Source organism: Oceanirhabdus seepicola (assembly GCF_023684385.1).
GTDB lineage: Bacteria > Bacillota > Clostridia > Clostridiales > Clostridiaceae > Oceanirhabdus > Oceanirhabdus seepicola.
In genome coordinates this window covers 57,672-115,342 of the sequence record NZ_JAGSOJ010000002.1, presented here as the reverse complement: position 1 = coordinate 115,342, position 57,671 = coordinate 57,672, and the positions used below count along the sequence as shown (strand labels likewise).

Annotated in this window: 62 protein-coding genes and 1 riboswitch (2 of these 63 cut by a window edge); of the genes, 6 read left to right on the top strand and 56 right to left on the bottom strand. The window is 32.0% G+C overall.

Annotation, left to right across the window (positions count from 1 at the left end):
- Both KDK92_RS08260 and KDK92_RS08255 read right to left on the bottom strand, forming a co-directional pair.
- Positions 1–590, bottom strand: the start of a protein-coding gene (locus KDK92_RS08260; protein WP_420852334.1) for a heavy metal translocating P-type ATPase. Its footprint begins 1,849 nt before the window's first position; only the first 590 of its 2,439 coding nucleotides appear in the window; the start codon lies at positions 588–590; its stop codon lies beyond the left edge, outside the window.
- A gap of 23 nt (positions 591–613) precedes the next feature.
- Positions 614–883 (bottom strand): metal-sensing transcriptional repressor, encoded by a 270-nt coding sequence (locus tag KDK92_RS08255; protein WP_250858757.1) that lies wholly within the window; start codon positions 881–883, stop codon positions 614–616.
- Between the two features lie 291 nt (positions 884–1,174).
- Here KDK92_RS08255 and KDK92_RS08250 point away from each other — a divergent pair, with 291 nt between their 5' ends.
- Together KDK92_RS08250 and KDK92_RS08245 are read left to right on the top strand one after the other, a co-directional pair.
- Positions 1,175–2,215, top strand: coding sequence for a hypothetical protein (locus tag KDK92_RS08250; RefSeq protein WP_250858756.1), 1,041 nt, complete (start codon positions 1,175–1,177; stop codon positions 2,213–2,215).
- An 18-nt stretch (positions 2,216–2,233) separates the two neighbouring features.
- Positions 2,234–2,494: a CD3324 family protein gene (locus KDK92_RS08245; RefSeq protein ID WP_250858755.1), complete on the top strand. Its 261-nt coding sequence runs from the start codon at positions 2,234–2,236 to the stop codon at positions 2,492–2,494.
- 61 nt (positions 2,495–2,555) lie between these two features.
- Here KDK92_RS08245 and KDK92_RS08240 read toward each other — a convergent pair whose 3' ends face one another.
- From KDK92_RS08240 to KDK92_RS08175, 14 genes are all read right to left on the bottom strand, one after another.
- Positions 2,556–3,305, bottom strand: coding sequence for an alpha/beta hydrolase (locus KDK92_RS08240; RefSeq protein WP_250858754.1), 750 nt, complete (start codon positions 3,303–3,305; stop codon positions 2,556–2,558).
- 229 nt (positions 3,306–3,534) lie between these two features.
- Positions 3,535–4,827, bottom strand: a complete 1,293-nt coding sequence (murA, locus tag KDK92_RS08235; protein ID WP_250858753.1) for a UDP-N-acetylglucosamine 1-carboxyvinyltransferase — start codon at positions 4,825–4,827, stop codon at positions 3,535–3,537.
- Positions 4,828–5,064: 237 nt separating this feature from the next.
- The gene (purF, locus tag KDK92_RS08230; protein ID WP_250858752.1) at positions 5,065–6,393 is read right to left on the bottom strand and encodes an amidophosphoribosyltransferase; all 1,329 of its coding nucleotides are present in this window, start codon (positions 6,391–6,393) and stop codon (positions 5,065–5,067) included.
- On the bottom strand, positions 6,386–7,699 hold the full coding sequence (gene thiC / locus KDK92_RS08225) for a phosphomethylpyrimidine synthase ThiC (RefSeq protein ID WP_250858751.1): 1,314 nt from the start codon (positions 7,697–7,699) through the stop codon (positions 6,386–6,388). Before thiC ends, purF begins: the two co-directional genes overlap by 8 nt.
- Positions 7,700–7,955: 256 nt before the next feature.
- Positions 7,956–8,077: riboswitch (TPP riboswitch) on the bottom strand.
- Between the two features lie 53 nt (positions 8,078–8,130).
- Complete coding sequence (locus tag KDK92_RS08220) at positions 8,131–9,192, bottom strand: endonuclease/exonuclease/phosphatase family protein (RefSeq protein ID WP_250858750.1); 1,062 nt, start codon at positions 9,190–9,192, stop codon at positions 8,131–8,133.
- Positions 9,193–9,208: 16 nt separating this feature from the next.
- Positions 9,209–9,823, bottom strand: coding sequence for a hypothetical protein (locus KDK92_RS08215; RefSeq protein ID WP_250858749.1), 615 nt, complete (start codon positions 9,821–9,823; stop codon positions 9,209–9,211).
- Between the two features lie 20 nt (positions 9,824–9,843).
- On the bottom strand, positions 9,844–10,518 hold the full coding sequence (locus KDK92_RS08210) for a polymer-forming cytoskeletal protein (protein ID WP_250858748.1): 675 nt from the start codon (positions 10,516–10,518) through the stop codon (positions 9,844–9,846).
- Between the two features lie 160 nt (positions 10,519–10,678).
- Positions 10,679–11,398, bottom strand: a complete 720-nt coding sequence (locus KDK92_RS08205) for a polymer-forming cytoskeletal protein (RefSeq protein WP_250858747.1) — start codon at positions 11,396–11,398, stop codon at positions 10,679–10,681.
- Positions 11,399–11,414: 16 nt separating this feature from the next.
- Positions 11,415–12,065, bottom strand: a complete 651-nt coding sequence (locus KDK92_RS08200) for a YhbD family protein (RefSeq protein ID WP_250858746.1) — start codon at positions 12,063–12,065, stop codon at positions 11,415–11,417.
- A gap of 38 nt (positions 12,066–12,103) precedes the next feature.
- A complete protein-coding gene (locus KDK92_RS08195) occupies positions 12,104–12,934 on the bottom strand; it encodes an ABC transporter permease (RefSeq protein WP_250858745.1) in 831 nt (276 codons plus the stop codon).
- Positions 12,935–12,945: 11 nt separating this feature from the next.
- A complete protein-coding gene (locus KDK92_RS08190; RefSeq protein WP_250858744.1) occupies positions 12,946–13,770 on the bottom strand; it encodes an ABC transporter permease in 825 nt (274 codons plus the stop codon).
- Between the two features lie 8 nt (positions 13,771–13,778).
- Positions 13,779–14,840, bottom strand: a complete 1,062-nt coding sequence (locus KDK92_RS08185; RefSeq protein ID WP_250858743.1) for an ABC transporter ATP-binding protein — start codon at positions 14,838–14,840, stop codon at positions 13,779–13,781.
- A 13-nt stretch (positions 14,841–14,853) separates the two neighbouring features.
- Positions 14,854–15,573 (bottom strand): polymer-forming cytoskeletal protein, encoded by a 720-nt coding sequence (locus KDK92_RS08180; protein ID WP_250858742.1) that lies wholly within the window; start codon positions 15,571–15,573, stop codon positions 14,854–14,856.
- 262 nt (positions 15,574–15,835) lie between these two features.
- Positions 15,836–15,982, bottom strand: coding sequence for a hypothetical protein (locus tag KDK92_RS08175; RefSeq protein WP_250858741.1), 147 nt, complete (start codon positions 15,980–15,982; stop codon positions 15,836–15,838).
- Positions 15,983–16,457: 475 nt separating this feature from the next.
- Between KDK92_RS08175 and KDK92_RS08170 the strand changes: the two genes are divergently transcribed.
- Positions 16,458–17,321, top strand: coding sequence for a rhomboid family protein (locus KDK92_RS08170; protein WP_250858740.1), 864 nt, complete (start codon positions 16,458–16,460; stop codon positions 17,319–17,321).
- Between the two features lie 231 nt (positions 17,322–17,552).
- Here KDK92_RS08170 and KDK92_RS08165 read toward each other — a convergent pair whose 3' ends face one another.
- The 11 genes from KDK92_RS08165 to cdaA all read right to left on the bottom strand — a co-directional run bounded on the left by KDK92_RS08165 (position 17,553) and on the right by cdaA (position 28,206).
- On the bottom strand, positions 17,553–18,083 hold the full coding sequence (locus tag KDK92_RS08165) for a 2-oxoacid:acceptor oxidoreductase family protein (RefSeq protein ID WP_250858739.1): 531 nt from the start codon (positions 18,081–18,083) through the stop codon (positions 17,553–17,555).
- Between the two features lies 1 nt (position 18,084).
- The gene (locus tag KDK92_RS08160; RefSeq protein WP_250858738.1) at positions 18,085–18,834 is read right to left on the bottom strand and encodes a thiamine pyrophosphate-dependent enzyme; all 750 of its coding nucleotides are present in this window, start codon (positions 18,832–18,834) and stop codon (positions 18,085–18,087) included.
- Entirely contained in the window at positions 18,834–19,904 is a 1,071-nt protein-coding gene (locus KDK92_RS08155; protein ID WP_250858737.1) for a 3-methyl-2-oxobutanoate dehydrogenase subunit VorB, read from the bottom strand. Before KDK92_RS08155 ends, KDK92_RS08160 begins: the two co-directional genes overlap by 1 nt.
- Positions 19,905–19,916: 12 nt before the next feature.
- Entirely contained in the window at positions 19,917–20,126 is a 210-nt protein-coding gene (locus tag KDK92_RS08150; protein ID WP_250858736.1) for a 4Fe-4S dicluster domain-containing protein, read from the bottom strand.
- Positions 20,127–20,246: 120 nt separating this feature from the next.
- Complete coding sequence (locus KDK92_RS08145) at positions 20,247–20,927, bottom strand: nucleotide-binding protein (RefSeq protein ID WP_250858735.1); 681 nt, start codon at positions 20,925–20,927, stop codon at positions 20,247–20,249.
- 210 nt (positions 20,928–21,137) lie between these two features.
- Positions 21,138–22,208, bottom strand: a complete 1,071-nt coding sequence (gene buk / locus KDK92_RS08140; protein ID WP_250858734.1) for a butyrate kinase — start codon at positions 22,206–22,208, stop codon at positions 21,138–21,140.
- Between the two features lie 76 nt (positions 22,209–22,284).
- On the bottom strand, positions 22,285–23,193 hold the full coding sequence (gene ptb, locus KDK92_RS08135; RefSeq protein WP_250858733.1) for a phosphate butyryltransferase: 909 nt from the start codon (positions 23,191–23,193) through the stop codon (positions 22,285–22,287).
- A complete protein-coding gene (gene buk, locus KDK92_RS08130) occupies positions 23,193–24,284 on the bottom strand; it encodes a butyrate kinase (protein WP_250858732.1) in 1,092 nt (363 codons plus the stop codon). The genes ptb and buk (KDK92_RS08130) overlap by 1 nt, the downstream gene beginning before the upstream one ends.
- A gap of 122 nt (positions 24,285–24,406) precedes the next feature.
- Positions 24,407–26,002 (bottom strand): NAD(P)/FAD-dependent oxidoreductase, encoded by a 1,596-nt coding sequence (locus KDK92_RS08125; RefSeq protein WP_250858731.1) that lies wholly within the window; start codon positions 26,000–26,002, stop codon positions 24,407–24,409.
- 27 nt (positions 26,003–26,029) lie between these two features.
- Positions 26,030–27,382, bottom strand: a complete 1,353-nt coding sequence (locus tag KDK92_RS08120) for a CdaR family protein (protein ID WP_250858730.1) — start codon at positions 27,380–27,382, stop codon at positions 26,030–26,032.
- A complete protein-coding gene (gene cdaA, locus KDK92_RS08115; RefSeq protein ID WP_250858729.1) occupies positions 27,355–28,206 on the bottom strand; it encodes a diadenylate cyclase CdaA in 852 nt (283 codons plus the stop codon). Before cdaA ends, KDK92_RS08120 begins: the two co-directional genes overlap by 28 nt.
- Positions 28,207–28,570: 364 nt before the next feature.
- Here cdaA and KDK92_RS08110 point away from each other — a divergent pair, with 364 nt between their 5' ends.
- Positions 28,571–29,485 (top strand): hypothetical protein, encoded by a 915-nt coding sequence (locus tag KDK92_RS08110; protein ID WP_250858728.1) that lies wholly within the window; start codon positions 28,571–28,573, stop codon positions 29,483–29,485.
- 189 nt (positions 29,486–29,674) lie between these two features.
- Positions 29,675–30,223 (top strand): cell wall hydrolase, encoded by a 549-nt coding sequence (locus KDK92_RS08105; RefSeq protein WP_250858727.1) that lies wholly within the window; start codon positions 29,675–29,677, stop codon positions 30,221–30,223.
- A 207-nt stretch (positions 30,224–30,430) separates the two neighbouring features.
- Here KDK92_RS08105 and KDK92_RS08100 read toward each other — a convergent pair whose 3' ends face one another.
- The 18 genes from KDK92_RS08100 to KDK92_RS08015 all read right to left on the bottom strand — a co-directional run bounded on the left by KDK92_RS08100 (position 30,431) and on the right by KDK92_RS08015 (position 47,693).
- Entirely contained in the window at positions 30,431–31,303 is an 873-nt protein-coding gene (locus tag KDK92_RS08100) for an NAD(P)/FAD-dependent oxidoreductase (RefSeq protein ID WP_250858726.1), read from the bottom strand.
- A 15-nt stretch (positions 31,304–31,318) separates the two neighbouring features.
- Complete coding sequence (gene trxA, locus KDK92_RS08095; RefSeq protein ID WP_250858725.1) at positions 31,319–31,648, bottom strand: thioredoxin; 330 nt, start codon at positions 31,646–31,648, stop codon at positions 31,319–31,321.
- Positions 31,649–31,727: 79 nt separating this feature from the next.
- Positions 31,728–33,002, bottom strand: coding sequence for a tetratricopeptide repeat protein (locus KDK92_RS08090; RefSeq protein ID WP_250858724.1), 1,275 nt, complete (start codon positions 33,000–33,002; stop codon positions 31,728–31,730).
- 146 nt (positions 33,003–33,148) lie between these two features.
- Positions 33,149–34,240, bottom strand: coding sequence for an anti-sigma factor family protein (locus KDK92_RS08085; protein WP_250858723.1), 1,092 nt, complete (start codon positions 34,238–34,240; stop codon positions 33,149–33,151).
- The gene (locus KDK92_RS08080) at positions 34,230–34,787 is read right to left on the bottom strand and encodes an RNA polymerase sigma factor (RefSeq protein WP_250858722.1); all 558 of its coding nucleotides are present in this window, start codon (positions 34,785–34,787) and stop codon (positions 34,230–34,232) included. Before KDK92_RS08080 ends, KDK92_RS08085 begins: the two co-directional genes overlap by 11 nt.
- A 157-nt stretch (positions 34,788–34,944) precedes the next feature.
- The gene (citG, locus tag KDK92_RS08075) at positions 34,945–35,814 is read right to left on the bottom strand and encodes a triphosphoribosyl-dephospho-CoA synthase CitG (protein ID WP_250858721.1); all 870 of its coding nucleotides are present in this window, start codon (positions 35,812–35,814) and stop codon (positions 34,945–34,947) included.
- Positions 35,801–36,316, bottom strand: coding sequence for a citrate lyase holo-[acyl-carrier protein] synthase (gene citX, locus KDK92_RS08070; protein WP_250858720.1), 516 nt, complete (start codon positions 36,314–36,316; stop codon positions 35,801–35,803). Before citX ends, citG begins: the two co-directional genes overlap by 14 nt.
- Positions 36,317–36,320: 4 nt before the next feature.
- Positions 36,321–37,361 carry a [citrate (pro-3S)-lyase] ligase gene (gene citC / locus KDK92_RS08065; protein WP_250858719.1) on the bottom strand — a complete coding sequence of 347 codons (1,041 nt, stop codon included), beginning with the start codon at positions 37,359–37,361 and terminating at the stop codon, positions 36,321–36,323.
- 209 nt (positions 37,362–37,570) lie between these two features.
- Positions 37,571–39,109 (bottom strand): citrate lyase subunit alpha, encoded by a 1,539-nt coding sequence (gene citF / locus KDK92_RS08060; RefSeq protein WP_250858718.1) that lies wholly within the window; start codon positions 39,107–39,109, stop codon positions 37,571–37,573.
- Between the two features lie 20 nt (positions 39,110–39,129).
- Positions 39,130–40,002, bottom strand: a complete 873-nt coding sequence (locus tag KDK92_RS08055) for an HpcH/HpaI aldolase/citrate lyase family protein (RefSeq protein WP_250858717.1) — start codon at positions 40,000–40,002, stop codon at positions 39,130–39,132.
- A gap of 2 nt (positions 40,003–40,004) precedes the next feature.
- Positions 40,005–40,271 carry a citrate lyase acyl carrier protein gene (gene citD / locus KDK92_RS08050; RefSeq protein WP_250858716.1) on the bottom strand — a complete coding sequence of 89 codons (267 nt, stop codon included), beginning with the start codon at positions 40,269–40,271 and terminating at the stop codon, positions 40,005–40,007.
- A gap of 35 nt (positions 40,272–40,306) precedes the next feature.
- On the bottom strand, positions 40,307–40,867 hold the full coding sequence (locus tag KDK92_RS08045) for a Fe-S-containing hydro-lyase (RefSeq protein ID WP_250858715.1): 561 nt from the start codon (positions 40,865–40,867) through the stop codon (positions 40,307–40,309).
- 33 nt (positions 40,868–40,900) lie between these two features.
- A complete protein-coding gene (locus KDK92_RS08040; RefSeq protein WP_250858714.1) occupies positions 40,901–41,743 on the bottom strand; it encodes a fumarate hydratase in 843 nt (280 codons plus the stop codon).
- A 274-nt stretch (positions 41,744–42,017) separates the two neighbouring features.
- The gene (locus KDK92_RS08035) at positions 42,018–43,265 is read right to left on the bottom strand and encodes a methylaspartate ammonia-lyase (protein ID WP_250858713.1); all 1,248 of its coding nucleotides are present in this window, start codon (positions 43,263–43,265) and stop codon (positions 42,018–42,020) included.
- 111 nt (positions 43,266–43,376) lie between these two features.
- A complete protein-coding gene (locus KDK92_RS08030) occupies positions 43,377–44,831 on the bottom strand; it encodes a methylaspartate mutase subunit E (protein WP_250858712.1) in 1,455 nt (484 codons plus the stop codon).
- A 12-nt stretch (positions 44,832–44,843) separates the two neighbouring features.
- Entirely contained in the window at positions 44,844–46,241 is a 1,398-nt protein-coding gene (glmL, locus tag KDK92_RS08025) for a methylaspartate mutase accessory protein GlmL (RefSeq protein ID WP_250858711.1), read from the bottom strand.
- A gap of 30 nt (positions 46,242–46,271) precedes the next feature.
- Complete coding sequence (gene glmS / locus KDK92_RS08020; RefSeq protein ID WP_250858710.1) at positions 46,272–46,694, bottom strand: methylaspartate mutase subunit S; 423 nt, start codon at positions 46,692–46,694, stop codon at positions 46,272–46,274.
- A 78-nt stretch (positions 46,695–46,772) separates the two neighbouring features.
- Positions 46,773–47,693, bottom strand: a complete 921-nt coding sequence (locus KDK92_RS08015) for a GntR family transcriptional regulator (protein ID WP_338115263.1) — start codon at positions 47,691–47,693, stop codon at positions 46,773–46,775.
- A 272-nt stretch (positions 47,694–47,965) separates the two neighbouring features.
- Here KDK92_RS08015 and KDK92_RS08010 point away from each other — a divergent pair, with 272 nt between their 5' ends.
- On the top strand, positions 47,966–48,688 hold the full coding sequence (locus tag KDK92_RS08010; protein ID WP_250858709.1) for a DUF3048 C-terminal domain-containing protein: 723 nt from the start codon (positions 47,966–47,968) through the stop codon (positions 48,686–48,688).
- A 159-nt stretch (positions 48,689–48,847) separates the two neighbouring features.
- Here the strand turns inward: KDK92_RS08010 and cwlD are convergent, their stop codons facing one another.
- From cwlD to rpsD, 11 genes are all read right to left on the bottom strand, one after another.
- Positions 48,848–49,546, bottom strand: a complete 699-nt coding sequence (gene cwlD / locus KDK92_RS08005) for an N-acetylmuramoyl-L-alanine amidase CwlD (RefSeq protein ID WP_250858708.1) — start codon at positions 49,544–49,546, stop codon at positions 48,848–48,850.
- Positions 49,547–49,711: 165 nt separating this feature from the next.
- On the bottom strand, positions 49,712–51,388 hold the full coding sequence (locus KDK92_RS08000) for a Na/Pi cotransporter family protein (RefSeq protein ID WP_250858707.1): 1,677 nt from the start codon (positions 51,386–51,388) through the stop codon (positions 49,712–49,714).
- Between the two features lie 294 nt (positions 51,389–51,682).
- Positions 51,683–52,075 (bottom strand): 30S ribosomal protein S9, encoded by a 393-nt coding sequence (gene rpsI / locus KDK92_RS07995; protein WP_250858706.1) that lies wholly within the window; start codon positions 52,073–52,075, stop codon positions 51,683–51,685.
- A gap of 30 nt (positions 52,076–52,105) precedes the next feature.
- Positions 52,106–52,540: a 50S ribosomal protein L13 gene (gene rplM, locus KDK92_RS07990; protein ID WP_250858705.1), complete on the bottom strand. Its 435-nt coding sequence runs from the start codon at positions 52,538–52,540 to the stop codon at positions 52,106–52,108.
- Positions 52,541–52,682: 142 nt separating this feature from the next.
- Positions 52,683–53,444, bottom strand: coding sequence for a tRNA pseudouridine(38-40) synthase TruA (gene truA / locus KDK92_RS07985; RefSeq protein WP_250858704.1), 762 nt, complete (start codon positions 53,442–53,444; stop codon positions 52,683–52,685).
- Entirely contained in the window at positions 53,444–54,262 is an 819-nt protein-coding gene (locus KDK92_RS07980; RefSeq protein WP_250858703.1) for an energy-coupling factor transporter transmembrane component T family protein, read from the bottom strand. The genes truA and KDK92_RS07980 overlap by 1 nt, the downstream gene beginning before the upstream one ends.
- A gap of 1 nt (position 54,263) precedes the next feature.
- Positions 54,264–55,133 (bottom strand): energy-coupling factor transporter ATPase, encoded by an 870-nt coding sequence (locus tag KDK92_RS07975; protein ID WP_250858702.1) that lies wholly within the window; start codon positions 55,131–55,133, stop codon positions 54,264–54,266.
- Entirely contained in the window at positions 55,118–55,957 is an 840-nt protein-coding gene (locus KDK92_RS07970) for an energy-coupling factor transporter ATPase (protein WP_250858701.1), read from the bottom strand. Before KDK92_RS07970 ends, KDK92_RS07975 begins: the two co-directional genes overlap by 16 nt.
- A gap of 74 nt (positions 55,958–56,031) precedes the next feature.
- Complete coding sequence (rplQ, locus tag KDK92_RS07965) at positions 56,032–56,373, bottom strand: 50S ribosomal protein L17 (RefSeq protein ID WP_250858700.1); 342 nt, start codon at positions 56,371–56,373, stop codon at positions 56,032–56,034.
- A 13-nt stretch (positions 56,374–56,386) separates the two neighbouring features.
- Positions 56,387–57,340: a DNA-directed RNA polymerase subunit alpha gene (locus tag KDK92_RS07960; RefSeq protein WP_250858699.1), complete on the bottom strand. Its 954-nt coding sequence runs from the start codon at positions 57,338–57,340 to the stop codon at positions 56,387–56,389.
- 57 nt (positions 57,341–57,397) lie between these two features.
- Positions 57,398–57,671: the 3' end of a 30S ribosomal protein S4 gene (gene rpsD / locus KDK92_RS07955; RefSeq protein ID WP_250858698.1), read on the bottom strand. It continues 347 nt past the right edge of the window; the window shows 274 of its 621 coding nt (coding positions 348–621); its start codon lies beyond the right edge, outside the window; its stop codon occupies positions 57,398–57,400.

Here is a 57,671-nt window from a genome sequence, read left to right as displayed (position 1 = left end):
AAGTTAAGTGGATTACTATGCACATCTATAATCTCAGGCATTCTAAATCCTATCATATGTCCCATGGATATGATCATCAAAGGTATAGTAAATCCAAGAGAAATCTTAAACCTACTCCAAAGACTATTAATTTCCTTATTTTTCTCCTCAGCATGAACATCCTCTTTTATTTCATTCACAGCCTCAAAGCCTGCTTTTTCTACTCTTTTCTTTACATCCCCTATTCTCACAATCTCAGGATCATATGTTATAGTCATCTTTTCACTTGCAAGGTTAACCTGACAAGAATTTATTCCTTTCATCCTTTCAACTGTTCTTTCAACTGTCCTTGAACAAGCTGCACAGGTCATTCCTTTTATAGAGAGAATTTTAACTTTCTCATCTTCTTTAGCTTTAAACCCTGCTTTTTCAACTCTTTCAATTATGTCTGACTTCTTTAAAATCTCAGTATCAAAAGATACTGTCATCTTATTTGTTGCAAGGTTTACACTTATCTCCTGTACACCTTTCATTCTTCCTACACTTCTCTCAATAGTCCTTGAACAAGCAGCACATGTCATTCCTTCAATGTTAAATGATTTTCTTTTAATATTGCTATTTTCCATATTAACACCTACTTCCCTGTAATTTTACTGATTATATTCATAACCTCATCTATCTTTTCATCTGCTTTATCATTATTCACAAATGCTGTCCTCACACAGCAATTCATATGTTGCTTTAATATAAGCATATTAGCTTTCTTTAAAAGACCTTGTGCAGCAATTATCTGGTTTGATATATCAACACAGTATCTCTCATCCTCAATCATCTTAATAATGCCTTCAATTTGCCCTTTACAAGTCTTTAATGATTGAAGTGCTTTCTTTTTTTCATCATTCATTTATATCAACTCCTATTGTTTACTTAATTTATATTTTGTATATAAACCTCTAAAATTATACCCCCCTACCCATGGGGGGTGTTACTTATATTAAACACCTTTCATTTAATAATGTCAAGAAAAAGTTTAGTGTTTTACTCGGAATTAAAAAATATATCAAATCTAAGATGGTGGTTTTGGTAAAGAATTTTTATAACTGTTCTGGGGATAGAATATGCAATAATTACCTGTTAAAATAAACTCATAGAGAAACAGCTGTTATATCTGATTAATTTAAAGGGGATGAAAATAATGAACTATATTAGTAAAGAATTAAATGATTGGGCGATAGATAAAATAAAAAAGGAATTTCCTGAGGATGTAGCTTTGTTAATTGGACATGAGCACTGGAAAATTGCACCTGATGGAAACGAAATAGCATTTAACTTTTTCGTACCTTCCACAGAAAGAGGATATGACTTATCTCAGACATTTATAATTGATGATATTGGTTATGATTTATTTCCAATGTCATGGGATAGATTAGAAGAAATTGCGAATTTAAATCAAAGTCTTACAACATGTTTGGCAGATGGAGTTATATTATATGCACGAAATGAAGAAGATAAAGAACATTTCATTAAACTACAGGAAAAATTACAGAATAATCTAAAAGATAAGAATTTAACTTATATCAAAGGACTTGAAAAGATTAATAGAGCAATGGAATTGTTCCAGAACATGCTTTTTGAAAAATCTCTGAGCGGTATACGTAAGGCAAGTGGTTTTGTTGCTCATTATTTAGTTGAAGCAATCGCTGCTGTAAATGGCTCATATTTAAAAAGAGGTCCTGAGAATATTATAGCTAAACTAAGTGAATTAGAAGAAACTCCTGATCTATTTATTGGATTGTATGAAAATCTAATTACAACAAAAACCATAGAAGAATCAAAAGATATTTGCTATAAAATGTTGGCCTCAACCCGTGATTTCTTCAGTATAAGAAAACCCGTGAAAAAAACACAAGTAAAAGAGTATGATTATAAATATTTAGCAGAATGGTATCAAGAAATAACTTATTGGTTCCGTAGAATCTATTACTACTGTGATATGAAAGATACATCAAACTGCTTTGCATGGGGATGCTCAATGCAAAGAGAACTTGATTTTGCCACAGAAGAATTCGGACTAGAGACAATGGAACTTATAAATACTTTTAATTCCCAAGATTCAAGCGTCTTCCGTAAACGTGCAGAAGAGATTGAAAAGTATATTGTCTCTGAGATTGAAAAGCATAATGTTAAAATACAGAAATTCAAAAACCTTAATGAATTCTTAAAGCAAAATGGCTAGGAGAGAGGAGGCAAATAAATGAAATATTTAAATGCTTCTGATATATTACCTGACGAACTCCTTAAAGAAATTCAAAAATACACTCAAGGAAAAGCCATATATATTCCTAAAGATAATGAACGTAAAAAATGGGGAGAAGGTTCTGGAGCCAGAAGCTATTATGAAAGACGTAATGAAGAAATACGAATGAAATTCACCAAAAATAATGTACCTATAGAACAACTGGCAAATGATTATTGCCTTTCTGTACAAACCATACGTAAAATATTGTATAAATAAATTAAGGGAACCTTTGGTTCCCTTAATCATTTTCAGTACATTCCCTTTTTTAAAGAAATTATCATTCTATGTATTTACTATACCAATCACAGGTAATTTCAATAACTTTGTCCCAATCATTTCGAATGCCATGTTTTGCATTTTTAATAATTTCAAGTCTTGAATTATGTTTCATCATATTAATTGCTCTCTTTGACCGTTCTAATAACTGTACTTCTTCTTCATCTTCACTATTATTTCCATGAAAAATAAGTATAGAACAATCAACATTTCTAAGTAATTCCTTCTGATTGATTTCCTTAAAATCCATCAAAGTCTGTTTTGTAATTTTATGCATTCTATCTGTTCCTAAATAAAAGAAGCCTTGTGTATGCAAATCATTCATCTGTTTTTGGGAAAAATAATCATTCCAGTCATAGTCCATCCTATCAGTCAATGCACCAACTAAAACCATTGTTATTACTTCTTTTCTGTAGCTTCTTAAACATGCTAAAGTTCCAAAACTATTCCCAAATAAGCCGATCTTTGTATATCCTTTTGATAAAGCAAAGTCAATAGCAGAATTTAAATCATCTACTTGATTTTTTGATGTTATAGCATCGTCATCACTTTCCCCACATCCACTAAAATCAATTGCTAAAGCATCATAACCAATATTGCTTAAATCTTCTGCTAAACTATCAAATCTACCATTTGATAATTTATTATTAGTAAATCCATGAGCCATTATGATTAATGTTTTTGAACCAACACCATATAAATTTCCAACAATTTTTAATCCCCTAGAATTATTAAAATTTATCTTCTCCATCATATTCCCCTTTTTTTCATATGATAACTAATTTTTATAGAAAATTATATCATATAGTGAATGGTGCCACAATATTGAAATATAAGAAATACACTAACTTTAATAAAGTATATATTCAACACAAAAAGGGAATCCATTAAAAGATTCCCTTAATAAGCATTATTTATAGATCAATAAAATGTAAATTTACACGTGAGTGAAAATCAACCTTCATTATACATTAAGTTTTTTAAGCTGTTTCTATTTCACATTGTTTTTCAATTAAATTTTCTTTATATTCTATTTTTCCACCTAAGCTTTGGAATACTTCTACAACATCTGGATAGCCTCTCTCAAGATGTTCTATTCCAGTTATATATGTTGTACCTTCTGCCATCATACCTGCAATTATCAATGAAATTCCAGCTCTTATATCTGTAGCCTCTACCCATTCTCCTTTGAGATTATGCTTCCCTGGAATAATAGATCTTCCTTCTTTTATTATTATACCAGCTCCTAGTTTATTTAGTTCATGACAATGTCTAAACCTATTAGGATATATCTTCTCAGTTATCTGAGAATCACTATTAGCATTGATTAAAAGAGCAGTCATAGGCTGTTGTAAATCTGTAGCAAATGAAGGATACATACCTGTTGTAACCTTAATTCCCATAGGTTGATTTATAACTTTATTCCTTATATAATCTTCACCGATTTCAAACTCCATACCAGCTTCTTCAAGTTTACTTATTATAGACATCAAATGCTCAGGAATTATATCTTTAACCTTCACACTTCCCCCTGTAGCACCTGCTGCAATTAATAATGAACCTGCTATCAATCTATCTGGAATAACTCTATGAGTACAACCCCCAAGTTTCTCTACCCCATCTATTACTATTGTATCTGTTCCTGCACCTTTTATCTTAGCTCCCATTCGAGAAAGCATCATGGCAAGATCCACCACTTCTGGATCTCTAGCTGCATTTTTCAGTATAGTTCTTCCCTCCGCTAAAACAGCAGCCATGAGTATATTCATAGTAGCTCCACTAGTTATCACATCAAAATATATTTTATTACCTATTAGTTTTTTTCCCTTATCTAAATAAACAACATAATGATCCTCTTTATATAAAATATCCGCACCTAATGCTTGAAATCCTTTTACATGTTGTTCTATAGGTCTTGAACCAAAGTTGTCTCCGCCGGGATATCCTATTGAAACCCTTCCGAATCTATGAAGAAATGCTCCAATAAAATAATATGACGCTCTATATCTTGAAGATTTAACTGGACAAATATCTCCACTTAAAACCTCTCCACTATTTATATGTAGATTCCCATCTTTATTCATATGTTTAATATTGATATCATCATATATATCTTTTATAACTTCTACATCTAATATGTCTGGTACATTTTCTAGAATAACATCTTCTCCTGCCATGCATGCTGCTGCAAGTAACGCTAATGAACTATTTTTCGCTCCTGGCACCCCAATTTCACCATTAAGAACACTGTTTTGCACCTCATATCTTCTCATTTATATGCTCCTTTCAAAACCAAACTTCATACTCGACTTGATTAATATATAGGAAACTTTTCAATTTCATAAAAAATGAAAAATTCAAATTTTCTCCACAAATTAAAGAAGCTACATGGTAGCTTCTTTAATTATAATTTTATTATATCATTTAAAAGATTTTGAAAAAGTTACAAAAATGATACAATTATGATATTTTGTAATATTAAATATTCTCCTCCATTATAACCTTTCAAATTAATAACATTTTTTACATATTTCTATACACCCTAGAGCTGTTTGAAATCCTTCTACAGATAAATATTGAATTGAATCCACTTCTAAATATTTTTTAATTTGATTTTCATTCATTCTCCCACCTAAAAGTTCTTTCTTTGATGGTGTAGATATTCCTAGAACACATGGCTCCTTTATAATTGGAGATGCTACTTTCAAATGAATTTCCTTCGGGTCATATTTCCTTATCTCTTGTATCAAAACTTTCATTGTATTTCCTCTTACTATTGAATCATCAATAAGAACAATACTTTTTCCTTTAAAAACCTCCCCAATGGGAATTAGTTTCTTTCGTACATTATCTCTCATCTTGCTCTTATCATTATTAATGAAAGTTCTACCTATATATTGGTTCTTAACAAAGCCAATTTCAAATGGTATACCAGATTTCTTTGAGTAACCTAATGCTGCTGGTATCCCTGATGATGGAGCTCCAACAACTAAATCATATTCTTTATGATCACCTTCACTCCAGAGCATTTCTCCCAAGGCTTTTCTTGCATTAATTATCCGTTGATTTCCTAAGATTGAATCCTCTCTTGAAAAATATATGTATTCAAAAGAACATAAAGCCCCTTTCACCTTTTGGAATGGAAATATACTACTTACCCCTTCATCTGATATTATTACCATCTCACCTGGTTGGATTTCTCTCTCTAACTTCCCTCCAATGGCATGAATTGAGCAACTCTCCGATGATACAATATACTTTCCATCTAAAGTCCCTAAAGATAAGGGTCTTATCCCTTTGGGATCTCTTATTGCAATGAGCTTCCCTTTCATTAACACCAAAATTGCATATGAGCCACGTACTTCTTTAAGAACCTCAATAAGGATATCCTCTATATTTTTAATTACACAAGAACTATTCATTCTCACTATTATTCTCTCAAGTATTTCCTTTGTATCATTTTCACATTCATAATCAAATGCCACATTACCATTATGACATATTGCTATTCTATTATCCTTATCCACAAATGGATGGGCATATTCTATGGAACTTTCACCCTTAGTAGAATATCTAACATGCCCAATAGTAGCTTTTACTATATTCTTTTCTTGATGATTTTCCTGGAAAACTCTTTGTACTAAGCCCATGCCTTTGTGACAATTTATCTTTCCATCTTCTACAAATGCAATTCCAGCACTTTCCTGACCTCTGTGTTGAAGATGATGCAATCCTTCTATGACTAGGTGAGTGAGTATTTCATCTGCTTTTTTACTCCAAATACCAAATACTCCACACTCCTCATTAATTTCCCTACTATTTATCCACAACTTAATCATCCTCTCTGAGGATATTTATGTTCTTTCCTTCCATAACTTTGTTCATATTTCTAACTGCACACATTTTCCCACACATTGTGCAAGTTTTTTCATCTTCTGGCATTGAACTTTCTCTGTATCTCCTAGCCTTTTCTTCATCAATACATAGTTTGAACATTTCTTCCCAATCTAAGTTATTTCTAGCCTTACTCATTTTATTATCCCATTCTCTAGCTCCTTTAATTCCTTTTCCAATATCCCCTGCATGAGCAGCAATTTTAGAAGCAATTATTCCTTCCTTCATATCATCAATATCAGGTAATCTTAAATGCTCAGCTGGAGTAACATAACATAGGAAATCTGCTCCATTAGCTGCTGCGATAGCCCCTCCTATAGCACTAGTTATATGATCATATCCTGGTGCTACATCCGTTACTATAGGTCCAAGAACATAGAAAGGTGCTCCATGACATAATTTCTTCTCTAACATCATATTTGCTTGGATCTCATTTATCGCCATATGTCCAGGCCCTTCTATCATTACCTGCACATTCTTTTCCCATGCTCTCTTAGTCAATTCCCCTAGGGTCATAAGCTCCTTTATTTGAGAAGGATCCGTTGAATCTTCTATTGCTCCCGGTCTACATGCATCACCTAAGCTCAAAGTTACATCATATTCTTGGCAGATATTTAATAACCTATCATACTGCTCAAAAAATGGATTTTCTTGCCCATTTAGTTCCATCCAAGCATATAGAATACTTCCCCCTCTTGATACAATTCCTCCTAATCTAGGATTTCTCTTAAATATATCAGCAGTTTCAAGATTCATTCCTGCATGGATTGTCATAAAGTCCACACCATCCTGAGCATGCTTTTCAACTACTCTAAATAAATCATCTGCTGTTAAATCCTTAAGTTCTTTATCATAAAATCCAACAGCATCATACATTGGCACCGTACCTATAATAGCTGGCGAATAATCAATAAGTTTCTTTCTAAACTCTTCTGTCTTTCCATAGCAACTAAGATCCATTATAGCTTCAGCCTTCATATCAATAGCAAGTTTAACCTTATCAAATTCCTTCTCAACATCACAACAATCCTTTGAAATCCCAAGATTAACATTTATTTTTGTTCTAAGTCCCTCTCCTATCCCTTCTGGATTTAATGATTTATGATTCTTATTTGCAGGTATAGCCACTGTTCCTTTTGCAACTCTCTCTCTCAAGAGTTCAATCTGTATATTTTCTTTTTCTGCTACCTTTCTAATTTCCGGTGTTATTATTCCCTTTTTAGCTGCATCCATTTGAGTTGTATAATTCATTCTTATTCCTCCTATATTCTTTAGGTGTAGAACAAAAAAATCCTACACCCAGTTTTTTTATCTAGGTACAGGATTATCATTACTCTCATAACTCTACTTTGTTTATTGTTTAAGTAATTCTCTAAGAAACTTAAGCAAAATAAAAAGGAAGCTAGTGCTTCCTCATAATGCTTAGATTTAATATTATCTCAGAGTATAAACTGCACAATAGTTACTATATTAAAAGTGCACTCTCACTTAAGTTCAATACAATAAACAATTAACAGTGGTTCTTCCCTACGCTAGTATTATCTAAATCAGGTTATGAGGGTCAGAGTTATTCTCTATCTCAGTCCATCAAAGTAATTCATACTTTTCCAAACACCCCTAGAACGTAAATCTTATTAAATTTTCAGATTAATTATAACATATCATACAACATTTAACTATGTTTATTTTAATTTAAATTTCATGACTACTGGATTATGATCGCTATATTTAAAATCATACTCTAAATTTTTCACCTGAATCACATCAATATTATTTGAAATTATAAATCCATCAACCACAGCTTTAAAGCTATTCTCATCATATGGTCTACTCAAACTCCTTGCAGTTGGAGCGCTTTCATCAAAAATCAACTTTGTTTGGTTTAATAATACTTCCTCTGGAAAATATTCAAATCTCTCAGGTTTCTTTTCTTTTGAATTAAATGTTATATTCTCAGAATTGAAAATGAGATTAAAATCTCCTCCAATTATTATATAATCCCCTTTGTTTAAGTGAGATTCAATATGTTCATTTATAAATTCCAATTGCTCTCTTCTCACCTTTGCTTTTTCATCAAAAGCGGAAAGATGAATGTTAAGGACAACTAATTTCTTACCATTCTCAGTTAATATAACTGATTCGAGCATAGCCCTATCATGCTTGAATGCCTTTGTTGGCCACTTGATATTATCTGGCAACTTATATCGCTTACTCTCTTCTATATTAAATTTACTAAAAGTCATTATACTACTCTCTATTTTCCCCATTGGTTCTTTTAAGGGTATAGGTACATATCCTGATTTATGTGTATATGCCGAAACCGAATCCATTTTTTCAACAGTATTCCTTATCATCTGAGTTTGATCCATATATCTACTTCTCTTTGAATCTGAATCTACCTCTTGTAAGAGTAAAATATTTGAGTCAATATTATTTATTTGTTCAATAATATGTTTAATATTTTTCTCTACTGTTGATTTTTCCACTAGAGATGTTCCTTCACCACCACACATATAGAAATCTTGTTTTCTATCTGTTCCACCATATCCAATATTATAAGAAGTTATACTAATCTCCTTATCTATGGGTACTGCCCCTATGGTTGCGTCTTGATTAATATCAACTGTTATAACATCCTTTGGCTTGTAATCAACTACTACTGTAAAAATAATAAATAAAGCTATCAATGCTCCTGTGAATATGAGAAATATTTTAATTAATATTGGAATAAGCCTCTCTTTCATATTCTAACTCCTAAGTCTATTTTTTAAAAAGATTTATAATACTTCTGAATGCATCTCCTGTAAGTGGTATAAGACCCCATCCATAATTTCCAATTGCAATTATCCCTATAACCTTATATCCTATAGCTATAACTCCAAAGGACGCATATCCTAAAGCTATAGCTCCTATGCTAAGGTTGGATAAAGTGATTCCACCTACTGCTGCTGTAAAGCTTGCAGCTATTCCTCCTACTGCTATATGTTGAGCAGCAGCAATTCCCCCTGCAGCTAACCACTTTGCTATGACTATTCCTCCAGCCGATAATAACCCTAGTCCTATTCCTCCTAATGCTAATAATCCAAGGGCTATTCCACCTAATGAAATTCCCCCAATGGCAATTGCCCCCATTGAAAATAATCCAACTGCTATATCGCCAATTGCAATAAGTCCTACTGCAATTTTAGGTCTACGGGATGATTTATTATAAGTTATGTTAAATCCATTTTCATCAGATATAGAACCATTACTTCTCACACTAACAATTGGTAAATATTTTGAAGGCCATTGATAATCAATTTCCTCGTTTCCCCATCCAAGCTTTAATTTTTTCCTTATCTTATACCAAATTTTATTGTATGTTCTCTGAAACATAGTTATCCCCCCCATATCAATTACAATTTAATTATTTCGCTAACTTTTGAATTCTCATTCACATTTAACTCACCTGAATATTCAATAACCTGTATATGACACTTTTCCCCTATAGTTATATTCTTACCTCTAACAACCTTTGCTATTGTAGATTCCAGATAAATATTATCCCCCTCTATTGAATCAACACTTAATGTAGCTCTCTCAGAAAATAAACTATTAAGAAATCCTTCAAATCCTGTTTTTTCTATAAATGATACTCTTATCTCTTCACCAACAACTTCATCTACTCTACATTTACCTTGTATTTCAATATTTACCTTGTCAGCATTTATATATTCTTTTATTGAAAATCCACCACTAGCTCTAAATTCATCACATTCACAGTTTTGAATCTTTTTAACCACTCCGCTAATTGATATTTTATTCCCCTTTAAGGTTCCTTTTGCTCTTACCGCACCTGATATATTTATATTTTCACCTAATAAATTCCCTTCCACAGTTGTCGCTCCGGAAATCTTTAAGTTCTTACATTCAACATTTCCTTTAATCCTTGCAGCCCCACTTACACTAATATCTTCACATTCAATATCTCCATCCACACTACCAGCTCCGCTTATAGATACATTTCTGTATCTACCACCTGTAACCTTTCCTGCACCTGCTATGCTGATATCCCCGATCTTTTCATTCATGTGATCTTCCTCCCAAATTTCTTTTAATCTTATATTTACAATAAGATATACTTATTTATTAAGGGATTGTTTTAAAATAATTTCCACTAAAGTTGTTTCAAAAAGTGCAAGAACCACTCACATTTTTGAAACAAAAGTGGAAATAATTTTTAAGCCAACCCTACAGCTTAATCTTCTCCCCTACCTCTGCATCTTCGTGTATATCCAGTGTATCGTAATATTCCACTTTTGCTATTTTACATCCAGCCCCGATATTAATGTTTTTTCCTCTCACCACACTACTTTCTGTATATTCTATATCTATCTCATTTCCCTCAATGCTCTCACACACAAAGCTTCCTCTTCTGAGTGCCTTTGAGAAAATTTTAAGAAGAGAATATGTTTCTCCTCTACTTATAGTGATTTTTTCTCCCCCAAGTTCCTTACTCCAGCTCTTTCCATCCAACTTTATATCTATATTTTCACCATTAATTAATCCATCAACTTTGCATGCTCCATTTATAATTACATTTTCACCCTCAACATCACCACCAGCAGTTAAAGATCCAGATATTTGTATAGTATTAAAATTCATACTACCTGCGATTTTTGTACCACCACTTATTCTTATTTCTTTCCCACTCATATTTCCTTCTATTGTTGCTGAACCACTTACCTTCCCAATTTCGCATTTTGTATCTCCAATAATTTTACATGAACCACTTATCTTAAGCTCATCTGTATATATATATCCATCTATACTTGCACTCCCACTTATTCCAATTATCTTACATCTTACATCTCCATCAATCTTCCCACTACCACTTATTTTTACGATATTATATTCCCCACCGGCAATTGTACCAGATCCTGAAATTTTTACATCTCTAAGTTCACTCATTTCAATACCTCCTGGCTTAATCTTCCTTTAACATTAATGAATTACTTGTTACCTTAAGTTTCAATTCTTCCAAATTTGATATTATATTTTCTTTATGAACTTCCTTCATTCCTTCATCAACAAAATATTGTATACCATTTTCTATTATAATTATCATTGGCACCCCAAACTTTCTGAATAATATAATATTGAAATTCTTCTTCTCTAACTTCTTATAATTATATTCCAGCTCTTTTATTATATTCTTCCCTTCTTCTAAACTTACCTCCCCAGATTTCATAAATTTTTCAAGTATAAACATATAAAGTATTTTCTCTAAAGAAAAAGCGCTTTCATCTGCATGTATCATCTTATATATATTTATAGTAAATTCACTTACAATTCCTTTCTCCATTAATTCCTGATCTTTAAGAAATATATTTTGAAGTTTCGGTTCAAACATGTTAGCTATTTCATCTAAAGATAACCCATCCTTCATATTTACTATCCTATCTATTCTGGCTAATATCTTGTCTTTTGGGAAGAAAGTCTCTTGTCCTGTAAAAGATGATTTTTTTATAAACCACTCTTCTGGTATTAGTTTTTTTCTCTTCCATCTATATAATTGGCCATATGAAATTCCTGTAATCTCTAAAAGTTCTTTTTTTGATACTAGATTATCACTCATTAATAATCAACTCCTTAAAATATATCTATTCATATTGTTTAGTGTTCACTTAGCAACCCTTTGTTCCTTGCACTTTTTTCAACTTTGTTGAAGACTAATATTCCTATGCACCAAAATAATATGGCACTAATTAATAATATCATAATTTCAATTCTTAGTGGATATAGAGATTTCTGCTTTAAAAGAAGAGCTCTCATCCCATCATAAACATAAGTTAAGGGTATTCCTAAGGATATGAACATTACCCCTCTTCCTAAAACCTTAATTGGAAAATAACTTCCTGATAGCCCTCCAATTAAAAAATTAGTCATATCAATTATTGGGTTTGCATTCTTTGCTAATAATACTAAAGAGCCTACTATTAAACCTAAACCTATCATTGCTATCATACCTGGGATAAAGAATATAATTGCTGATAATATATTACCGTTGATAGTAAATCCAAAAGCGAAGTGACATATTATCATTGTTGTTATAACTTCAATAGTTGTAGTAAAGAAATAATACAATGACTTACTAATTAATAGTGATATTCTACTAACTGGTGCAGTCCAATTTGACACTAACACACCTTGTCTCATCTCTTCTTTTATTGAAAATCCCATAGACCAAAATACTGCACTTACATATCCAGACACCATAAATCCCACAACTAAGAAACCAATATAATCTGATGTTCCAGTGAATTTTTGAAATCCAACTAAATCGCCACCTGAACTAAATGCTTTACCCATGAAGTAAAATGGTGCTAACCATATAAGGGGTTGTATAAATGACATTATAAAATTAACTGGATATCTAGTATACATCTTGAAACTCATTATAAATCTAGCTCTATATAGAATCATTTTTCTTCTTAATTTTTCCACAAATTTCCCTCCTAATACCTTCCCAGAGATCCTTGCATCTTCACCTTACTCTCTGTATAAGTGAAACATAACTTTCCAAGGATTACATATATCATTCCCACACCAACTGTCATAAGTATAATAGGTACTGCTTCTGAAATGCTTTTTCCAAATACCATAAGTTCTCTTGCAGCTTTAATTCCATATGTGAATGGAAGTAATTTTGCCATTCCCTGCATCCATACTGGTGTAATTTCAACAGGAAAACTTATCCCACATAATATCATAACTAAACCTCTTACCACATTTACTGCTGCATTGCTTTCTTTAATCCATAACACTAAACTTGCAAAGCATGATGCAAAACCATATACACCGGGTATCATAATTAAAAATACTAACACCCAATGAAAAATATTCCCTGTAAAATTAGCCCCATATATAAATCTATATTCAATAATAGATATGAGACACATAAAGAAAGCCATACATATAGACATTACCCCTGCTCCTGATAACATATCTATTCTATTAACTGGACATAACCAATTGGACTCTAATGTACCTAGCATCTGTTCATTTCTTAAATAACTTCCAAAGGTCCACATTATAGTATTAACCCACATCCACATCATGGTTCCTATAACTATATAACTGATATACTGATCAGTCCCTGTAACCTGAGCAAAGATTTCAAGACCACTTCTATCAGGACCAGCTAATCCTAATGCGCTTAAAACATAGGTTAGAGGCATAATCAATGGCCATAAAATCATCTGTATAATCCAAGTAGGATATCTCACAAGCAATGTGAACTCCTTCTTAAATACTGCCATAATTGTTCTTATCCTTTTCATATCTCCACCTACTCTCTCAAACTTTTCCCAGTGAGATCAATGAAAACATCTTCTAGAGATGGTTCCTTAACATTTACACTGAGTACTTTGCACTTATTGCTGTGGATTTTATCTAAAATCTTCTGAATTATTACTTGTCCGTCAACATGATGTATTATCAACTGAAATTTATTTTCTTCCTCATTAAATTTCCCAATAACATTTTCAATATCCTCAATCCCCTTAATTTCATCAATTAATTCCTTACACTCTTTATCTACATCAATATTTATTTTTTTTACCTGTCCTATGCTCTTTTTCAAATTTTCAGGTGTATCAAGAGCTATTATTTTCCCATTATCAATTATTGCTATTCTATCACTTAATAGATCAGCTTCTTCCATATAATGTGTTGTAAGAAGTACCGTCCGACCTTCCTCCTTCAACTCCATAATTATCTCTCTTAAGTTTATTGCTGCCTGAGGGTCTAACCCCAATGTAGGTTCATCTAAAAGTAATACTGGCGCATCTGCAATCAATGCTTTTCCCAATGCAACCTTTTGTTTCATCCCTGTAGAGAACTTTTCAACAACAATGTCAGCCTTTTCTTCTAGCCCTAATCTTTTAAGCACCTTATCTGCTCTTTCTTTAGCCTTCTTTTTTCCCATACCATAAAGAGCTGCAAAATACTCAAGATTTTCTCTAGCAGTAAGTTTCCAATAAACACTTCTGTCTCCAGCTAAAACTGTACCTATATTTTGTAGAGCCTTTATTTGCTCTTTATCTACATCAATTCCATTAACATGCACATATCCATCGGATGGTCTTAAAATCCCTGTAATCATTTTTATTGTAGTTGTTTTACCAGCACCATTTGGCCCTAATAATCCAAATATTTCACCTTTCTTTATATTAAATGAAACCCCATCCACTGCCACAAATTTTTCAACCTTAGCTTTTTTAAAAAGTTTCTTTTTCTTTGAAGTAAATTCCTTTCTTATGTTACTTACCGCAACAGCAATATTCACTGATTCCTCTTCTTTTTCAATAGCCCTAACCCCAAGCTTATCTTTTCTTAATACACCCTCCATTTTAATTCCCCCATTATAACTTAATAATTTTCTCCACTTTAGAATCATCATCAATCTGAATTTGATCACTATATTCTATACTCTCAATCTCACACCCTGGACCAATAACAATGTTCTTTCCTCTTATTGTATTTGCTTCAGTTTTTTCAAGATATATCTCATCACCTTCAATAACATCACATTCAAATTTTCGTGATCCCTTACCTCTAAAAAATGCTAGTGATTTGAAACCTTCAGTACCTGCTCCTCTAACTATAACTCTACCTGCTCCAATGCTTCCAACCTCACAATTTCTAATAACTTCTATATTTACTTCATCAGCAATTAGTTCTCCCCCAACGGTAAATGCTCCTTTACCGTTGAAGATTTCACATTCACAATTTCCATCAATATCACAACTTCCATATATTCCAACTTCTGTACCCTCAACATCTCCTCCAATATCACTTGACCCTGCTATCTTTAATGATGAACATTTAATATTTCCACTAATATCACCTGAACCGTTTATTGAAACATCAATTCCGTAGACATCTCCATCAATATCTCCAGAACCATTAATCTTTATAATCTCACTCTTAAGGTTTCCTTTTAAATCTCCTGATCCCATAACCCTATAAGATCTACACTCTACATCTCCATTAATATCTCCTGAACCCATTATTGAAATATCTCTATAAACCCCACCTGTATTATCTCCACTACCAAACACTTTTAAATCTCTTCTTTCCATAATAGCCTCCTGTAACATAACATTGTTTCGTGTTATGTCTATTTTTTTAGGATATCCTTTTGATATCCCCCTTACTTAAATATTTTTTTAAAGTTATGTACCGAATTCGCAGCGAAATATCCCCTACGAATTCTATATTATATTAAAAATATGCCTTCGATGTCTGATTTGGCTAGTTCTACCCCAAATTCATTATTCACTCACTAACTTTTAATTACCTATGAATGCTTAGTTACATTTCAGCGTAATGTTTACCATTGGATTAAAACATTATCCTATTAAAATTATACTTAACTTCTCTGTCCAATTCTCTTTTTAATTCTTCTTTATACATGGGATACTCAGTTGAGTAGAACTGTTTTAGCACATCATTATTTGTAATTACATTCATTTTCTCTTTTCTAAACATCTATTTCCCTCCTTAAATTTTCATACCTTTTATTTATATTCAAACCTTTAAATTGTGTTACAATTTTCTGTTGTTTTTTTGATCATTTATTTATCCTGAATTTAATTTCTTATTTACTATGATTTGATTGTAACATAACATTGTTTCGTTGTAAAGGTATTTTATTTATATTTTTTATTATTTTTTTCATTTTTTTCCATTCATTCCATTACTAAAGCTCCTATCTCCGCCCTCATAGCGATTTTATCTTTTTATAACATTGTTTTGCTGATGAGCACCTTTTTTAAACTGTCAAAGGAAATCCTACCCCTACAACCCCTTTATTTTTTAATAAAGTCAACATTATACTTGGTAATTACTTTGGAATATTTTCAATTTCATAAAGAATTAAAAAATTTGTTACTTTTCATATGGTATAATATAATAAAACATTTATGTGTTTTATTATTTGAAAATATAAATAGGGAGGAATAACATGAGTTTCGTAGATAAACTTGAAAGAAAGTTCGGAAAATATGCTATCAAAAATTTAGTTACAAAATTAGCATATATATATTCTGCTGTATATATAGTATTTTTTATAACTTCATATACTAACCCATCTATTAAGAATAGTATTATAAGACTTCTATATTTCGATGTGAATTTGGTTATGAAAGGTCAAATTTGGAGAATTATATCTTTTGTATTTATACCATTTTTTTCACCTTCATTGTTAACCACTATATTTTTATTCTTCATAGTTATGTTTATGATAACTATGGGAAATACATTAGAATATCATTGGGGTGCATTTAAATTAAATCTTTATTATTTAGTGGGAATATTGGCATCAATTATTATTTCATCAGTCCTTACATTGGCAGGTATGTGGGCACCTATATTGAGTTCTACATATTTACATACCTCAATATTCTTAGCCTTTGCTTTTATTTCTGGGGAAACACAAATATACTTATATGGAATACTTCCAATTAAGGTGAAATATTTAGCATATTTAGATTTTGCATTTATAGGGTTTGCTGTTTTAACGGGAGATATCCCTACAAAAGTAACAGCAATATCTCCACTTGTAAGTTACTTCTTATTCTTTGGTAAAGATATTTATTATTTACTTAGTAATAAGAAAAGATCTCATGATTACAGAAAGAAACGAGGGACCAAAAGCTTTAGTGCAAGTTATGAAAAGCCAAAAGTTCTACATTCATGTGAGGTTTGCGGTGTAACAGACGTGTCAGATCCTAATATGGAATTTAGATATTGTTCTAAATGCGAAGGGCTACACGAGTACTGCATAAAGCATATCAATAATCACGAACACGTTAAAACAAATGGATAATTGATAAAATACTATATATTGTTTGGACTCTTTTTTCCATCTTAAGAGTTTCAGGCGTTGAAAAAGCCCAAGATCAAGGAACAAGACGAACGAGCAGCGAAGTGTACAAAGTAGTACATGAGCAGCGCAGAGAGTCTTAGCGACGCCGAGATTGGGCTTTTTCAACAGTCTGAAGGCTCAGAGCTATGCTCTGAGCCTTCTACTATTTTAATTAAGCAAGTTTTTTTAATATTATTTAACGAATTCAGCACCTTTTGCTAATGCATTTTTATTAACTTCAAAGAATGCTTCTTTACCTTTTGATTTTAATGCTTGTAGCAGAGCTTCCATTTTGATAATTCCTGTTTTCTCAACTAAAGCTCCTAAAAGAACCATGTTAGCAATTTTTTGAGAACCAATCTCTTTTGCTATTGTTTGAGCTGGAATTCTTATAACTTCAACATCATCTCTCTTAACATCTCTATCAACTAAATCACTATCGATTACAATTAATCCACCTTTTTCAACCATGTCCTCAAATTTATCCAATGAAGGTCTATTCATTACTACAATTGAATTAGGATTATTAACTAAAGGTGATCCAATTTGATCATCTGTAACTATAACAGAACAGTTCGCTGTTCCACCTCTCATCTCTGGACCGTATGAAGGACACCAAGAAACGTTCATTCCTTCATCCATTCCAGCATAAGAAAGGAATTTCCCCATTGAAAGTATTCCTTGTCCACCAAACCCTGCGAATATAATTTCTTGAGAAGCCATGCTATTTCACCTCCACTGATGTATCTTTTTTAACCCCAAGAGGATAATATGGGATCATATTCTCTTTCAACCATGTCATAGATTCAACTGGTGACATACCCCAGTTAGTAGGACATACAGAAAGAACCTCGACCATTGAAAAACCTTTACCATCAATTTGGTTTTGGAAAGCTTTCTTAATAGCTTTCTTTGCTTTATTTATATTTGGAACAGTATCTATAGATACTCTCTCTATATAACAAGGACCATCTAAAGTAGCTAACATTTCTGATACTCTAATTGGATTACCTTGTGTTTTTGCATCTCTTCCATATGGAGAAGTTTGAGTAACTTGACCTGGCAATGTTGTTGGAGCCATTTGTCCACCAGTCATTCCATAAATACAGTTATTTACGAATATTGTAACAATATTCTCTCCTCTAGCTGCTGCGTGTACTATTTCCGCAGTACCTATAGCTGCTAAATCTCCATCTCCTTGGTATGTAAATACCACTGAATCTGGCTTAACTCTTTTAACTCCAGTTGCAACAGCTGGTGCTCTACCATGTGCTGCTTCAAACATATCACAAGCAAAATAGTCATATGCTAGAACTGAACATCCAACAGGTGCTACCCCTATTGCTTTATCAATTACTTCTAACTCTTCTAATACCTCTCCTACAAGTCTGTGAATTACTCCATGAGTACATCCTGGACAGTAATGAGTAGGTATATCTACTAAACCTTTAGTTGGTTGAAATACTACCGCCATTATTTTGCACCTCCTACGATCTCTTTAACTTTGTTAAGGATATCTTCTGGATGTGGAACCATTCCACCCACTCTTCCATAGAAGTGAACTGGTTTTCTTCCTTCAACACTTAATCTTACATCCTCAATCATCTGTCCGCAACTCATCTCTACTGATATATAACCATGCTTAGTATTATCAATAGTTTTGTTGAACGCTTCCACTGGATAAGGCCAAATAGTAATTGGTCTTATTAAACCAAGGTTAATTCCTTCTGCTTCAGCCATTTTAATAACATTCTTACAGATTCTAGCTGTTGTTCCGTAAGCAACCATTATTAAATCTTTTTCTCCATCACAGTTAAACATTTCATATTTAGTTTCATTCTTTTCAATTTCTTGATATTTAGCAGCTAACTTTAAGTTATGTTCTTCTAGTTCTTCTGGCTTTAAGAATAAAGAGTTGATAATATTATGTTGCTTTCTTCCATTTAATCCTTCTGCTGCCCAATCTTTTACTGGAAGTTCTCTTTGCTCTCTCTCTTTAAATTCAACTGGTTCCATCATTTGACCTAACATACCATCGCCCATGATCATAACTGGAGTTCTGTATATGTCTGCTACATCAAATCCTTCTTGTACAAGGTCAACCATTTCTTGAATTGAACTTGGAGCATAAACTGGCATTTTGAAATCTCCGTGTGCTCCACCTTTAGTTGCTTGGAAGTAGTCAGATTGTGCTGGTTGGATTCCTCCTAAACCAGGGCCTCCTCTAACAATATTTACAATAACGCATGGAAGCTCTGCTCCGGCGATATATGAAATACCTTCCGCTTTTAAACTTATCCCTGGAGATGATGATGAAGTCATAACTCTAACCCCTGCTCCAGCAGCTCCATAAACCATGTTTATAGCCGCAACTTCACTTTCTGCTTGTAAAAATACTTTTCCTATTTTAGGCATTTTCTTTGCCATATACGCTGATACCTCAGTTTGAGGTGTTATTGGATAACCGTAAAACGCTTCACAGCCTGATCTAATTGCAGCTTCTGCTATCGCTTCGTTACCCTTCATTAATACCTTTTCACCCATTGTAATACCTCCTTATCTTTCAACAGTAATAACTAAATCTGGACAAACTTTTCCACAAGAACCGCATCCAATACAATCTTCCATCTTATCTTCTGTTACAGTTGCTGGATGATACCCTTTAACGTTTAATCTTTCAGAAAAACTAATAATCTTTTTAGGACATGCTACTAAACAGTGACCACAGCCCTTACATCTGTCTTCTCTAAAAATAACTTTTGCCATTGACCTTTTCCCTCCTTATGCCTCTTACCATTAACATTGATTACTTTTAAAAATCGTATAACTGAAATTTTACTTAATATTAAGAAGATTTAAACTGTAATAATATATTTAAAATTAATTTTAATCTGCCATAAATGCTTTCCAAGGTGGCATCATAAAGATGTCAATTGGAAATATTTCTTCCCCGTTAACTTTTCCTTTTATTATGTCCGACAAATCACGTCTGCATACAGTGTACGTATAAGGAATTCCTAATCTTTCCGATAGAGCTGATACTTCTCTATCTCCTTTAATAATATCCTCTTCTTCTGTTTCATAAGACAGGTTAGTATTACTAATCAACTTAGTCGCTTTTAACCTAGAAGCATACTCAATTTCTGCAATGTACTCTTCAGCGGTTTTTGAGTCTTGAGTAAATGGTCTGTTAGTGTTTATAACAAAGAACATGTCATATGGCTCAGCTTTTATATATTTATTATACTGACCTAATGCCATAGCACCCATATTATCTCCACCAATATCTATAACAACCTCACGGCTCTTATCATGAAATACCGAAAGCACCTCTGGTGGAACCACCATAAGTTCAGCATTTACATACTCAGGATTTGATGAAATAACCTCAATACCTTTTTCTTCCAGCTTGTCTTTTAGCTCTCTAACACAAAAAAACGGGTTAACTACATCTAAATCAACTATAACAACCTTTTTCCCTTGCTCTGCAAGTTTTATTGCATAATTGATTGATATTTCAGTTTTTCCGCTCCCAAAGTGGCCTGTAAATATGTTTATTCTGCTCATTTTGTATCACCACCTTATGCTTAATCTTTAATAATAATATAACATATATTATTAAAAAAAAACATAGTGATTGTTAATTTTTATAAAAAATCAGTCTATTGATTTATAACTTTCATTTTGGTTTTGACATGACTTATTTGTTTCACATTTTCATAAAATAAAACCACTTCATTAAAATGAAGTAGTTTTATTTTAATTGTTTATTTCTATTTATTTATATTCTCTAGCCTCTTCTTCTCCATTAAGAACACAAAGAGCACCTTGTGCTAATGCAAGCATCTCATCTTCTCCTGGATAAATAACAACTGGTGCAATAAATTCTACTCTTTCACTGATATATTTTGTGATATATTTGCTGTATGCAATTCCACCTGTTAAAACAATTGCATCTACTTTTCCACTAAGAACAGCTGCGCATTGTCCAATCTCTTTTGCTACTTGATAAGCCATAGCATCTAGAATTAATTTTGCTTTTTCGTCCCCAGCTTCAGCCATCTTACCAACTTCTCTAGTATCGTTGCTTCCTAAGTAAGCAACAATTCCACCTTTTCCATTAATCTTCTTTTTAATTTCTTGAATTGTATACTTTCCGCTATAACACATCTTAACTAGAGCTCCAATTGGTACTCCTCCAGATCTTTCTGGTGAAAATGGACCTTCTCCATCTAATGCATTGTTAACATCAATTACTCTTCCATCTTTATGAGCACCTACAGATATACCTCCACCTAAATGAGCTACAATGACATTCACATCTGAGTACTTTTTATCATTTTCCTTAGCATATCTTTTAGCAACAGCCTTCTGGTTAAGAGCATGGAATATACTCATTCTCTCTATTTCAGGCATACCTGATATTCTAGCAACCTCGTCCATTTCATCAACAACAACTGGATCAACAATGTATGATGGAACATTTAATCCTTTAGCAATTTCATTAGCAATTATTCCACCTAAGTTTGAAGCATGTTGTCCAAGTACTCCAACTTTTAAATCTTCAAGCATTGCTTCATTAACCTCATATGTTCCACCTTCGATTGGTTTAAGTAATCCACCTCTACCAACTACAGCATCTAACTCGTTTATATCAAATTTCTTATCTTTTAATACTTTTAATATTACGTCTTTTCTGAAATCAAACTGTTCAAAAATAGAAGCATATCTTCCTATCTCTTCTGCAGTATGTCTTAAAGTTTCTAAAACTATAGCCTTTTCATCTTCATAAACCGCAATTTTTGTAGATGTTGAACCTGGATTAATAACTAACATTTTTTTAGACATGATATTTCCTCCTAAATTCTCTCTCGTTAATAACTCTATATTTACGCATACTCAAATAAATAACTAGTCAATATGCCTAATTTAACAACTCTGCAACTAAAGCTGCCAAAGCTATTGAGTTCATCTTAGTCTCATATGAATCCGCTCTTGATGTAACTATAACTGGCGCTGCTGCTCCTATTAAAAGACCACCATTTTTACTCTCAGTTGTAAATGCTAATGTTTTATACATCACATTACCAGCTTCTATGTTTGGCATTAACATAATATCTGCTTTCCCAGCTACTGGACTTTCAATTCCTTTATGTTTTGCAGCTTCTTCTGATAATGCATTATCGATTGCTAATGGTCCATCAATTAAACATCCTTTGATTTGTCCTCTTGCATTCATTTGAGAAAGTGCTGCTGCATCCAATGTTGGAGGCATTTTAGGATTAACAACTTCAACTGCGCATATAGGCGCTACTTTTGGAAGTTTATTTCCTAATGCTTTAGAAACCATTACTGCATTCTTTACAATTTCAACTTTTTCCTTAAGGTCAGGATATTTATTCATTGCAGCATCTGTTACTAATATTAATCTATCGAATTTTGGAATTTCAAATACAGCTACATGAGACATTAATCCTTTTGTTCTTAATCCAATCTCTTTATCTAATACAGCTCTTAAAAAGTTGGCTGTGTCTATAAGTCCCTTCATAACCATATGTGCTCTTTTACTTGAAACACACTCAACGGCTGTTCTAGCAGCTTTCTTTATATCTAATTCATTGATAATTTCAACATTGCTTAAATCCATATCAATTCTATTAGCAATTTCTCTTATTTCTTTTTCATCACCTACAAGTATTGCATTTGCAATCCCTTGTTCATTTGCTGCTTTCACTGCTTCTAGAACATGTTCATCTTGAGCCACTGCTACTGAAACAGTTTTTCTTTCAATTTCTTTTGCCTTTCTTAAAACGCTTTCAAAACTGTTAACCATTACATTTGCACCTCGTTTTCATATATTTTAGCTTTCTCTTCCTCTTTTATAACTCTAATAGCACCTTGTGCTAATGCTAACATCTCATCTTCTCCTGGTACAAGTTCAAGAGGGGCTATAAATTCAACTCTCTCTTTAATCCAATTTTGTAAACGCTCATTGTACGCTAGTCCACCCGTCAATATTATTGCATCGACTTTACCTTTTAATGCAATTGACATTCCAGCGATTTCTTTAGATATTTGATATGCCATAGCTTTAAAAATCAGTTCAGCTTTCTCATCACCATTTTCTATTAGCTTATCAACTTCTCTACCATCATTAGTTCCAAGATACCCCACTAACCCTGCTTTACCAATAATTCTCTTTTTTAATCCCTTATAATCATACTTTCCACTAAATGCAAGCTTAACAATATCACCAGCTGGTAGTCCTCCAGCTCTTTCTGGTGAAAAAGGTCCCATTTCATTTGCATTATTCACATCTAGGATTCTTCCATTGAATATAGGCGAAATTGATATTCCCCCTCCAAGGTGCGCAACAACAAATGAAGAATTTTCTAATTCTAGACCCATTTTTTTACACACTCGTCTAGTTACTGCTTTAATATTCAACGCATGAACCAAAGATACTCTATTTAATTCAGGTATACCTGATATTCTTGCTACATCGTCCATTTCATCAACAGCAACAGGATCAACTATCATCGCTGGTATATCAACCTTATTAGCTATCTCATTAGCAATTATTCCCCCAAGGTTTGAAGCATGTTCACCTTGATATCCGATTCTTAAATCTTCAATCATTTTTGGTGTAACATTATATGTTCCACCTGGCATAGGTCTTAATAATCCTCCACGACCAACAACTGCGGCAATTTCATTTAATGAAACACCCCTATCTTTAAGCCACTTCATTATTACAGTAGTTCTCATATCCTTTTGATCGTAAATCTTTTCGTATTTTCCTACCTCTTCAGCACTGTGTAATACATTCTCACTTACAATACACTCTTCTTTTTTATTAAAAAGCGCTACCTTAGTAGATGTGGATCCTGGATTTATTGCCAGTATGTAACTTTTTTTGCTCATTCATTTACCCTCCATGATTATTATTTACCTTAACATAATTTTAGCCTAATATATTCATTTCCCAATTTATATTTTATTAAAAAGCTCAGTAATAATCAATTCGTCAGTTCTACGTATTAAAGTTAATCCAATTTTGCCCAACTCTTCATTATTTCTTCTCCACATTTTATTCCATCAACAGCAGATGAAATTATTCCCCCTGCATATCCTGCACCTTCACCACATGGATACAATCCCATTATATTTATACTTTGAAGATTTTCTCCTCTATTTATCCTTACTGGAGCTGAAGTTCTTGTTTCAACTCCAACCATTATTCCCTCTCCTGAAGTAAATCCTTTTATTTTTCCTTCAAAATTCTGAAGACCTTCACGTAATGGCTCTATTATATCTTCTGGTAAACACTCTTCCATATTTGCAAGTGTATATCCTGGAGTATATGTCGGTTTCACGGAAAGTAACTCAGTAGTCTTTTTACCTACCATGAAATCTTTTATTAGTTGAACAGGAGCTTTATATTCTCCTCCACCTGTTTTAAATGCTAGTTCTTCAAATTTTCGCTGATATGCTATAGCATCCATTGGATTATCTCCAAAATCTTTCTTACCAACGGAAACAACAACAGCCGAGTTTGCATTTTCATTGTCCCTTGCAAAATTACTCATACCATTTGTCACAACTCTATTTTCCTCTGAAGCCGCAGCAACAACAAAGCCACCTGGACACATACAGAAGCTATAAACAGATCTTTCTTTATCTTCTGTAGTATATGTTAATTTATATTCTGCTGCTTTAAGTCTTTCATTCCCTGCATATATACCAAATTGATTCATATCTATAAGATTTTGTGGATGTTCAACTCTTACACCTATTGCAAATGGTTTTGATTCCATATGAACTCCTTTTTCATATAACATTTCATATGTATCTCTAGCACTATGACCTATTGCCATAATAAGTGTCTCACAAGGAATTACTTTTCCACTAACTTTTACTCCCGTAACTTTATTATCTTCTAAGATAACATCCTCAAGTTTTTCTCCAAATTTCACTTTCCCACCTAGGTTAATTATCTCTTTTCTTATATTCTTTACAACATCTTTTAAAATATCGGTTCCTATGTGGGGTTTGTTTTTATATAAAATTTCCTCTGGTGCTCCAGCTTTCACCATAGCTTCTATTACCGTAGAACATCTTATATCTTTAATTCTTGTAGTCAATTTCCCATCAGAGAATGTACCTGCTCCTCCTTCTCCGAATTGAACATTGCTATTGAGATTCAACTCTCCATTTTCCCAAAATTTCTGAACCTCATCTGTTCTCTTATCAACATCTGATCCTCTTTCAATTATTAATGGTTTATATCCATGTTTAGCCAAAGTAAGTCCTGCAAATAAACCTGCTGGTCCCATACCCACTATTACAGGTCTGTTGTCAAGAGGTTTTTCCCCATATAGAAAAGCTTCTTTCTTTTTTTTCTTTATTACAGATATATCTTTTCCTTGTAATCTTCTTCCTAATTTCTCTTCATTTTTAACTTTAACCTCTACAGTGTACGTGAATTTAATAACATCTTTTCTTCTAGCATCAATAGACTCTTTAAGTATATTCATATATGTTATTTCATTATGGTGAATCCCAATTTTCCTAGCTGCTTTAATTTTTAATTTCTCCATTGATTCTTCTATATTTAAAACTATATTACTAACTTTAATCATTCGTAATCTTCCTCTCTTGTTATTAGTTTATTGGTCGTTTTCTGCAGTCTCTTCTGTTTTTTCATCAACACTATCAGTGTTAGAATTTATTGTATCTGTGGCATCTTCTTCACTATTATTCTCTTGGTTATCGTTCTCTACATCATTTTCATCTGCAATATCACTTGGCTCTTCTTTTTTTTCAAGTTCTATTTTCACAGAATCTATATCTGATTCCACTATTTCTATTTTTTCTGGTTTTTCAATAGAGATAGGTACTATATGAATTCCCTCTTTTAATCCTTGTAAGTCAACTATACATTTTATATTATCATAATCTAATTCTTTTATAGCACTCTCTATTCCTCTAATTTTAAGATTAACAGTGCTATATTGAATTTTTGTATTAAACTGCTCATCAAGGTTTGAAACAGTTATTAACCTAGTAATGTCTTTATTGATTATTTCCTCGATTTCTACTTTCACTTCAACATAATCAGTTCCATCTATTACTACGATACCTTTTGGAACCACTATTTTCAATAAAATATTTTCATTATTTTTTATAGCTTGCAAATCTACTTTTTCTGTCTCAATGTATTCTATTAATTCCAGCGCATTTTCAGCTCCTGAAATTTTAATTTCTTGAATATTACTAGATATTGACTTTAAGTGTAGGTTCGCATCTAGTTCTCCCATTGAAATCACCTTTATCGGTACTAATTTAGTCTTATCCACGGGTATATTGACTTTTATCTTATCAGGGTACAATGTTACTTTTTCCAATTCAGATCCTGTTGAATCTACAGCTTTTACTGCAACTTCAGTATCAACATCACTATCTGCACCTTCAAATTTAACTTCAGCAACAATCTTATTAATTAAACTTATTTCTTTTTCACCGCCTGAAACCACGATACTATCTGGACTTATATTTGTCTCATGTGCATAATATCCCTGCTTGGGATCCCCTTCTAGTGATACACTTACCTTAAATTCTTTTTCTATATACGCATCTAAATGAATGGATATCAACATTTGTTGATTCTGAATAACATTTACTCCATTTGGATAATCTTCAACACTAACAAGAATTTTGTTTACTCCCTTTTTTAGTGCTAAAGAATCTAGATCAACCATTACTTTAAAATCATCTTTAGTTAGTTTTTTAACCTGTGATGTTGCTCCTTTTATAGTCAAATCCACAGTGTATCCATCCTCTTCCATCAATATTAATCCACTATATTTAAGTTTCTCCTCATTTAAAATCTCCACCGGAACTCTTTTAATGTTATATGTAATTATAGGATTTTCAACGTTGGAAACATAAATTCTAAGGACTATTGCTGCAATTATACAACAGATTTTAATTATTAACTGTTTTTTCTTTTCTTGATCCACTGTTTCACCTTCTCCCCAACCCCTATATTATCTCTTTCATTTTTTTCCATAAAAGCAAGTAGAACATTTCTCAATTTTTCTTTATTATAATTTCTTAAAAGCTTCCCATTAATAGCTAGTGAAATAATCCCTGTTTCCTCTGATACAACAATCACAATTGCATCTGAATTTTCTGAAGCACTTATTGCTGCTCTATGTCTGGTCCCTAAATGTTGTCCTATGGAACCATTAGTTGTCAATGATGGTACAAAACATCCTGCTGCTATTATCCTTTTATCTCTAATTATGCATGCTCCATCATGCAATGGCGTGTTCACAACAAAAATATTTTCAAGCAAGCTTGAAGAAATTAACGCATCTAACCTAGTACCCGTGTTAATAATTTCCCCTAATCCTGTTTTTTGCTCTACCATGATTAGTGCCCCTGTTCTTGATAATGACAAGTTATCCACTGCATCAGTTATATTACTTATCAATTTATTTTTTTCTTCTTTATCAAGCTGAACATTTTTATCAAAAATAGATGTTCTCCCTATTTTTTCAAGAGCTCTTCTTACTTCTGGTTGAAATATAATAACAAATGATAATAACCCAATTGTTATAGTATTGTTTAATATCCAATGAAGCATTGTAAGATTAAAAAATTCACTTATGGGAATTATGAAAAATATTAAAATAATTCCTTTAAGCAACTGCTCTGCACGAGTTTCTTTTATTAAGTTATATATCTTAAAGAACAAAAAAGAAACAACTACGACATCCAATATTTGGCTAACACTTATACTTCTTAACGCATTTAAAAACGCCTCGTAAAGACCATCCACAACCTTCACTCCCTATTATTTTCTAAAATAATTATACTATAATAGCCTTTGTAAAGTATACAATACTTAACAGTTTTTTTTAAATATATTTATAAACTGTACTAAAAATGCTTTTCATCTAAAAACATTTATAACTATTTTCTATTTTAATACTCTTATAAAATAATATTCTTATAACTATATATTTTATTAACAATTAAATATATAGTTATATTTTGTTTACTTTTTTATGGTATTATATTTATATAAAATATACGAGAGGAGATTAATTATGCGCGCTTTAGGCAAAAAGCTATTAAAAAGCATTATTATATTGTGTATAATAGCCCTTGTTTCTATTGGAGTATTTTTTTACACCTACAATATGGGTACAAAAACTTCTTATTCAAAATATGACACTGTTTTCTCAAACACAGTTGCGTCAGTAAATAAAATTAATAGTTCAATATCTATTGCAGAAAATATTACTTCTATAGATGGCACTTTAAAAACTCAGCTTGAGAATGCTCGCGATTCTCTTATTAGTGAAAAAAATATTCTCAAGAATCAAAATCCGCCTAGTAAATATAACGATTTGTATACTAATATGCTTACTGGTCTTGAGTTTAATATTAAGATTTATAAAGAGGTTCTTCTGTTACCTAATTTAAATGATGATAATTCACTTCAAGATTCTCTTGAAAACTTGAATGATTATGCTAATAATTGCACTAAATATTACTCATTTACTGATGACTCTTCATTCAACCTAGTTTTTCCTGAAGAGATTCATACTATGATAAAGAGTGCACAAAAATATATATTAGACAAAAGAGCATTAAATGACAAGTTATTACTGGAGAATTCCGCTAAAGAAAAATATGTTTTTGAACTAGACTCAGTTTATTCTAAATTTATTGCAATATTTCAAACTAGGAACAAACTTCAACTTTTAGAAACTGCTAGAACTGAAAACTCATATGAAGAGTTGTTAACTACATTTGATAAAGAGTTGATAACTATTAATGATTTACTTTTTGATGTTAAACCTATAATAGCGCCCTCAAATAGTGAAGATTTAACAGATGATTTACATCAATTAATATATGACTATATTATTTATATTCAGTATTTTAAGCATGCAGTATCATTTGAAATGAATTCTGGTATGATTGATAACACAGTGGAAGATCAACTGAATCAGTTATATGATTTAGCTAATTCCGAATTAACTAAATGTGAAAATGAATACAAAAGTTTTGAATCTAAATTCAAAGTTATAAAAAGTGAAATTAATTAACTTCTTAAAAAAGCCCAAGATCAAGGAACAAGGCGTACCAGCAGTGGAACTACAAGTTAGTACTTGAGTAACACAGAGAGCCTTAGTGACACCGAGATTGGGCTTTTTTAACACTCTGAATTGATTTATGTATTATTTTGTTTCTTAAGGGGATAATATGATAACAAACGAATAATAGGAGTGTTTATAATGATATCTTTTAGTAATATCTTAATGAGCATTTTGCTAGTTTTTAATCTATCATCTTTCGACGTCAATGAAGATACTGATATAACATTAGTTTACAGCGAAGATGAAATCACTAATCTTCTGTATAAAGAAAACAGTAATCCCATTACGGTATTTAACAATACTTACAAACATATTTCACTAACATCAGCTGATGTAGATTTTATGGCTAAAGTCGTTTATGGTGAAAGCGCGGCTGAACCTTATGCAGGTAAAATTGCTGTAGCCTCTGTTATAATAAACAGAGTTCTAGATAATAAGTTTCCTGAAACTGTATCAGGAGTTATAACGCAAACAGGAGCTTTTTCATGTGTTAAAAATGGTGAAATTAATGTTAAACCAAATAAAGATTGCTATAATGCGGTGTATGATGCCCTCAGGGGAGCTGACCCAACCAATAATTCTTTGTTTTTCTACAACCCTAAGATTGCAACATGTGAATGGATGAAATCTGTTAAAAAAGATAATTTGATAAAAATAGGAAATCACGTGTTTTTCGTTTCAAACTGAGCTTGTTCGAAAAGTCACAAAATATTGTTTTCACTCTATTTTCATGTACCTTAGGCATATTCAGACATTGAAAAAGCCCAAAGTCAAGGAACAAGAGGAATGAGCAGCGCAGTGTACAAATAGTATTGTAGCCGCACAGCTAGTCTTAGTGACGATGACATTGGACTTTTTTCAACAGCCTGAGCTAATACATTAGCTGTTATTTTTTTATTGGTGTTCTTTTATATTATTGACGTAACTAACAGCATTTAATGATGCTATACACCCTTCTCCTGCTGCTTTAATATATTGATATGGTTTTCCCACACAATCTCCTGCTGCAAAACATCCAGGTAGATTTGTCTCCATATTTCTATTTACCTTTATATGTCCATTCTCTAATTCAAGACCTGGTACAAGCTGATCTGGCATTACACTATCTTTCATGATAAATATTCCATCAACAAATAACTCACTATTATTAAATCTTATCCCTTTAGCATGTTCTTCTCCTATTATTTCCACAGGAACATCTTCTACAATATCAATATCTGCCGGCAATGTGAATTTTTCCTTAAACATAGGGATAAAAAATACTTTTTCTGCAAGTTCATTAACGTATTTTGCATCCTCAACTGCTTCCATATTATGACCAATTATAGCTACTCGCTTTTCTCTATACAGTGGAGCATCACAAGTTGCACAATAGCCCACACCTTTTCCTAAGAATTCCAACTCACCTTTTAGAGGCTTTGTATATTCAATACCTGTTGCCATAATAATACTCGTAGCTTCATACATTTTTTCATTTACCATGAGTGCATAATATTCTCCCATAGCATAGACATTTGTAATTCTCTCGTAAGTTATCTGGATTCCTATTTTATCTATATGATCCTGAAATGCATTTTTTAATTCTATTCCAGTGACAAGTGGTACCCCAAGATAGTTAGACACCTTTTGAGCTTTCACTACCTTATGGCTCAATTCTTCCGTTCCAAAAATTATAATTCTTTTGTTTCTGATTGACGCATTGATGGCTGCTTGAAGTCCAGCTGGCCCACTTCCTATTATGGCTATATCATATCTTTCTTCAGCCATATTCTATCACCTCTATTAAATATTTTGTTTTATTATTGTTTCTAACGCTTGTTTAGGTTTGAACCCGATTGATGTATCTACAATTTTTCCGCTTTTAAACATCATTACTGTTGGGATACTTGCTACTTTAAAGTGATTAGCCAAAACTGGATTATCATCTACATTAAGCTTAACAAACTTAACTTTATCACCATATTCATCATTTAATTGTTCCATTATTGGCGCTATCATTTTACAAGGTCCACACCAAGGTGCCCAAAAGTCAACAACTACTAAATCATTTGATTCAGCCACTTCTTTATTAAAATTATTTTGAGTTATTTCCAACATATTTTTCTCCTCCATTTTACCCCCTCGGGGTATACTTTCTTATATATTATTCTATGCAACTATTTTGATTTAGTCAACTAATGTTAATAATTTTTTACTCAGATAATACTTCTTTTAATTTATCATTTATATATATAGAGTCCGGGTTCACTTCTTTTAATTTATGAGCATATTCTTTAGCTTTTGTTATATCTCTGCTCTTTAAGAAAAGAGCAGCCTCGTATATAGTATCTTCGTAATATCCACTATCACTATAATATTCATCCAGCATATCACAATACTTAATCACGTCATCAACCATAGCTAATTGTATATTTAAAGAAGCTAATTCGAATACGATATTTTCACCGTACCCTACTCCTTTTTTGAAGTATTTCATTCCTTTTTCGTACTCCTGTAATGCCTTCTCATAATTTTCATCATTTGAAAATGATTTTCCTTTTTCCAAATAATATCCGACTGCATTTTTTTCAACATATTCTTGAGCTTTGTTATAGATCATTTTATCGTTAATAGATAAACTATTCTCATCAATTTTCTTTAATATACTAATTAGCCCATCGACATTTTCCTTTTGAAGGTTATCATCTAATTCTTCCTTTGGAAAAGAAGTATATTTATTCGCTTCTTCTGTTTCATTTGATTCTTCATTATTTGCTTTATCTTCACCTACTTTATTATTTTCTTCTTTATTAATTTTATTACCCTCGTCCCCTTTTTCCGCTGTAGCCACTGTGGACTTTTCATTTCCAGGTGTATTTTTAATAAAATTCATAGAATACTTAGCAGCAGTTGTTATAAGAACTACAATCACAACGCCTCCTGCAATTTTATAAATTATCTCTTTATTGGATTCCTTTTCCTTTACCCCTAACTTTATGAGCTCTTTTTCAACATTTTTTACGTATATATCTTTTTTATCAATTATTTTGAACTCATTCACTACCTCTGTTATTTTGTCGTATTCTCCCTTTTTTAAATAACAATCAATAAGCTTCTTATTTACATTTAAGCAATTGAAATCACTTTTTTTGCAATGAAGTAATAGTTTTATTGCTAATGAAATTTTCATCTCTTGCAATTTTAATATAGCCTCATCATATATATCCATTTTTTCAAAATCAGCTCTACTGTCAACAAGATATTTCTTAGCTACTTCATCACCATTTACTTTGAAATTTTTCTCCCATATTTTTCTTGCTTCTTTAAGTTCTCCTTTAAAATATAGTAAAAGTCCTTTCAAACTTAAAGCAGCAGAATTTTTCATGTTAAAGGATATACTTTTGTTACAATAATTTAGAGCTTTATCAATATTTCCATCATAATAGAACTTTAGAGCTTTTTTATAATACTTAACGCTTTTATTCATATAGTTAATTCCCTTCATCCTTTAATCTCTCTCTCTAATATTATAACAAATAATACATGAATTTATATTACTAAAATGACAATTAACAAAATATTCAAGCCATATTAATATATACACAAAGAAAAGCGCGATTCACGCGCTTTTCTTTATCTTTTTATATATTGTTGCTTTTCTTGTCCATCAACCGTAATAGTAATAAAATCTTTTTTTTCTTCTTCTAATTCTAATTTTATTACAGATTCTTTTTTTAATGAAGTATATATTATATCTATCTTATTTGTTTTAATATTGACTTTTATTATTTTACTTATTGTTGACTCTTTTTCAACGTCCATTCCAACACAAGCAATATAAATATATTCATTCTCTTCAACAAAACTTGTGATTGTACCATCTATTATTCCTAAGTCTTCTTCTTCATTATTTATTTTTATTGTTGTTTTACTTTCTTCATTACTAAAAGTAATTTTGTGTTCTTTTTCCAAATACTCACTTTTATAGTCAGCTGCAAAACTTACTCTTGTGGCGATATTACTATTCTCTGGTGCAGAAACTTTTTCCTTTGATTTCGCCTTTGATTCTCCCTTATTATCTTCTTCGTTATAATATGCATTATCATCACATGCTTGAACCACGCCTGCGTCTTGATTTAATTCAGCATCTGCTATTTCTTGTTTTTCCTCTTCAACCTTTTCATTTTGTACTGAAGCTATAGATTGAGTGCTATTATTTTTTTTATTTGCTGCCTTATCTTCTTCTTTATTACTTTGATAAGCCTGTTGTTCAACTGTACTTTCATTACTCTCAACCGCAAATTGCATATCTTTTTTTTGCTCTCCAATAATAAATGGTGCCATGAAAATCATAATAGTAAATGTAGCAGCAACTGCAATAATTCTCTTATTAAATATGAACTTCTTTTCTTTTTTCTTATTAACCTCTTCAAGTTTAATTACTTTACTATCCTCATCAGGTTTATTTACTTGATTTTCTTCTTTTTGTAATGAATACTTATCTTTATCTATCATATTCATTATATTTCCAATTCGACTATTAAACTCTATAGGCTCTGAATTCAATGCTTCATGGAACATGTCATTTAGTCTTTTTTCTTCTTCATATACTTTTCTACATTCAGAACATTCTTCAATATGATTACTTATTTCATCCATTAAGTTTTCAGCTAAATCATTTTCAATATATTCATTTAGGTGTTGTAAAACCTCATTACACTTCATAACTCACACCCCTTTTCTCTTTACTCATATGTTTTTTAAATCCATCCCGTACTTTGTAATATCGTCTTTTAACGGTTGATAATTTCATTTCCATAACTTCTGCAATATCATCAAAAGTACTATCTTTTGTGTATTTTAGTATTATAATCTGTTTATCAGGTTCATCTAAAGCATCAATATATTGTATGATTTCTTCTTTCATCTCCTTAAACTCAAAGGATTCTTCTGGCGATATTGCATCTGTTGCTATTGATCTTGCATCTTCAATATTAGTTTCTGTGGTTTTGTTGTACTTTCTCATATAATCAATGGTCTTATTCTTAGCTATTTGTAGTATCCAACTAGAAAATTTACACTTTTTGTTATACAATTCTAACTTATTATAAACTATTATAAATACTTCCTGAGCGATATCCTCAGCTGTTTGCTTCTGCTTAATCATATTATAAACAAACCTTTGAATTATTGGTTCATATTTAATCATAAGCTGATTAAAGCACTCAATATCACCGTTCAGGATGCCTTCAACTAACTTAATATCTTCCACAATACCTTCCCCCTACGGTTAGTTATGATTCTATGCTCTATATGGTCACTAATCTATATATTACACCCCTAATTTATAAATTAATGACTTTTAAACTCCCCTTCATAACTTAATACGAAGTTTTAGCATAAAAGTTCTCATAAACTAAAATTTTTACTTATTCTTTTCTAAAGAATTCATTTTTTATTAACCATATTAATACTGTTGCAGCCAGTAAATCTGCACTGCCACCAGGACTTATTCTCTTTAATTCAAAACATCTAGTTAATTTTTCAATCTCTAACTTTCCTGTTTCACTCTCAACCCCGCCTAAATCTATTATTTTAATAGCTTCCTGTTTAACATATTTCAAGGTTTCCATATCATGTCTGTGTAATATTGTTGTATCATCTGCATACTTCATTATATAAATTAATGTATCCACTAGTCTATCATTCATAGGAAGATGAGATTTTCTTTCAAAATGTCTTAAAGCGCCTTCAAATACTATGGGAAATCCCTTTTCAGCTTCTCCTCTTATTCCTTTTAACCCATATTTTTTATATACCTTTTGTCCATGAGACAAATTTATATGCGAATCTTGTTTTTGTTCTATTTCCAATTCCGCATTACTCACACCTTTAGTCATTTCTACTATTACATTCTTTATATTTTCAAATTCCATCTTATTAGTAAGAACATATGCTGTTGCTGATTGTATCAATCCAATAACAAATATCATTCCCTTATGAGTATTTACACCTTTTGTTTTCTTGAACATTTCTTTCTCACATTCCATACCAATAGGCCTTAATTTACAAAAAATTTCTCTTGGTGTGTACTCTTTACTTCCCTCTTCTGCAAATTTACTAAGATACTTTGCTAAAACAACTGTACTATCTAAAAAAGTAAAAAAGTCCATATCATCATGAGAACCTGATGATACTGGAGATACCAACCCCAGTGAAGGAAAACAGGCTGCCTCATATAATATGGATTGCATTGCAACTTCAGTCAATTTATCTATAAAACCATTATGCTCTATCATACATATTCTCCAAATAATCATTATATCTATCTGCTATAAACTTAGCTATTTCTTCATAGCTATGAGTTCTATTTCTAACACACTCATGAGCAAATTTATCGCAAATAAAACACTTTCTTGATTTCATCCCTAAACTCACCCTACTTATAGATTTTCCCTTAGTGTCATAAACATCTAGATCTATGCATCTCCCTAAGGTATGCCTTTCCTCTATATCAATGGCAAAGCTCTTAACTTTTTCTACTTTTTCATTAATAACACAAAACATAATTGGTCCCTCTGCAGTATAACTCATCATACTATAGTTAATTTTTCCACTAAAAAAATTAGTTACTAACACACCAATAATCTCGATTATCTTTCTAGTAATTGCATTATCCTTCTCAAGTCCAGGATAATTGACTCTAAGACTAATGACTGTATTATCATATCTATCGATTAACTCATTTATAAACTCAACTCTCAATTCTCTTGCATCAAGTAAATCTTGTATTGTATACATAGTCTTAATGAGGAGAAGTGCTATATCTAATCTTCTCCATTATCTCCTTTCCTTTTGAACTTAATAAAAACTTCATAGTAACATCAGGTACCAGATTTTTTAAAGATGATATTTCTCCATTTTTAATTACCTCTCTCACCTGCGATGCACTAATAGCTTTTCCTTGGAACTCTTTTCGCTTTACTATCTCTATCTCTACATTATATTTTCCTAATGTAAATGTTAGTGTTTCATTATATGCTTGTGTAACATCACAGAAGGGTTCCTCTCCAACATATCGCTTATTTATTGCTAATTCACTGCAAAAATATTCTCCAAATATAGAAGCATCTAATTCTGTGAAAATTCTAAGGACATCATCTTTCTTTCTTAGAAAATAATTAGGGAATGTTGCTGATGAAATAATATACTCTCCACCAGGAATTACTTTAACATTTTTCAAATCTTTAACTCCCTCTTTAACTAATTCATACCTATACTTAAAAGGAAATAAAGATCTATCTTCTTGTACTATAAAAACTATAACCTCTTCATTTTCCAATGAAGCCTTTTCAATTAAATATCTATGACCCCATGTAAAAGGATTACAATTCATTACAATGGCCGCTTTTTTATTCATTTCCAAATTATACTTTTCTTTAATTTTCTTTATGTGTTTACTTATATTTTCCACGCCTGTTTCTAATAATGCCACTTCTTTGACCTTCTTTATAAGTTTATATCCTACCCCTGTGAATATCTCTATATTTTCAGGTTTTGTAAATATAAAACTATGATATATTCCTTCATCAAAAAGTCTATTATTCATCCATGTAACAAGCTTTGAAGATAATCCCATTCCTCTCATACCGCCATCAATCGCAAAGCATTTAAGGATATTTCCCGATTTTGAACAAGTACCTACTATTTTTCCGTCTTGATTAATAACTATTGTACAATCAATATTCTTCTCATATTCTAACTGAAAATTCTTTAAAAATTCTTTCACATCACCTAACTGCTGAACATTATTAATATTGATTTCTTCTATTACAAAATCGTACATTTATATCACCCTCAATTTCTATGTTAATACACATAAAGTGAATATTAATTTTATTATATCAAACTATTCTATAACAATAAACGTTTTTCAGAGCATTATTATTAACTATTATTAACTTTTTTTACATTTGTATATATAAACAGGGTAGAAATTAATCTACCCTAGTTAAATGTTTATTATTATTTAAGTGATTCATTTTACAAAAATAATTATTTTACTTTTCTCACCACATCAATAACAGTACCATCTCTGTATTCTACTACTGCTACTATATCATCTTCTAATTGAATAGGTTTTGCTTTACCTGCAATTCTCTCCGCCTCTTCTTTAAGCTCTTCTATTGTCTTAATAGGAAGATGTGTTTTACTTAACTGTTCAATTAAATCTACCCTCATCGGATTGATAGCTATTCCTCTTTCAGTCACTATTACATCCACAGTTTCTCCTGGTGTTGTAACAGTTGTAACCTTATCTTTAATTACAGACAATCTTGATTTAACAAGCTTTGACACTATTATAGTAAGTTTAGATCCAGCTGCTGTATCACTGTGCCCTCCAGATCCTCCCATAATATTTCCATCTGATCCTGTTGTTACATTAACATTGAAATCTGTGTCTACTTCTGTAGCCCCTAGAATCATAATATCAAGCTTATTAACAACTGCACCTTTATTATTTGGATTACCATACATAGATGATGACATTATTTGATGCTTTGGATTTTTTCCACAAGATTCTACAGCTTTTAAATCAAAACACTGTACATCAAATAAAGCATTAAATAATCCTTCTTCATACATATCAACTATATAGCCTGTTATACCTCCAGCTGCAAAACTTCCTTTAATATTCTCTTTCTGCATAATCTTTTTAAGCTCTGCTGCCACAGCAAGTGAAATCCCACCAGCACCTGTTTGGAATGATAAACCATCCTTAACTAATCCTGAAGCTTTCATTACCTCTGATGTCATTTTTGCAATTTTTAATCCTACAGGATCTTTTGTAATCTGCGTTGTTCCAGATACTATTCCTTTAGGATCTCCAATAGACTCCACTACTGCAACATAATCCACATATATCTGACTTATCTCAATAGGTGCATTAGGATACTCTACAAGATTATCTGTAACTGCTACTGTAATATCAGCATATTCAGCATCCGCTACCGCATATCCTAAAGCCCCACAAGCTGATTTTCCCAAAAGTCCATTAACATTTCCATATTCATCAGATGAAGGCGAAGCTAGAAAGGCAATATCTATATGTAAATCACCGCTCTCAATCAATCTTGCTCTACCACCATGAGTATGCATTATTGCAGGATTCTTTAAAATACCTTTTGAAACAGCATTAGCTACAGGACCCGACATATATGCAGCATATATTCCTGTTACCACTCCGCTTTTTATGTGTTCAACTAAAGGTGCATGTACTGGGAAAATTGAACTAGCAACAATGGTTAAATCTTTAATTCCTCTTCTCGCTAGTTGATCAACAACAGTATTCAAAACATAATCACCATTTCTTAAATGGTGATGGAAAGATATATTCATCCCATCTTTAAGTTCTATATTATCAAGTACACTGTCTATCCCATGATGTAATTTTTGTTCTCCTGGTGCTACACTTGAAACATTCACACCAATTTTATTCTTATTACCATAGTTCACATAAGCACCTTCGAAAGGCTTTACCTCGCCATAACCTTCTATATGATCTGGAATTTCTCTTCCAAGAATATTTTTCATAAATCATCCCTCACTTTTCTCTATAATAATCCAAGAATATCTGCTAGCTCAAGAGTAGCCTTAGCCCTATTTATTATAGGTGCATCTACCATTTTTCCATCAAGTGAAAATACTCCAAGTCCCTCACTATCTGCTTTCTCCTTAGCTTCCATAACTCTCTTAGCATGATTTATTTCTCCTTCACTTGGTGAATAAACCTCGTGTATGTCATCAACCTGTCTTGGATTTATAGCCGCTTTACCTGTCATCCCAAGACTCTTTGCTTTTCTAGTATCCTCTTTCAATCCTATACAATCATTAGTATCAGTAAATGGAGTATCTATTGATGAAACTCTTAAAGCTTTGCACGCTGTAGCAACTTTATTTCTAGCATAGAATACTTCATTACCCTCTTTAGTTCTCTTTATCCCCATATCAGCTGCTAAATCTTCTCCACCTAATAGCACACCATTAACTCTTTCTGATGCTTTTATAATATTATAAACATTCTCCACTCCATAAGCAGATTCAATCAATGCAATAAGTTTTATTTCCCCTTTATTGAATTTCATCTCATCTTCAATCTCATCAAGCATATTTGATACCTTTGCAATATCTTCTTCAGTTGCTTTTGGAACAAGTATTGTATCAGGTTTAACCTTTCCTATAGATATTATATCCTTTTCAGCAAATATAGTATCAATTGGATTGATTCTAACTATTAGCTCTACATTTTCAAAATTCAAGTTCTTAATAGCTTCCCTAACTAATATCCTTGCACTATCCTTCTCCGTTAAGCTAACAGCATCCTCAAGGTCTAAAATTATAGAATCTGCTCCAAGTATATCAGCATTCTGTATCATACTAGGATTGTTACCTGGCATGAACAGCATAGTTCTTCTCAAATTTTTCATAGCTATTCACACCCCCTTTTAATTGCTGTTTCCACTCTAGCTTTTATAGTATAATTCAATGCCCCTTTATCCTGAGCCCTTATTATTACATCTTGAATTTCTAGTCCTTTTAAAGTATCCATTATAACCCTCTTAATTTCATCACCAAATTGCTGCATAACAATACTTTCAAGTTCTAACTCTATTCCATTTCCTTCATTAGGCATAACCATAACATATATATCATTTGACTCAAATGTTCCTGCCTTAGCTGGTTTCATTATCTTCACCTGTATCACTCCCTTTTGAAGTTGAGTATTTACAACTATTTCTCTATACTATTCAAATAAGCTGCTTGCCCTTGCTCATAAAGATTATTCCCTTCGCTATCTATTACCACAACAACAGGAAAATCCTTAACTTCAATTCTTCTTACAGCTTCTGCTCCTAAATCTTCATAACATACAACTTCAGATTTCACAACAGACTTTCCGATAAGTGCAGCAGCACCACCTATAGCTCCAAAATAAACAGCTTTATTCTTCACCATAGATTCTATAACTTCTTTACTTCTCAAACCTTTTCCAATCATACCTCTTAACCCTAAATCAAGTAACTTAGGAGCATATGGATCCATTCTATAACTAGTAGTTGGTCCTCCTGATCCAAATGCATTACCTGGTTTTGCAGGAGTCGGTCCAACATAATAAATAACTTGATTCTTAACTTCTATTGGTAATTCTTTTCCTGCTTCAATTAATTCACACAATCTTTTATGTGCAGCATCTCTTCCTGTATATAAAACTCCTGATAAAAGTACTGTATCTCCTGCTTTCAATCCTATAACTTTTTCCTCTGTTAATGGTAACATCACTTTCTTTTCCATAACTGTTCCTCCCTATACCTATAGAATTGGTTATTAAAGTTCTATCTCCGCATGTCTTGTCGCATGACAATTTATGTTTACTGCAACTGGTAATCCTGCAATATGTGTTGGATATGTTTCGATATTCACACCTAAAGATGTTGTTTTTCCTCCGAAACCTTGTGGACCGATTCCCATCTTATTAATTGCCTCTACAAGCTCATCTTCTAAATTCGCATAAAATTCACTCTTATTTATTGTGTTCAATGGTCTTAATAGTGCCTTTTTAGCAAGCATAGCTGCTCTATCGAAAGTTCCACCAATTCCAATACCAACAACTATTGGAGGACATGGATTAGGTCCTGCATCTTTAACAACTTTTAATATGAACTCCTTAACACCTTCTAGACCATCAGCTGGTTTAAGCATTTTTATTGCACTCATATTTTCTGATCCAAATCCCTTAGGTGCAACTGTTATTTTAATCTTTTCGCCTTCAACTATATCATAATAAATTACAGCAGGTGTGTTATCTCCTGTATTAACTCTATCCAAAGGATCTTTTACAACAGATTTCCTTAAATAACCCTCTGAGTATCCTTCTGCCACACCTTTATTTATAGCTTCTTCTAATAAGCCACCAGTTATATGAACATCCTGCCCTATTTCAACAAATATACATGCCATACCAGTATCTTGACACATAGGCATCTTTTCATTCTTTGCTATATCAGCATTCTCTATTATATTATCTAAGATCCCCTTAGCAATTTGCCACTCTTCCTTTTCTCTAGCACTGTTAAGTTTTTCTCTTACATCGCTACTTAAGTAATAATTTGCATCTATACATAATTTTTTAACAGCTGATGTGATTTCTTTTACATTAATTTCTCTCACAACTACTCCTCCTTAAATACTCTGAAGGCACATTGAAATAAATAACAAGTCATAGGTTTATGCTGTGTATCTTTAACTTGTTATTTATTTTCATATGCCTACAATGCATAATAGACAATTTTACTACACTTTTTAGTAAGCGTAAAATTGTCTTAATTGTACTTATTGAGCTTTATCAAGTTAATTACACAATACATGTATATTTCTAATTATCTTATAAAACATATGATAAAAGGCAGTTATAAAAAACCGCCTTCCATCTTTTTATTAATTTTTAAGCGTTTTTTCTTCTATTAACTAAAGCTAAAACTCTATTCATTTCATTATTAACTATCATGTAACCTTCATCAACACCCATTCCTGGCTTAGCTAAACATTGAGTTGCAGCACATGCCATAGCAACGTTAGTAGTTACCTCTGCTGATCTATTAGTTTCGTTACATGTTCCACCACAGTATGCACCTAATCCTTTTTCATTACAGTATATAATTGCTTCTGCAGTATTGTTAACTCCTCCTAAGTCTGGAGTTTTAATTTGTAACATATGTCCTGCTTTGTTATCTGCAAAGAATTTAACATCTTCAAATGTATTACACCATTCATCTGCAACTAACTCTATATTTATTCCTCTTCTATCAACTTCAGCAGTTAAATCTCTAAGTGCTTCCATTTGCTTTTGTCTATCCTCAACATCCATAGGACCTTCAATTCTTAATTTGAAAGGCTTAGCAGCTTCAGCTAATGTTTCAAGATAATCAGCCATAGCATTATTATCACAATCAAATGCTATTCCAATTGTTCCATAAACATCAATGTGGAATATTGGGTTATAAGATTCATCAGTTCTTAACTTTTGTACTCTGTCAGTCATCCACTTAACGTACTCTAGAAGTTTCTCACCTTTTAATCCTAGTTTGTTCTCTACATGGTTTATTAATGCGTGAGGCATAACATCTGCAGTTTTGATAATCATCTTATCAACATTATCATATCTATTATCTCCAGATTGAGTGAAAATAGGTATTCTCTTTATTTCTTTTCCTACGTTATATTCTTCATTTACTATCTCAGCCATTGTTAGATGTTTAGCTTTAGCAACTCCATCCAATATAGCTTGAGTAATTCCATATCTAATAGCAGTATGTAATCTCTTTCCATTAACCTGCATTCTATCAAACTCTTCTGCTAATTCTCTAAAACAATCAAGTTCTCTACCAATTAGTTTTGGAGCGATTTCTTTTTCTATAACTGGAATAAAATCTTCTGCTAAGAAAAGAGGATCTCTTCCACCAGCTCCTGAATATTGAACTGCTGCACAATCACCATGTGCTACTTGCCCATCTTCTAATATTAACATAACAGAAATAGATTCTCCTGCTTGTCTTATTGACTTGAATCCTTCTGTAACAGACTCACCAGTATATGTGAATCCATCATGTCCTGCTCCACTCTTTATTGCTCTTTGATCGTCAAAATAGAATCCTGTTTTTCCTGGTGAACAAACCACATCAATAATTTTCATAGCTACACACCTATCCTTTTCATTAATTAGTTTCTTACTTTTCCAAACTGACCTTCAAATTTATAATTTATTAAAGTTAGGGAGATTATTATGTTCTCCCTAACCAAATCTCTATTCTGGTCTACCAACCAATCTACCTTTACCTACTGCAAATATATCATCTACAGTCATTTGGAAGCCAACTTCTCTTCCTTCAAATTTTCCTCTTTCTTCAAGCTTTTTCACATTATAATCTTTAAGCTCTTTTGTAAAAGGAATATTTCCAAACTTAAGATATCTTACAGCCCCATTGTTATCTCTAGCAGGCATCATCTTACCGAAGTTATATTTACTTGGAGCAAATGGTATATCAATTACTCCCATATCAAAGCCTTTAACAGCACCTATCGCTAAGTCACCTTTACCAATTTCAAATAATTTATCTATCATACATTTTGTCTCAGCTTTTATAATTGCAATTTCAGTTTTTAACTGTTCTGACATTGGAAGTTGTTGTCCTTGTAATAGGTTCAAAGTCATCTTAGTAGTTTTTATTCCTTCACAGTTTGCTTCTTTTGTAGGTATACCTATTGCTTCATGTGGAGTCTTAACAATAACTTTTGTTGCTCCTGCTAAAGCAGCTGTTGCAGAACCATTTGATATTACTCCAAAAGCTTTAGCTTCATCAGCTGGGAATCCACCCATCCATTGATGGAAAACAGTTGTAACAACACAATCATTATATCCATTGTTTCTTAAATATTCATCACATTGTGATTGTAATGCTCTTATAGCAGCTACGTCTTGAATCAAGTTTCCACATTGACCATATCCAACAGTTATACTCTTAACCCCTTGTTCTGCAGCCATTAACGCTTCAACTATCGCTACTGCATTTGAAGTACTTGGAGGTACTATAGTTCCTGTTAATGGACCAAATGGTTCTCTATTAATTGAAACTCCAGCTTCCTCATATATTCCAACTAATCTATCACAATACTGCCAATCTTTAATAGTTCTTTCAATACTAACACTCTTAGCATATGGGATATTGTATGAGATTCCTCCACCTTCATTAGAAGTCCATCCAGCTGCATGGATAATCTCAGTCAATAATCTAGCATCAGGTGTACCATGTCTAGCTTCAAGAGGTACATTTACAGCCTCCAGAACTCTTCTACAACCTTCAACTCCATGGTTTACTCCTGGGAATCCATTTAATAACGATCTTCCTACTTTTCTACTTTCTTCAATTCCCACTTCACATTCATCATATCTATTTAATCTTGTATATGCATCGATAGTAGATGGAAGCAAATCTGCTCCGCCATCATCCTGAAGGTATCTAAGTAATTCTATATGCTTATCAAGAAGCGCAACACCCGCTCTTGGTTGTGCTAAAGTTATACCCTCGTTTTTTGCCTTTTCCATTTTCTTTGCAAAATTCTTATGATCAGGTACAGATTTTGCATATTCAATATTCTTCTCTAAATCTGCTACACCTTTACCTGTTTCCCATGTGTTCAGTATTTGTTTTCTAACACCATAAAATTCATCATCAGTCCACTTTTTATTATTTAACTCCACAATAATAACCTCCTAGTTAAGATTCACCAAGTATTTTTTCATAATTCTAACTGCCATATCAGGTAATTCCTGAGCTAGTAATCCCATTGCTGACAAAATGTACGTTCTATCTACTAAGTATTCTGGTTTTTTCGGTTTTAAGTATATTGGTTCTTCAATGTTAAATTCTCCAGCTTTTAATATTTCATTTGCTCTTTCACTATGAACTATTATCCCACCAGTTCCAATAACATACTTTGTCTCCATTAAATCTTTTCCAGTTTGAGTATACATCGGCCCCATAGGAGTATAGGTAACTTCTACAAACCCAACATGTCTAGTAAGAGCCAATTCTGTAGCTACTTTACCTAGAGCCTCATCAAATTTTATTTCATCCTCTGTTTTAGGAATCATTTTTATATTCTCTGTTCTTAGTTGGCAATTTCCAGATATATCAATTTCCCTTTCAGTGTCCCCAAGATATTTTCTTAATTTCTTAGTTCCTGCTGCTTCAAGAATTGATGTAGCGGAATATCTCATTCCAAGATCTCCTTCAACAGTTCTTTTGGCGAATGGTTCCTCTAATCCTCTTATTGTTACTCCACCTTTAGTTGGTTCTCCATCTGCTAAAGAATGAATATCAGTTGTTGCCCCTCCAATGTCTATAACTATCAGGTCGCCTAATCCATCTTCTTCATCGGATCCTTTACTTAAGTATTCTGCTGCTTTTAATACTGCAGCCGGAGTTGGCATAAGTATACCATTAACCATTTCTTCTGCTTTTCCTAAACCCTTTGCCTCTATTATATTTTTCATAAATACTTTTCTTATTTCTTCTCTTGCAGGATCAACATTAAGTTCATTTAGTACTGGCATTACATTTTCAGCCAATGAAAAACTCATATTATTATCTTCAAAAATATCTCTAATTTCATCATACGTTACCTTATTACCAGCAACAACTATTGGAAGATCTACATTGTGTTCCGCTAACATCTTGGCATTATGCAATATGCAGCTCTTATTTCCTCCGTTAGTTCCTCCAGCTAATAATATTATGTCTATATTCGAATTTTTGATTTCATTGATTTCATTCTTTGTAAGCTCAAAACTATACGTCTTCAATACTCTAGCTCCTGCGCCTAATGCTGCTCTCTTAGCTGCTTCTGCTGTTAACTCTGGCACTAAACCTATAGCTACCATTTTCAAACCACCTGCTGCTGATGAGCAAGCCAACTTTCTAACAAAGTTCACATCTCTACCATTCAAATTTTCAATAAGCTTTCTATAGGCATTATTAAATCCATCCATTATATTGGTTTCAATTGTTGTTATGTCTTTTGATGTAGCTAAGATTTCTTCATTTTCAATATCAACAGCTGTAAGCTTTGTATATGTGCTTCCAAAATCTATTAATAAATACGCATCCATTTATATCACTTCTTTCAGAAAACTAATATATTAATTAATTTTTAAATCCTCTTTCATTTCTACCATAGTATGTTCAATTGGTGTTCCTGGTGGATATACTCTATCAAATCCCATTGATTGGAATCTCTCATGAACATCTTCCCATTTTTGTTTTCCAACAACTATATTTCCACCTACATAAAGTAATATATCACCTATACCAGCTTCTTTACACTTATCTCTCATACCTCTACAGTCAATTTCACCATGTCCATAAAGTGAGGAAACTATAATAGCATCTGCATTTGTTTCCACAGCTGCATTGATAAAATCTTCTTGTGGTGAAATTACTCCCACATTAATAACCTTAAATCCATTTTCAGTTAATACATAATCAATAATTTTATTTCCTACTGCATGACAATCAGATCCTATAACTCCAATTACGATTGTTTTCCCATTTTCATTTCCCATTTTAAAGAATTCCTCCTATTAAAACCCTTATTTTATATAAATCTTATAAAAGATTTTGTTCATCTAAATGACTTTTAATTATGTTTGAATATCAACCATCTTCGCTTTTAAGTTTTTTAATGAACCATCATCCAAACTGTATAAAAATTTGATTATCTCTATTTTTTTATTATTAATCTCTTCAATCACTTTATATTTCCCTGGTGAAACTATAACTACATCTTTTCCCTCAATCATATCTTGTAATTGCTTCTTATCTGTTTCATTAGTATACTCTATATCTAAATTATCTAACCCTGCCATCTCTAGTGCACCTTTTATCTTGTACATAAACTTTTCAGATATACAAACAAAAGCGAACTTAGTTTTATCAGGATACCTTGCTATTTTTACAATTGTCTCTATATCAGGAATGATTGCTACTCCAAACACTTCTTTGTCCATCCCTTTAGTTAATTCTTGTACTTCTCCAACATGATTAAATGTGGAAATTATAACCTTAGCATTCTCAATCTTAGTAATTGTATTTTCATTCATTTCTTTTAAATCATTTATTGTTAATGGCTCCACATTCATATTAGTATGCTTGGATAACTGTTTACTGAACATTTTTGATTGTTCAATATTGCATTCTACGTAGCATGCTTCCATTCTCATCATTGCATGTTTTGTTTCTTCAATTCTCTTTTTAACTATATCTAATAATTCTTCCACATCCATATTAACACTCAATGCTTCTTCAAGCGCCATATCAACAAATTTCAAAATTTTATTATTAATCTCTTTATTTTTCCAAGGAATTACTTCTTCAACAACAAAAGTTCCTCTACCTTGATAAGATTTTAATATCCCATCAGATTCCAGTTCCTTATAAGCATTACTGATTGTATTTCTACTTATTCTTAATTTTTTTGCCAGTTCTCTTTCAGTTGGCATTCTGCTTCCTACTTTTATATCACCACTACTTATTAAGTCAGCAATCTGCCTCTTAACCTGAATATATAAAGGAACTTTGTTGGCTTTATCAACATAAATGTTAATAATAATCCCCCCTTACACCAAATTGGATTATTGGATTAATCCAATTGTCACCTCAATATTATCACAATGTGTAATTCATATCAATAGCCTATTTCATTTTTTTAATAAATATTTTCTAAACTTTTTGACTATATTCTTAAAAAGTTATTTTCTAAATATAACTATCATACAATATAGTATAAACTTTTGTTAAATCACTGATACATCAGCGTATTAAAGGAGGCTACTCTATGAAATTCTTTTATAAATATTTGAAATTATTAATCCTTGTACTTGCACTTTTACTATTATTTTTGCTCTATGGTGAGTTTTGGAATGTAACAAGAACGTTTCCATTTATAACCGTACATAATCAAAATATAAACAAAAGCACTATAGAATTGTATGATTTAGATAGTAAATTGGACTCACTAAAAAGAGCCAATTATATTTTCCTATATCGTAATAATGCAGATAATCTTATATTTAAACTTCTATCAGATAAAAATGACTCTTTAAAAATACATCCTTTGTTGGACAACTCTAACGGCTTATCCCTCACTCTTCCTGAGTTTAATTACACTACAAAAGATTCAATAATTGGACTTTACAATAATATGGCAAAATCTCTCACCTTAAATTTTGATAATAGTCATTTTATCCTTTTTTCATATGACGATAATCATTATACATTCAATAATATCAATGATAAATCTATGAATAATCAACTAAAAGATATACCTATAGACAATATAGTAATCACATTTTACGAATCAGAGAATCTTAAAACTTCATCTGAACTTAGCGGTGCAGGCTTATTGTTTACTGGAGGACGTATAGTTGATATAGAATGGAGTAAAAAGGATGGCGCACCAATTAAGATTGTAGATGAAAGAGGAAAGCCTATTTCTATTATAGAAGGCAAGGTCTGTTGGATTATAGCAGATAACTCGGTAAAAATTGATTTTAAATAATAAACAGCGCAAAATATGCGCTGTTTATGGCTGTTGAAAAAGCCCTATCTCAGCGTCACTAGGCTCTCTACGCTGCTCAAGTACTACTTCATTTAGATACTCGTTCGCCTCGTTCCTTGATCTTGGGCTTTTTCAACGCCTGAAATTTATACTACAATCTTAATTATTGCTAAAATAGTCATCAACTGCCATAGCTATGAGCTTGACTAGCCTTATCTGATAGCTTTCTGTCTTCATAAGCTTTTCTTCTTTAGGATTTGATAGAAAGCCGCATTCAACTATAACTCCTGGCATATTATCATTGCACCTTAATATTTTATACTTATCTTTAGCAGGATGATTTACTCTTTTATTTCCATTATCTATTCCACTCTTAAGATACTTCATTATTAATGCAGCCATTTTTTTACTATCTTCTCTATTTGAGTACCATACCTCTGCACCATAATATTGTGACTGTGTAAATTTATTGAGATGTATACTTAAAAATGCATCACATCCTGTTTCATCTTTCATTTTAACCCGATTATTCAAATCCTCTATTTTCTTCTGTTTAATACTCCCTTGAGTATATAATCCTTTATCCTCTTCTCTAGTCATCACCACATAATACCCTAAATCACTCAATTCATCTCTTAACTTTAAGGAAATTTCTAAAGCAATATTTTTTTCTAGAGTCCCACTGCTTGAACGTGCTCCTCCATCAACCCCACCATGCCCAGGGTCTATAAGTATAACTTTCTTATCTTTTGTACTGAAAGCATTAGTAGTCTCCATATGTAATACTGAAAAAATTAGTGAATACCCTAAAAAAATAATCAAAATAGATAATAATAACGTTCTATTAATCTTTTTCATATATTTCTCACCTCCTGTATTAGAATATGCAAGTTTCAAAGATTTATTTACGGAATTTATGACTTAACCAATACATTCCATAAATAAATCATGGGCAAGAAATTACACACCAAAAAGAACTACCTGGATTATTATATCCTGATAGTTCTTGTATGGTTGATATCACTAATTTACAATTGTTTGTGCTACGTTAGTAGCATGGTCACCAATTCTCTCAAGATTACTAATAATGTCTAAGAATATAGCACCAACAGTAGCATTACATACTCCATTATTAAGTCTTCTAATATGGTTAGCTCTCAACTCTTTTTCTATTTTGTCTATCTTATCTTCTATTTCAATAACTTTAAATGCTTTTTCTTTATTTTCTTCATCTAATGCTTCAATACTCAATCTTACAGCTTGAATAGTGTAATCAAACATATTTCTTAATTCTTTCATAGCTTCATCAGAGAAATTCAATCGCTTCTGTATCTTCTCACTAGTAAGTTCAGCAATATTGTCAGCATGATCTCCAATTCTCTCTAAATCATTAACCACATGGAACATTGAGGTAACAATATCCCTCTGATGCTCTGCAATCTCAGTTTTAGATAACTTAACTAAGTAAACAGTTAACTCATCCTCTAATAAGTTTACAAGCTTCTCTTTTTCATATACCTTCTTTACAAGAGAGTCACTATTTTTCTCAAACGCTTCCATTGCTAGTTTTAGATTTCTCTCAACAACTGATCCCATTCTAATTAACTCTTTAGTAGTTTGACCAACTGCAATAACAGGTGTTTCTAATAATCTATCATCTATATATTTAGTTCCTATATGATCATCTTCCATATCATCTTCTGAAACAGGTATAAGCTTATTAACAACTCCCACAATTACTTTATAAAATGGAAGTAATAATACTGTATTCATAACATTAAATATTATATGAGCATATGCTATTTGTCTTTGAACAATCTCAACATTAGTACCTGTTACATGAATTAAACTAACTGCCCATACCAACGCATTTACAAGTGGTAAGAATATAAGCGCTCCTGCAACATTGAATATTAAGTGAATTACCGCAGCTTTTTTAGCAGTCTTATTAGTTCCTATACTTGAGATTAATGCTGTTACACATGTACCAATATTACATCCTAATAATACAGGTACTGCAAGTGTTAATTCGATAGCACCTGTTGATGCTAATCCTATTAGTATACCCGTTGTGGCGGATGAACTTTGTACAACAGCTGTCATCGCTAAACCTGTCAGTAACCCAAGAAAAACATTCCCATCAAGAGTAGCTATAAACTCTGTGAACATAGGACTTTCCTTTAATGGTGACATTGCATTTTTCATATAGTCCATTCCTAAAAATAAAACACCAAATCCTAGTATTATATGACCAATTTGCTTTGTTTTATCTTTCTTACCGAATAAAGTTAAGAATGCTCCTATTCCAAGAAATATTGGGATAAGTTTCGAGATTTTTAAAGTAATCAGGAAACCTGTTACTGTTGTACCTATATTAGCACCCATAATAACTGCAGTTGCTTGTAATAGGTTCATTAATCCTGCGTTAACAAATCCTACAACCATAACAGTTGTAGCGCTACTACTTTGTATTACAGCTGTAACAAATGCTCCTGTTAAAACTCCTAAAATAGGGTTTGAAGTTATTTTTTCAAATACAGCCTTCATTTTATCTCCTGATAAGTTTTGAAGACCATCCCCCATAACTTTCATACCATAAAGAAATAATCCTAATCCCCCCGCTAGTGCCAGTATCATACTTAAAGCCGATACATCTCCACTACCAGCAAGAGCTACTATCATACTACTTGCAACTTCCATGGTAATACCTCCAAAGTTAAATTCTTATTTTCTACAAAATTCTCTTCTCCTATAATACTAAATATTTAACATAAAGTTAATACCTTTAATCAATGTTTAACATGGATTTCATTTAACTTAACATAGATTTAACAATAAAATACTACTTAACATTTAGTATGTCTTTTAACGTATATATTTACACATTTGACTCTAATTTCTTTCGCTTTTTATTTGTCAGAATTTTCTTTTATTTTTAGGCAAAATAAAAGGAAGGTTAACCTTCCTTTAGTTAAATATATAGTAATGAAATTATTATCTCTTAGAGAATTGAGGAGCTCTTCTTGCTTTCTTAAGACCGCATTTCTTTCTCTCTACCATTCTTGAGTCTCTTGTTAAGAATCCAGCTTTCTTTAATTCTGGTCTTAAGTTCTCGTCAGCTTTGATTAAAGCTCTAGCAATTCCGTGTCTAATTGCTCCAGCTTGCCCTGATAATCCACCACCGTGAACATTTACTAATATATCGTATTTTTCCTTAGTTCCTGTTAAAACTAATGGTTGATTAACAATGTATTTTAATGTATCTAAACCAAAATAGTTTTCCATATCTCTTTTGTTAATGATTACTTTTCCTTCACCTGGTACAAGTCTTACTCTTGCTACAGATGTCTTTCTTCTACCTGTTCCAAAGTATTGAACCTTTGCCATTATTATTTCCTCCCTTCACTACTTATCAAATTAGTATCTTAATTCTAATTGCTCTGGTTTTTGAGCTTCATGGTTGTGCTCGCTTCCAGCATATACGTTTAATTTCTTAGCCATTTGTCTTCCTAAACGACCTTTTGGAAGCATTCTTCTTACTGCTTCACTGAAAACAAACTCAGGCTTCTTAGCTAAAGCGTCTCTGTAAGAAATCTCTTTTAATCCACCTGGATATAAAGTATGATGTCTTAACATTTTCTGATCTAACTTCTTACCAGTTAAAACAATTTTATCAGCATTAAGTACTATTACGTGATCTCCGCAGTCAACGTGTGGAGTATAAGTTGGCTTATGCTTACCTCTTAAGATAGTTGCGATTTGGCTAGCAGCTCTACCAAGCGTCTGACCTTCAACATCTACAACATACCATTTTCTTTCAACTTCATGTGGTTTTGCAATGTATGATTTCATCTTTTTTCCCTCCCTGTTACATTTCCTATTTCCTGTTCATGATCTATTCTAAGACTCGGGCAAGTGAATCTTATTTACCATTTCAACTCTCATAATTATAATACATTGTTCCGGGCGTGTCAACAACTTTTTGATTATTTATTTATAATAAATCTTTTTTTGAAAAATATATCTCTTTTAAATATAAACCTTCTGCTGGAGCCGTTGGCCCTGCAAGCTTTCTGTCCTTATTTTTCAAAATTGTTTGAATATATTCAGGCTCTATTTTATTTATACCAACCTGTATTAATGTACCTACAATTATCCTTACCATATTGTATAGGAACCCATCCCCAGTTACTTCTATTGTAATTTCCTGTTGTTTTTTTATAATATTAATAGATTGGATTGTCCTAATAGTTGTTTTAACAGAGCTACCTGAGCTTTTAAATGCATTAAAATCGTGTTTTCCTATAAAGTACTTAGCAGCTACTTTCATCTTATCAACACATAGATAATCTTTATAATGATATATTCCTTCTCTTCCAAACACAGGTCTAACTTCTCTACTGAGTATTTTATATACATATGTCTTTCCTACACAAGAATATCTTGAGTGAAACATTTCATCTACCTCTATAGAGTCTAAAACAACTATATCGTCTGGTAATAACGGATTTAATGCATATTTTATTTTCTCACAAGGTATATTAGTTTTACTCTTAAAGTTACATACATATTTGAGTGCATGCACTTTGGAGTCTGTCCTGCTACATCCTATAACCTCAATATTTTCTTTAAGTAATTGAGTTAGTTTTTTTTGTAATACCTCTTGGACAGAAATATGATTCCTTTGTTTCTGCCATCCATAATAATTAGCCCCATTATATTGTATTTCAAGTTTGATATTTTTAAATTTGTCCACTAGATTATTCCTCCAGCTATAAATCTGGTCAATATTCCACATGAAATAAAAATTATAAATATAGAAACTGCAACATAGTCCCTTGTTCTATATTTTAATACTTTCATTCTAGTTCTTCCCTCTCCGCCTCTATATGCTCTAGCTTCCATAGCTGTAGCTAGATCATCTGCTCGCTTAAAAGAGTTTATAAATAGTGGGACCAATATAGGTACAAGGTTTTTTGCTCTTTCTATCAGTTTTCCTGATTCAAAATCAGCACCTCGTGCCATTTGTGCTTTCATTATCTTATCTGTCTCATCCATTAATGTAGGTATGAATCTAAGGGCTATTGTCATCATCATAGCTAATTCATGAGCCGGTAGGCCAATTTTTTTAAAAGGACTTAGTAATGTCTCAATTCCATCTGTTAATTCAATAGGAGATGTTGTGAGCGTTAATATGGATGTTCCTACTATAAGCATTACCAATCTTATTGCCATAAATGCTGCTCTAATTAGACCCTCAGTATATATCTCTATAAACCCAAATTTAACAATTGGTAGACCATCACCTTTTATAACAAAAATATTAATTACAGCAGTAAATAATAGCAAAAATAATATCGGCTTTATACCATTTATTATAAATGAAGCTTTTAACTTACTTAAAATAATGGTCAAGCTTAATAAAAGTATGAAAAAAATATACCCCAAGAAGTTATTTACAAAAAAAATACTTATCATGTATAGAAATGATAATATAATTTTAGTTCTAGGATCTAATTTGTGTATAGGAGAATCACTTGGTACATATTGACCAATAGTGATATTTTTTATCATATTAGCTTCCTCCCATTAGTTTCTTTGAATATAATTTTTGAATTTCTATCGCCGCTTCTTTTACAGTATATATATTCTCGTCAATCTCTACCCCTTTTTCCTTAAGCTTTTTCATAAGATAAGCTATTTGAGGTGCAGACAGTCCAACTTTCTCTATTTTATTCACATTAGAAAACACCTCTCTAGGCGTTCCATTCATTACTATTTTACCTTTTTCCATAACAAATATTTTATCAGCTATTCTTGAAACATCATCCATGCTATGTGATACTAATATGATTGTCATATTATAAATTTCTTGAAAATGCTTTATCTGTTTCAATATTTCATCTCTACCTTTTGGATCTAATCCAGCAGTAGGCTCATCTAATATTAGTACTTCCGGTTCCATAGCTATAACCCCTGCAATGGCAACTCTTCTCTTTTGACCACCACTCAACTCAAATGGTGATTTATCTTTATAAAACTCATAATCAAGTCCTACAGATTCCATAGCTTTTATTACTCTATTTTTAATTTCATCTTGAGAAATCTTTAACTTTCCTGGACCAAAAGCTATATCTTTCTCAATTGTTTCTTCAAATAATTGATATTCAGGATATTGAAAAACTAAACCTACTTTTTTTCTGATGTTAGAGAGCTTTACACTCTTATCCGCTATATTAACTCCATTGATTAATATAGTACCGCTATCAGGTTTTAACAAACCATTAATATGCTGAATCAAAGTCGATTTTCCCGACCCAGTATGGCCAATAATTGCTACAAATTCTCCTGAATCAATTTCTATATCAACACGATCAAGCGCTTTTCGCTCAAAAGGTGTACCTTTCATATATATATGAGTAAGATTTTTTATAATAATTGACATAATTCACTCACCATCTCATCAATACTTATAATATCATTTCTTATTGGCAATCCACTTTCTTTTAAACTATACGCCAATTCTGTCACACTTGGAACATCTAATCCAATTTCTTTTAATTTCTCCACTTGAGTAAATATATTTCTTGGAGTATCCTCCATAATTACCTCTCCATTATCCATAACAATAACTCTATCAGCCTTTATTGCTTCCTCCATAAAATGAGTTATCAAAATAACTGTTATTCCATACTCTTGATTAAGTTTAGTTATTGTATTAATAACTTCTTTTCTTCCTGAAGGATCTAGCATAGCGGTAGGCTCATCTAAAACAATACAATCTGATCTCATCGCAATAACACCCGCAATAGCTACCCTTTGTTTTTGTCCTCCTGAAAGCATATGTGGTGCATGTTTTTTATACTCACTCATATTTACTGTATCAAGAGCATTATCAACTCTTTTTCTTATTTCTTCTGGGTTTACACCAATATTTTCAGGACCAAATGCAACATCTTCTTCCACTATTGTTGCAACAATTTGATTATCTGGATTTTGGAATACCATCCCTACGTTTTTTCTTATTTCCCAATGTTTTTGAGTATCCGAAGTAGAAATATTATTTATACTTACTATTCCATCCTGTGGAACTAGTAAAGCATTCAAATGTTTAGCCAATGTAGACTTACCTGAACCATTATGTCCTAATATTGCGACGAATTCACCTTTGTTTACATTTAAATTAACTCCATGCAATACTTCAACCTTTTCTTCATCGAAAATATAACTAAATTTCACATTACTGCACTCTATATATGTTTTTCCCATATAAATCACCGAACCTATTATAAACTTTTGCTTATATGCAAATGGGGACTAAGTATTACTTAATCCCCTGAAATCTATACTAATTGTAATATAACAACCTCAGCATTATCTCCTCTTCTTGGCCCAACTTTAAGAATTCTAGTGTATCCACCGTTTCTTTCTTGGTATTGAGGAGCAATCTCGTCAAATAACTTCTGAACAACGTCTTTCTCTGTTACGAAAGAAAGAACTTGTCTTCTAGCGTGTAGATCTCCTCTTTTAGCTAGAGTAATCATCTTTTCAGCTAGTTTTCTTGTTTCCTTAGCTCTTGTCTCAGTAGTTTCAATTTTACCATGCTTTAGGAAACTAGTTACTAAGTTTCTTAACATAGCTTTTCTTTGGTCTGTTGGTAGACCTAACTTACGATATCCTGGCATTGCTCACCCTCCTTTATTCCTCGCTTTGTCTCAAGCCTAAACTTAACTCTAATAATTTCTTTTGAACTTCTTCAAGAGATTTTTTACCAAGATTTCTTACCTTCATCATGTCGTCCATTGATTTTTCAGTAAGTTCTTGGACAGTGTTAATTCCAGCTCTCTTCAAGCAATTGTAGCTTCTAACAGAAAGATCAAGCTCTTCGATACTCATCTCTAGAACTTTTTCTTTTTTGTCTTCTTCTTTTTCAACCATAATTTCAACATTATCTGCTTGATCAGTTAATGTCATAAATAATTTAAAATGTTCAATAAGAATTTTAGCTGATAAACCAATAGCTTCCTCTGGCTTAATAGTACCATCACTCCAAAGTTCTAAAGTAAGCTTATCATAATCAGTAATTTGACCAACTCTTGTATTATCTACAGTAAAGTTCACTCTTTTTACTGGTGTAAATATAGAGTCAACAGGGATAGTAGCTATTGGTAATTCCTCATTCTTATTCTTGTTCTGAGAAACATATCCTCTACCTCTAACCAAGTTAATTTCCATAGATAATTTTGCATCAGAATCAAGTGTAGCAATATGAAGATCTTCATTCATAATTTCTACATCTCCATTAGTTCTGATGTCACGTGCAGTAACAACCCCTGGGCCTTCTGCATCGATAATTAATGTACTTTGAGTTGTCTCTACTTCTAAAAATCTTGCAGCTAATTGTTTAAGGTTTAGGATGATCTGTGTAACATCCTCTTTAACCCCTTTAACTGTTGAAAATTCATGTAGAACTCCATCAATTTTAATCCAATTAGGCGCTGCACCAGGTAATGATGAAAGAAGTATTCTTCTTAAAGCATTACCTAATGTTATACCATATCCTCTTTCAAGAGGTTCTATGACAAATTTACCATATGAACCGTCTTCTGAACATTCAACACACTCTAATTTTGGTTTTTCTATTTCTAACAATTCTAACCCTCCTTCATTGGAACTCAACCTCAAATGAGGGTAACTAATATTTAGCTATTACTTGCTGTATAACTCGACGATTAGTGTCTCATTGATTGGAGTATCTATTTGTTCTCTGCTAGGAACAGATACCACTTTACCTTCAAAGCTAGCTATATTTGATTCTAACCATGCTGGAACATTCTTAGGGTTCTCAACATATGTTTTAAATAACTCAGTAGCTCTGCTCTTCTCTTTAACAGCTATAACATCACCAGGTTTAACTTTATATGATGGAATATTAACTTTCTTACCGTTAACAGTGAAATGTTCATGAGTTACTAATTGTCTT

Bases quoted from the DNA above. Each gene is read 5' to 3' on its own strand.
- KDK92_RS08255 (WP_250858757.1), bottom strand. From the start codon at position 883: ATGAATGATGAAAAAAAGAAAGCACTTCAATCATTAAAGACTTGTAAA.
- KDK92_RS08250 (WP_250858756.1), top strand. From the start codon at position 1,175: ATGAACTATATTAGTAAAGAATTAAATGATTGGGCGATAGATAAAATA.
- KDK92_RS08245 (WP_250858755.1), top strand. From the start codon at position 2,234: ATGAAATATTTAAATGCTTCTGATATATTACCTGACGAACTCCTTAAA.
- KDK92_RS08240 (WP_250858754.1), bottom strand. From the start codon at position 3,305: ATGGAGAAGATAAATTTTAATAATTCTAGGGGATTAAAAATTGTTGGA.
- murA (WP_250858753.1), bottom strand. From the start codon at position 4,827: ATGAGAAGATATGAGGTGCAAAACAGTGTTCTTAATGGTGAAATTGGG.
- purF (WP_250858752.1), bottom strand. From the start codon at position 6,393: ATGATTAAGTTGTGGATAAATAGTAGGGAAATTAATGAGGAGTGTGGA.
- thiC (WP_250858751.1), bottom strand. From the start codon at position 7,699: ATGAATTATACAACTCAAATGGATGCAGCTAAAAAGGGAATAATAACA.
- KDK92_RS08220 (WP_250858750.1), bottom strand. From the start codon at position 9,192: ATGAAAGAGAGGCTTATTCCAATATTAATTAAAATATTTCTCATATTC.
- KDK92_RS08215 (WP_250858749.1), bottom strand. From the start codon at position 9,823: ATGTTTCAGAGAACATACAATAAAATTTGGTATAAGATAAGGAAAAAA.
- KDK92_RS08210 (WP_250858748.1), bottom strand. From the start codon at position 10,518: ATGAATGAAAAGATCGGGGATATCAGCATAGCAGGTGCAGGAAAGGTT.
- KDK92_RS08205 (WP_250858747.1), bottom strand. From the start codon at position 11,398: ATGAGTGAACTTAGAGATGTAAAAATTTCAGGATCTGGTACAATTGCC.
- KDK92_RS08200 (WP_250858746.1), bottom strand. From the start codon at position 12,065: ATGAGTGATAATCTAGTATCAAAAAAAGAACTTTTAGAGATTACAGGA.
- KDK92_RS08190 (WP_250858744.1), bottom strand. From the start codon at position 13,770: ATGAAAAGGATAAGAACAATTATGGCAGTATTTAAGAAGGAGTTCACA.
- KDK92_RS08185 (WP_250858743.1), bottom strand. From the start codon at position 14,840: ATGGAGGGTGTATTAAGAAAAGATAAGCTTGGGGTTAGGGCTATTGAA.
- KDK92_RS08180 (WP_250858742.1), bottom strand. From the start codon at position 15,573: ATGGAAAGAAGAGATTTAAAAGTGTTTGGTAGTGGAGATAATACAGGT.
- KDK92_RS08175 (WP_250858741.1), bottom strand. From the start codon at position 15,982: ATGTTTAGAAAAGAGAAAATGAATGTAATTACAAATAATGATGTGCTA.
- KDK92_RS08170 (WP_250858740.1), top strand. From the start codon at position 16,458: ATGAGTTTCGTAGATAAACTTGAAAGAAAGTTCGGAAAATATGCTATC.
- KDK92_RS08165 (WP_250858739.1), bottom strand. From the start codon at position 18,083: ATGGCTTCTCAAGAAATTATATTCGCAGGGTTTGGTGGACAAGGAATA.
- KDK92_RS08160 (WP_250858738.1), bottom strand. From the start codon at position 18,834: ATGGCGGTAGTATTTCAACCAACTAAAGGTTTAGTAGATATACCTACT.
- KDK92_RS08155 (WP_250858737.1), bottom strand. From the start codon at position 19,904: ATGGGTGAAAAGGTATTAATGAAGGGTAACGAAGCGATAGCAGAAGCT.
- KDK92_RS08150 (WP_250858736.1), bottom strand. From the start codon at position 20,126: ATGGCAAAAGTTATTTTTAGAGAAGACAGATGTAAGGGCTGTGGTCAC.
- KDK92_RS08145 (WP_250858735.1), bottom strand. From the start codon at position 20,927: ATGAGCAGAATAAACATATTTACAGGCCACTTTGGGAGCGGAAAAACT.
- buk (WP_250858734.1), bottom strand. From the start codon at position 22,208: ATGTCTAAAAAAATGTTAGTTATTAATCCAGGTTCAACATCTACAAAA.
- ptb (WP_250858733.1), bottom strand. From the start codon at position 23,193: ATGGTTAACAGTTTTGAAAGCGTTTTAAGAAAGGCAAAAGAAATTGAA.
- buk (WP_250858732.1), bottom strand. From the start codon at position 24,284: ATGAGCAAAAAAAGTTACATACTGGCAATAAATCCAGGATCCACATCT.
- KDK92_RS08125 (WP_250858731.1), bottom strand. From the start codon at position 26,002: ATGATTAAAGTTAGTAATATAGTTTTAAATATAGAAGAATCAATGGAG.
- KDK92_RS08110 (WP_250858728.1), top strand. From the start codon at position 28,571: ATGGGTACAAAAACTTCTTATTCAAAATATGACACTGTTTTCTCAAAC.
- KDK92_RS08105 (WP_250858727.1), top strand. From the start codon at position 29,675: ATGATATCTTTTAGTAATATCTTAATGAGCATTTTGCTAGTTTTTAAT.
- KDK92_RS08100 (WP_250858726.1), bottom strand. From the start codon at position 31,303: ATGGCTGAAGAAAGATATGATATAGCCATAATAGGAAGTGGGCCAGCT.
- trxA (WP_250858725.1), bottom strand. From the start codon at position 31,648: ATGGAGGAGAAAAATATGTTGGAAATAACTCAAAATAATTTTAATAAA.
- KDK92_RS08090 (WP_250858724.1), bottom strand. From the start codon at position 33,002: ATGAATAAAAGCGTTAAGTATTATAAAAAAGCTCTAAAGTTCTATTAT.
- KDK92_RS08085 (WP_250858723.1), bottom strand. From the start codon at position 34,240: ATGAAGTGTAATGAGGTTTTACAACACCTAAATGAATATATTGAAAAT.
- citG (WP_250858721.1), bottom strand. From the start codon at position 35,814: ATGATAGAGCATAATGGTTTTATAGATAAATTGACTGAAGTTGCAATG.
- citX (WP_250858720.1), bottom strand. From the start codon at position 36,316: ATGTATACAATACAAGATTTACTTGATGCAAGAGAATTGAGAGTTGAG.
- citC (WP_250858719.1), bottom strand. From the start codon at position 37,361: ATGTACGATTTTGTAATAGAAGAAATCAATATTAATAATGTTCAGCAG.
- citF (WP_250858718.1), bottom strand. From the start codon at position 39,109: ATGAAAAATATTCTTGGAAGAGAAATTCCAGATCATATAGAAGGTTAT.
- KDK92_RS08055 (WP_250858717.1), bottom strand. From the start codon at position 40,002: ATGAAAAATTTGAGAAGAACTATGCTGTTCATGCCAGGTAACAATCCT.
- KDK92_RS08045 (WP_250858715.1), bottom strand. From the start codon at position 40,867: ATGGAAAAGAAAGTGATGTTACCATTAACAGAGGAAAAAGTTATAGGA.
- KDK92_RS08035 (WP_250858713.1), bottom strand. From the start codon at position 43,265: ATGAAAATTATTGATGTGGTTTGTTCACCAGGAAAAACAGGATTCTAT.
- glmL (WP_250858711.1), bottom strand. From the start codon at position 46,241: ATGGATGCGTATTTATTAATAGATTTTGGAAGCACATATACAAAGCTT.
- glmS (WP_250858710.1), bottom strand. From the start codon at position 46,694: ATGGGAAATGAAAATGGGAAAACAATCGTAATTGGAGTTATAGGATCT.
- KDK92_RS08010 (WP_250858709.1), top strand. From the start codon at position 47,966: ATGAAATTCTTTTATAAATATTTGAAATTATTAATCCTTGTACTTGCA.
- cwlD (WP_250858708.1), bottom strand. From the start codon at position 49,546: ATGAAAAAGATTAATAGAACGTTATTATTATCTATTTTGATTATTTTT.
- KDK92_RS08000 (WP_250858707.1), bottom strand. From the start codon at position 51,388: ATGGAAGTTGCAAGTAGTATGATAGTAGCTCTTGCTGGTAGTGGAGAT.
- rpsI (WP_250858706.1), bottom strand. From the start codon at position 52,075: ATGGCAAAGGTTCAATACTTTGGAACAGGTAGAAGAAAGACATCTGTA.
- rplM (WP_250858705.1), bottom strand. From the start codon at position 52,540: ATGAAATCATACATTGCAAAACCACATGAAGTTGAAAGAAAATGGTAT.
- KDK92_RS07980 (WP_250858703.1), bottom strand. From the start codon at position 54,262: ATGATAAAAAATATCACTATTGGTCAATATGTACCAAGTGATTCTCCT.
- KDK92_RS07975 (WP_250858702.1), bottom strand. From the start codon at position 55,133: ATGTCAATTATTATAAAAAATCTTACTCATATATATATGAAAGGTACA.
- KDK92_RS07970 (WP_250858701.1), bottom strand. From the start codon at position 55,957: ATGGGAAAAACATATATAGAGTGCAGTAATGTGAAATTTAGTTATATT.
- rplQ (WP_250858700.1), bottom strand. From the start codon at position 56,373: ATGCCAGGATATCGTAAGTTAGGTCTACCAACAGACCAAAGAAAAGCT.